Below are 56,332 nucleotides of genomic sequence, written 5' to 3'. Positions count from 1 at the left end.
GGCCTGATGCAACCACCCCCGGCCCTCGGACGACCGGGTCGCCGGGGGAACGGCCCCGACCCCTCTCGTGTACTCCCCCCGGCGCGTCCCTGCTCGTTCTCCGCGCGGACCGCGGCGGATCGTTGCGCGCCGTCGGAGGGGTTCCTAGGGTGGGGCCACGGCGCCCGTGAGGGCGGCCGTGCGGCTCGGGCCACGTCGAGGAGGACGCATGGAGATCGATCGCAGGGGGCTGTTCGTGGGGGCAGCGGGACTCGCCGGGACGCTCGCGCTGGCGGGCTGCGCGCCGCAGGGGGAGCGCACCGAGATCGGGGACTGGCCGACCGAGGTCGGCGACGAGCCGGTGACGGTCGACTGGTGGAGCGCGCAGATCGCCACGAACGACGGCGGCGATCTCCGGCCCCGCCTCATCGAGGAGTTCGGCAAGGCGTACCCGAACGTCCGCATCAACGTCGTCCAGGCGGCGGCCGACACCGACACGAACCGCACGACGCTGACGACGCAGATCGCCTCGGGGTCGACGAGCCCCGACGTGTTCCACGGCGACATCGCCTGGCCGGGGCAGTTCGCCCAGAACAAGCTCGCGACGCCGCTGAGCACGCTCGTGCCCGACGACTTCTGGGACCAGTACCCCGAGGGCCTGCGCACGGCGGCGAGCGTCGACGGCGACTACTACATGTTCCCGATCTACATCGACAACTCGTTCCTGGTCTACCGGCAGGACCTCCTCGACAAGCACGGCCTGCAGGTGCCGGCCTCGTGGGAGGAGGTCGCCGAGACGAGCAAGCGGCTCATCGAGACCGGCGACGTCGACTACGGCTTCGTCTACCAGGGCAACGTCTACGAGGGCATGACCTGCAACGTCGTCGAGTTCGTGGCCGACGCAGGAGGCGCGCTCACCGACGAGGAGGTCACCGAGGCGACGGCGACGTCCTCCGAGGCGAAGCGCGCCCTCGAGTTCATGGCCTCGCTGGTCACCGACGGCGTGACGCCCCGCGCGTCGCTGACCTACATCGAGCAGTCCAGCCTCGACGCGTTCACGTCGGGCCGGGCGGCGTTCCTGCGCAACTGGTCGTACTCGTACGACACGGCGAACAGCCCGGAGGCCTCGGGCGTCGCCGGCAAGGTCGGCATCCGGTCGCGGCCCGGCTTCGACGGCACCGACGCCACGCACACGACCATCGGCGGCTGGGGCAGCTACGTCAACCCGCACACGCGCGTGCCGGCCGCCGCTCTCGCCTGGGCCCGGTGGCTCGCCGACGAGGACGCCCAGCAGATCATCGTCCGCGAGGGCGGGGTCATCCCGGCGCGCACGGCGTCGCTGACCAGCCCCGACGCGGTCGAGGCCGGCAAGCCGCAGTACAGCATCGCGGCCGACTACACGCTCGTGCCCCGGCCCACCGCGACGGCCTTCTACCCGAAGCTGTCGCAGGGCATCTACGTCAACTCCAACTCGATCGTCGCCGGCCAGTCGGCCGTCGGCACGGGCCTCAGCCGGATGGAGCGCCAGATGGACGTCGCACTCGCGGGGCAGGCGCTGTGAGCACGCCGGTGCGGACCGCACCCCGGCGCCCGGCGCAGGAGGCGCCTCCTGCGTCGCCGGGGAAGGCGCCCCGGGGCATCGTGGCCACGCGCCGCCGGTCGGCCCTCTTCTTCGCGTCGCCGGCCCTGCTGCTGATCCTGCTGGTCACGGTGTTCCCGGTGCTGTACTCGATCGTGCTGAGCTTCGCGCGCGTCACGATCGACTACGACGGGTTCCAGATCGAGGAGTTCACGGTCGGCAACTACGGGGCGCTGCTGCAGAGCACCGCCTGGTACCAGGCCCTCGGGTTCACGCTGCTCTACACGGTCGTGACGGTGACCGTCGAGCTCGTGCTGGGCATGCTCGCGGCGCTCGTGCTCGAGCGGCTCGGCGTCACCCGCGGCTGGATGCTGGCCCTGCTGCTCGTGCCGTGGTCGCTCGTGACGATCGTCTCGGCGCAGCTGTGGCGGTACATCTACGACTCGACCTACGGCATCGCGACCTGGGGGTTCCAGGCGCTGACGGGCGACGCCCCGGTGATCCTGGGGGAGCCCGTCTCCGCCGCGATCGCCCTCATGGTCGCCGACATCTGGAAGACCACCCCGTTCGTGGCGATCATCCTGCTGGCCGGGCTCGTCATGATCCCCGAGGAGCACTACGAGGCCGCCGAGCTCGACGGCTCGAGCTCGTGGCAGACCTTCTGGCAGGTCGTCATGCCGCAGCTGCTGCCCACCTTCACCATCGCCGTGCTGTTCCGCGTGCTGCAGGCGTTCGGCGTGTTCGACCTGCCGTTCGTGCTCACGCAGGGCGGTCCGGGCACCGCGACCCAGACGCTCGCGATCATGGGCTACCGCGTCCTGTTCCAGGACATCAACATCGGCCCGGGGGCCGCGATCGCGACGTCGACCGCGCTCATCGTCGGGCTCGGCTGCCTGCTGTTCCTGCGGGCGTTCCGCAACCAGGCGAGGGGAGAGCGCTGATGTCCCGATCGAAGGTCCGCCGCGGTTGGCGGCGCTGGATCAACGTCGTCAACCTGGGCGGCATCGTCATCGCGGTGGTCACCGCGGTGCCGCTCTACTGGCTCGTGGTGAACTCCTTCAAGTCGAACGCCGAGATCGCGACGTCGCCGCCGACGCTGTTCCCGCAGGACTGGACGTTCGAGAACTACGTCACGGCGTTCGTGTCGAACGAGCTCGCCGTCTACATGCTCAACAGCGTCATCGTCGCCGTGGCGACGACCGCGATCGTGCTGGGCCTGTCGCTGTTCGCCGGCTACGCGCTCGTCGGCGGCAAGCTGCGCGGCAGCACGCCCATCATGACGACGCTGCTCATGCTCAGCGTGTTCCCCGCGATCGCGGTGCTCACGCCGATCTACCTCATCGAGCGCCAGCTCGGACTGCTCAACAGCCACCCGGGGCTGATCCTGCCGTACGTCGCGTTCAACCTGCCCTTCGCGATCTGGATCATGCGCAACTACCTGGCGGGCATCCCCACGACCATCGAGGAGGCGAGCGAGATCGACGGCGCGTCGCCGCTGCGCACCATGTTCTCGGTGATCCTGCCGATGTCGACGCCGGGCCTCTTCACCGTCGGCGTCTTCACCTTCACGGCCTCGTGGAGCGAGTTCCTCATGGCGCTCACGTTCAACAGCGAGACATCGTTCCGCACGATCCCGGTCGGCATCGCCCTCTTCAGCACCGAGTTCTCGGTGCCGTTCGGCGCGATCTTCGCCGGCAGCGTGTCGGCCACGGTGCCGATCGTCCTCCTGGTGCTGATCTTCCGACGGAGCATCGTCTCCGGCCTCACCTCGGGTGCCGTGAAGGGCTGACCCCGACCCCGGACCCGCACCCGACCCGGGACCCGCACCCGACCCCTGACCGCACGACCCGTCCACCACCCCGAGGAGAACCCCACCGCATGACCGACACCGAGGCCCCGATCGTCACCCGCGACCCCTCCGACCCGAACTGGTGGCGGCAGGCCACCGTCTACCAGGTGTACCCGCGGAGCTTCGCGGACACCGACGGCGACGGGCTCGGCGACATCGCGGGCGTGACGTCGCGCGTGCCCTACCTGGCCGCGCTCGGCGTCGACGCGATCTGGCTGAGCCCCTTCTACCCGTCCGAGCTCGCCGACGGCGGCTACGACGTCGCCGACTACCGCGACGTCGACCCGAAGCTGGGCAGCCTGGACGACTTCGACGCCCTGGTCGCGGCCGCGCACGGCGCCGGGCTGAAGATCATCGTCGACATCGTCCCGAACCACACCTCCGACCAGCACGTGTGGTTCCAGGAGGCGCTGGCGGCCGAGCCGGGCAGCCCGGCCCGGGCGCGCTACGTCTTCCGCGACGGCCTCGGCGAGCACGGCGAGATCGCCCCCTCGACCTGGCCGTCGAACTTCGGCGGCAGCGCCTGGACGCGCCTGCACCGCGCCGACGGCACGCCCGAGCAGTGGTACCTGCACCTGTTCGCCCCCGAGCAGCCCGACCTGGACTGGTCGAACCCGGAGGTCCGCGAGGACTTCCACACGACGCTGCGCTTCTGGAGCGACCGGGGCGTCGACGGGTTCCGGGTGGACGTGGCGCACGGGCTGGCGAAGGACCTCGTCGAGCCCCTGCGCGACGCCAACCCGAAGGACTTCGGCCTGCCGATCGACGGCAGCGACCCGATCTACGACCGGGACGAGGTGCACGAGATCTTCGAGGGCTGGCGCCGCGTCTTCGACGAGTACGACCCGCCGCGCACGGCGGTCGCCGAGGCCTGGGTGGCCCGCGAGCGCGTGTCGCTCTACGCGCGCCCGACGGAGCTCGGCCAGGCCTTCAACTTCGAGCTGACGCGCGCCGACTTCGACCCGGTGCGGTTCCGCACCATCATCGAGTCGAACCTCGAGCTCGCCGAGCAGAGCGGCGCGTCCTCCACCTGGGTGCTCTCGAACCACGACGTCGTCCGCCACGCGAGCCGCTACGGCCTGCCCCAGGGGGCGCCGCTCGACGCGTGGCTGCTCAGCGACGGGACCGAGCCGGCGCTCGACCGCGAGGCGGGCCTCCGCCGCGCCCGGGCGGCGTCGCTGCTCATGCTGGCGCTGCCCGGCAGCGCCTACGTCTACCAGGGCGAGGAGCTCGGCCTGCACGAGGTCGCCGACCTGCAGCCGGAGGACTTGCAGGACCCGGTCTGGATCCGCACCGAGCACGGCCGCAAGGGCCGCGACGGCTGCCGCGTGCCGATCCCGTGGGACGAGAGCGAGCCCGCGTTCGGCTTTGGCACGCACGAGCCGCACCTGCCCCAGCCGGGCTGGTTCCGCGAGGCGGCGGTGAGCGTGCAGGACGGCGACCCGTCGTCGACGCTGTCGCTCTACCGCGCGGCGCTCGCCGAGCGGCACCGCCTGCAGCAGGGCGAGGAGCTCAGTTGGATCGAGGGCGACGACCCCTCGGTCGTGCACTTCGCGCGGCACGCGGGCTGGCACTCGGTGACCAACTTCGGCGAGGCGGACGTGCCGCTGCCCGAGGGGGTCGTGCTCGTGTCGAGCGGTCCGGTCACGGAGGGTGCCGACGGGGCGCCGCGGCTGCCCGGCGGCACGACGGTGTGGCTCGACCCGCGCTGAGCCGTCGCGACCTCCGTCCGCGCCCGTCCGTCCCTCCCGGGGCGGGCGGGCGCGGCTCGTGACCCCTGAAGTGGAGCACGTCCGGTTCGCGCACGACCGTGACAAGTGCCTCGACCAGTGAGATGCTTGATGGACGAACGGCACGCACGGAAGCGTCCCGTACCACCCGCGAGGAGCGCACATGAGCAGCACCGTCCCCCCATCGGCCGTCGACGATCCGACCGGGGCCCCTGCCCCGTCCCTCGCGGGCCCGGCACCGGACCAGCTGGGGGCGGTCGCCGAGCTGATGGACGCCTTCGGCTCCGCGCAGCTGCGGGCCGAGGCGCTCCTGAAGGGCGTCGCGGCCCACCACGACATCAGCGTCTCGGACCTCCGCAGCCTCTACTTCGTGCGCGAGTACGACGCCCCGACGCCCAAGCAGATCAGCGCCTACCTCGACCTCTCGTCGGGGGCGACGACGGCCCTCACCGACCGCATGGTCGCCGCCGGGTACCTCGAGCGCATCGCGCACCCCACCGACCGCCGCAGCAGCGTGCTGCGCCTGGCACCCGCCGGCGCGGCGATCCTCGCCGAGGAGGTCCAGTTCTACCTCGAGGTGTTCTCCGACGTGGTCGGCCCGTCGAGCGTCCCGGCCTTCACCTCGGCGCTGCGCGCGCTCGTGTCCGCCTTCGAGCTGCACGCGGCACGGCGCTTCGGCGACGACTGACGCCGACGCCGACGCCGACGCCGACGCTCGACGCTCGACGACCGACGCCCGTGGCGTGCCACGATGGGCGCGTGCCCGTCGTCGAGTCCCGCTGCGTCGTCCCGGTCGAGCCCTGGGTCGCGTTCGCGGTCTCGCAGGTGCAGGGGCCCCTCCGTCGTCGCTGGGACCCCTTCATCCGGCGGCAGCACCTGCTCGACGGGGCGACCGTGCCGGCCAAGGGCGTGCGGACGGACACCGTCCAGCGCTTCGGGTTCCGCATGGTGAGCGAGTACGTCTCGTACGCGCCCCCGACGAACGTCGGCATGAAGATGACGGAGGGGTCCTGGTTCTTCGAGCGCATGGGCGGCGGCTGGCGCTTCACGCCGGTCGAGGGCGAGCCCGGCAGCACGCTCGCCGTGTGGCGCTACAACTTCACCTGTCGGCCGCGCTGGCTGGCCCCGCTCGCCGAGCGGATCGGCGTCGTCGTCCTGCAGCGCGACATCGACCGCCGCATCCGCGGCTTCGCCCGGGGCTGCACCGACCCCGTCGTGCTCGAGCACGTGGGGGCGGGGCCCTCGACCTGACGCGCGGCCGGGCCGGGGAGGTGCGAAGGAGCCCCGCGTCGCCGTTGACCCGGGGCGCCTCCACGTCCGCGGCGCGAGCGCTGCACGGACGCGTCCCAGGATGGCACCCCCCTCCCAGGGGGTCGGAAGACCTGAGGGGGCATCGTGATCTGATCGAGACCCGGTCGTCGCGCCTACCGTGGCCCGCATGAGCACCCTCGCCGTCACCGTCCTGCCCGCCCTCGACCCGGACGCCCCGGGGACCGCCGCCGACCAGGGCGCCTGGGGCTGGCCTCCCGCGCGGCGTGCCCTCGAGGCCGCCGGCGCGCGCGAGGTCGCGCTCGGCGACGAGACCGAGCTGCTCGTCGTCGCGGGCGGCGTCGAGCAGGACGACCTCCGGCGCGCGATCGAGGACCACCCGGCGATCCGCCTCGTGCAGCTGCCCAGCGCGGGCATCGACTCCTACCTCGAGACCCTCCGGGCGACGCAGCGCGACGGCCTCGTCGTCACCAGCGCCAAGGGGGCCTACAGCGCCCCCGTCGCCGAGCACGCCCTCGCCCTCGTGCTCGCGACGCTGCGCCAGCTGCAGGTGCGCGCCCGGGCGACGTCGTGGGAGGACGAGCAGCGCGGCCTGAGCCTGAACGGCCGACGCGTGACCATCGTGGGCGCCGGCGGCATCGGCAGCGAGCTGCTGCGCCTGCTGCAGCCCTTCGACGTGCACGTCACCATGGTCCGCCGCAAGCAGGAGGCCGTGCCCGGCGCCGACAGGACCGTCCGGGCGGACGAGCTCGACGACGTGCTGCCCGAGACCGACGTCCTCGTCGTCGCGGCCGCGCTCACCGAGGGCACCACGAGCCTCCTGGGCGCGCGCGCGTTCGGGCTGCTCCCCGACGACGCCGTCCTCGTCAACATCGCGCGGGGCGGCCTCGTCGACACCGACGCGCTCGTCGACGCCCTCGCCGCGGGACGCCTCGGCGGCGCCGGGCTCGACGTCACGGACCCCGAGCCGCTGCCCGACGGCCACCCGCTGTGGACCGAGCCGCGGGCGCTCGTCACGCCGCACCAGGCCAACACCGACGCCATGACCGAGCCGCTCTTCGAGGCGCGCGTCCGGGCCAACGTCGAGGCGCTCGCCGAGGGGCGCGAGCCCGAGGGCGTCGTCGACGTCGAGCAGGGGTACTGAGCGTGCCGGGCAGGAGGCTCGAGGACCGCTTCGAGGGTCGCATCGCCGGGTTCGGCACCACGTCGGGCACGCGCGTCGTCGTGGGCATGTGGGAGGACTCCCCGCTCGGCCGCTTCGCCGACGTGATGGTCGAGGACCGGGCCGGCCACCGCCTCCTGCTGGCGCCGAGCGAGGCGGTCGCCGACTACGTGTCGTCCACGTACTCGTTCGACGAGGTGCGGGTCGTGCCGGTGTCGTGGCGGAAGGTCGACGGGGGGCTGGCCGTGGAGGCGGGCGCCCTGCACCTCCGGCTGACGGTCGGGCGTGTCTCGTGGCTGGGCGTGCTGCTGCGGCTCGTGCCCGCGGGGATCGCCACCCGGCCGGGGTGGCTGCGCCTGATCGACCCGGTCGCGCGGGTGCTCGTCCGGGGTGCCCGCACGGCCGGCTCGGCCGGCGGTGGCCGCCGCGAGCACTACGGCGTGACGCTGGCGCGGCACCTCACCGCGGTCGCGGCCTCGGACGCCGGACGCGACCTCGGCGGGCTCGCCCGGCTGTGGCCGCCGGTGCGCTTCGGGTTCGGGTCGGCGCCGCCCGCGCCGAGCCTCGTCGACGTGGTGACGACCATCCGCTGAGGGTCGGGCCTCGGGCGGGCGTCGGCCGAGCCGGGGGCGGGTCGGCCCGGTGGTCAGGCCGAGGCGGCGCTGCGGTAGCGCGCGGGCACCGGGGGCACGCGCACCCAGGCGGTGCGGCGGACCCCGTCGCGGGCCTCCCACTCGACGAAGACGGTGCCCAGCTCGACCAGGCGCGGCAGCTCGACGGGGGTCGCGATGCCGATCGCGGCGTCGGTGGGCAGGCGCTCCGCCGTGCGGGTCGCGCCGCCGGGCAGGTCGACGACGACGCGACGCGGACGCGATCCGCCCACGCTGCGCAGCACCAGGCAGGTGCCGAGGGGCGTCGTCGGGTCCGTGCCGTCGTTCGGCAGCAGCAGGTACGACAGGAAGAACCGGGGCGCGCGCCGGCGCGACAGGGGCCGTTCGCGCAGGAGGCGCACGCCGGTCGGTCGTGCGCGCTCGGTCGGGTGCGGGGCGCCCGCCGCGATCCGCGCGCCGCTCGCTGCCGTGCCGTCCATGTCGTCCCCCGCGTCCCCTGGCCGGACCATCCTGACACGGTCACGGTGCCGCACGGGTCTCGTCCGTGCCGCCGCTCCAGCCTGCCCCGACGACGGCCGGGGGACAACGACCCCCTTCGGGGGACCGGGACCCGGCCGGACGCCGCGCGGCGGCTCGGGAGCCCCGCCCGGCCGGGTGCGCGAGCCGCCGCGCGGGTGTCGGACGGCGCGCCGTGGCGGCGCGCGGGGCGCGTCAGCGCGGAGGGGGACCGGGGCGGCGCAGGGTGTCGGTGGGGTGCTCGCCCCAGCGCTCCTGGTACGTGCCGGCGAAGCGGCCCAGGTGGGCGAAGCCCCAGCGGCGGGCGACGTCCGAGACGAGCACGTCGCCGGGCGACGCGGCGAGCAGCTCCTCCCGGACCCGCTCGAGCCGCACCCCGCGGAGGTACCGGGTGGGCGTGACGCCGAGCGTCCGGCGGAACGCCTGCTGGAGCCCGCGGACGCTGAGCCCGGCGGCGGCGGCGGCCTCGTCCGTGCCCACGGGCAGGTGCGCGTGCTCACGGAGGAACTCGGCGGCCGCACGGACCGCGCGGTGGGCGAGCACGCCTCCTGCGGGGTCCGCGTCGTCGGCGAACGTCGTGAGCAGAGCGACGCCCGCGAGCCGGGCCAGCTCGAGGCGGAGCAGCGGCGACGGCGTCGTGACGGCGTGCAGGGAGGTCGCGACCTCCGCGACGGTCGCGCGCCAGCCGGCCAGGGCGGCGGGCGACGGGCGCACGGTGTGGTCGAGGCGGAGCGTGCCGACGGGACCCACGGCGAGCTCGTCGGCCAAGGACTGCACGAACCCCCGGTCGAGGTGCACGAGGCTCATCTCGACGTCGCTGAGCTCGTAGCCGAACCGGCGCTCGGAGGGGAACAGCCACGGCTGCCGGGGGACCACGGCGACGTCGCTGCGGCCGCGGTCGACCGTGCCGACGCCGCGCCGGGTCCAGGCCACGACGTGGTCGCCCTCGCCGTGGGCCGTCCCGCGCACGGCCGCCGTGAAGCGCGTGGTGCGCAGGGTCATCGTCGCATCGCCGAGGGCCGTGTGCGCCCAGGAGAGGTCGCCCTCGCCCGGGGACACGGCCAGGTCGGCGCCGTAACCGGCCTCGAAGACGGCCATGGCCTCGTCGACGTCGGTGCCGGCGACCTGGAACCGCACGAGGTCGGTCGGTGCGGACGGCGACGAGGGGGAGGGGGCCGTGGAGCGGGCGTGGCTGGTCGTGGGCACGTCGCACCTCCTGGGCCGTCGGGGTCCGGGACGGTCCACCGTCGATCGTCCCCCGGGGGACGCCGGCGCGCAAGGCCGCGCGGTCCCGGGTGCGCCCGGCGGACGAGCGGTGCCGGGCCACGGCGACGAGTGGCGCCACGGCGCCGGAGACGGCAGAGTTGACCCTGGCGATGTGAGCGCTCACCCCGTTCCCCCGCCGCCCGAGCCGAAGGAGCCTCATGCACAACTGGGCCGAGAACGTCGAGTACTCGACGTCGGACCTCCGCCGCCCGACGACCGTCGACGAGGTGCAGCGCCTCGTGACGAGCGCCCCCCGCGTCAAGGCGCTGGGCTCGCGGCACTCGTTCAACGACGCGGCCGACACCGACGGCGTGCAGATCGCGCTCGACGCGCTCGACCTGCCGATCGAGCTCGTGCCTGCCGCGGACGGTGAGGACGTCGGCGTCCGCGTCGGCGCGGGCGTCACCCACGCCCGCCTCGCGGAGCGCCTGCAGGCCGAGGGCCGGGCGCTCGCGAACCTGGCCTCGCTGCCGCACATCTCGGTCGCCGGTGCCGTCTCGACCGGCACGCACGGCTCCGGCGTCGGCAACCCCGCGCTCTCGGCCGCCGTGCGCAGCGTCGAGATCGTCCGCGCCGACGGCACGCTCGAGACCGTCCGACGGGGCGACCCCCGCTTCGACGCGACCGTCGTCGGCGTCGGCGCCCTCGGCGTCGTCGTCGCGCTGACGCTCGACACGCTGCCCACCTTCGACGTGGCGCAGACGGTCTACGAGGGCATCGGCTGGGACGCCGCGCTCGGCTCCTTCGACGACCTCGTCGCCAGCGCCTACAGCGTGAGCCTCTTCACGGGGTGGACCGGCGACGAGGTCGCCCAGGTGTGGCACAAGGCCCGCGTGGGGGACGCGCCGGGCCTGGACCCGGCCTCGCTGGGCGGGCGCGCCTCCGGCGTCCCCCTGCACCCGCTGCCCGACGTGGCGGCCGACGCGGTCACCCAGCAGCTCGGCGTGCCCGGGCCCTGGCTCGAGCGCCTGCCGCACTTCCGGGCCGACTTCACCCCCAGCAACGGTGCCGAGATCCAGAGCGAGTACCTCGTGCCCGCCGAGCACGCCCCGGCCGCGATCGAGGCGCTGCGCGCGGTGGCGGACCGCTTCGCGCACCTGCTCTTCGTCGGCGAGATCCGCACGATGGCGCCCGACGCGGGCTGGCTGAGCCCGAGCGGCGGGCGGCAGAGCGTCGCCTTCCACTTCACCTGGCAGCGCCGGGCCGACGAGGTGCTGGCCGCGCTGCCGCACGTCGAGGAGGCCCTCGCCCCGTTCGACCCGCGCCCGCACTGGGGCAAGGTGTCGACCTTCGGGCGCGACGAGATGCGCCGGGCGTACCCCCGGCTCGACGAGTTCGCGGCGCACGCCGCGGACGTGGACCCCGACGGCCGGTTCCGCAACGCGTTCCTCGCGCGGACCGTCCTCGGCGGAGAGGACCAGGCATGAGCAGCGACAGCACCCCCGTCACCGGTCGCCCGGCGACCCTGCGCCACGGCGACTACGAGGCCGAGATCGCCGGCATCGGGGCCAGCCTCCGCGTGCTGCGCCACGCGGGGCGCGACCTCGTGCGTCCGTTCGCGGTCGACGCGGTGCGGCCCGTCTTCGCGGGCGCCCTCCTGGCGCCGTGGCCGAACCGGATCGTCGACGGCCGGTACGCCTTCGAGGGCGGTGAGCACCAGCTCGCGCTGAGCGAGCCCGACCGCGGTCACGCCCTGCACGGCCTGCTCGGCTGGGCCGAGTGGGAGCACGTGGCCCACGACGAGGCGTCGACGACGTTCGTCGCCGAGATCGCCCCGAGCGACGGGTACCCGCACCGCGTCGCCGTCGAGGCCACCTTCGAGCTCGGCGACGGCGGCCTCACGACGACCGTCTCCGCGACGAACGTGGGCTCGTCCCGCGCGCCCTGGGGCGTCGCGCCCCACCCGTACCTCGTGGCGGGGGAGGGGCACGTCGACGACTGGACCCTCACGATGCCCGCCGGGCGCTACCTCGAGGTCACCGACGACCGCCTGGCGCCGCTGGGCCTCCGCGACGTCACGATGCGCGACGGCTTCGACTTCCGGCAGGGCCGCGTCGTCGGCGGCACGTTCGTCGACCACGCCTTCACGGGCCTCGAGCCGGGTGCAGGAGGCGCGGTGCACGTCGACGTCACCGCTCCCGACGGGCGCGGCGTGCGGATGTCCTTCGGCCCCGAGCTGCCCTGGGTGCAGGTGCACACCGCGGACCGCCCCGAGCCGGAGCTGGACCGCACGGGCCTGGCCGTCGAGCCCATGACCTGCCCGCCCGACGCCTTCAACTCGGGCGTCGACCTCGTCGTGCTCGAGCCGGGCGCCTCGCACGTCGCCAGCTGGACGATCTCGGCCCTCTGACGCGACCACCACCGACCGGGGGCGCCGCGCGTCCACGGGGGCGGAACGCTCCGTCCGTCCCCCGAAGACGTGACCGTTCACATCACGACTTGACACGTTCCTGCACAGAGCGCATGATGAACCGTCGCGTTCGGATGTGAGCGCTCACACGGATCGTTCCCGCTGACGAAGAGGTCGCCATGAACCAGCTCTCCGACTCCCCTCCCGCAGGTCCCCGACGCCTGCGCGGGCCCTCGGGCGCGCCGCGGTCCTGACCGCCCGGCGGTCCTGACCGCCCCACCGACCCCGGCACCGGTGCACCAGCGCCCGCCGGACCCGCGCCGCCGCCCCCGGGCGAGCGCCGCCAGCAGCACCACTCCCTGCACCACCATCCGTCATCGACGACGTCGTCGAGGTGACACGGACAGAAGGAACACACAGTGAACAAGCGCAAGCTCCTCGTCGGCGCCGCAGCCGTCGGACTCACGATCTCCCTCGCCGCCTGCTCCGGCGGTCGCGGCGGCGACGCCGGCGGCGGCGACTCCGGCTCGACCGACGGCGCGCTCATCGGCGTGGCCATGCCCACCAAGGTCTCCGAGCGCTGGATCAAGGACGGCGACGCCGTCAAGAGCGCCCTCGAGGAGAAGGGCTACCAGGTCGACCTCGAGTACGGCGACAACAAGATCCCCACGCAGGTCCAGCAGGTCAGCAACATGATCACCAAGGGTGCGAAGGTCCTCATCATCGCCTCGATCGACGGTGGCTCGCTGAGCGACCAGCTCGACGCCGCCGAGGCCGCCGGCATCGACGTCATCTCGTACGACCGCCTCCTGACCGGCAACGAGAACGTCGACTACTACGTGTCGTTCGACAACTACAAGGTCGGCGTCGACCAGGGCACGAGCCTCCTCACGGGACTCGGCCTCATCGACGAGTCCGGCGAGAAGGTCGACGGTGCGGAGCCCAAGACCATCGAGGTCTTCGCCGGCAGCTCGGACGACAACAACGCGCAGTTCTTCTTCAACGGCGCCATGGACACCCTGAAGCCCTTCCTCGAGGACGGCTCGCTCACCATCGGCTCCGGCCAGGACCAGTTCACGCAGGCTGCCACGCAGCAGTGGGACCCGGCCAAGGCCAAGGACCGCATGCAGAACATCATCGCGTCGACCTACTCGGGCGGCACCAAGGTCGACGGCGTGCTGTCGCCCTACGACGGCATCTCGATCGGCATCATCTCGGCCCTCGAGGGCGCCGGCTACAGCTCGTCCGACCTCCCGGTGATCACCGGCCAGGACGCCGAGGCGGCCTCGGTCAAGTCGATCATCAACGACCAGCAGTACTCGACCATCTACAAGGACACGCGTCAGCTCGCCGACCAGTCGGTGGTCATGGCCGACGACATCCTCAAGGGCGAGACGCCCGAGACGAACGACGACAAGACGTACGACAACGGCGAGAAGGTCGTCCCGACGTACCTCTTCCAGCCCACCATCGTCACCAAGGACAACTACCAGGAAGTCCTGATCGACAGCGGCTACTACACCGAGGACGACCTCAAGTAGGTCCCCTCCACCGGGCCGGAGCAGCGTGCCACCTCAGCACGCGGCTCCGGCCCGCCCCCTGGTCGCGCCCTCGCGCGACCGCACGTCACCGAAGGAAGAAGGCACCACGTGGCGGACACCATCCTCGAGATGCGTGACATCACCAAGACGTTCCCCGGCGTGAAGGCCCTCCAGGACGTCACGCTCGAGGTCGAGCGCGGTCAGGTCCACGCCATCTGCGGCGAGAACGGCGCCGGCAAGTCGACCCTCATGAAGGTCCTGTCCGGGGTCTACCCGAGCGGGTCGTTCGACGGGCAGATCATGCTCGACGGCCAGCCCGTCGACTTCAAGAACATCAACGACTCCGAGGCCGCGGGCGTGGTGATCATCCACCAGGAGCTCGCGCTCAGCCCCTTCCTGTCGATCGCCGAGAACATCTACCTCGGCAACGAGCAGTCGAAGGGCGGGTTCATCGACTGGAACAAGACCAACCTCGACGCGGCCCAGCTGCTCGCCCGGGTCGGCCTGCGCGACAACCCCGTCACGAAGATCACCGACATCGGCGTGGGCAAGCAGCAGCTCGTCGAGATCGCGAAGGCGCTGTCGAAGCGCGTCAAGCTGCTGATCCTGGACGAGCCGACCGCGGCGCTCAACGACGACGACTCGGCGCACCTGCTCGACCTCATCAAGAGCCTGCAGGGCCAGGGCATCACGTCGATCATCATCAGCCACAAGCTGAACGAGATCAAGGCGATCGCCGACAAGGTCACCATCATCCGCGACGGCCGGACCATCGAGACGCTCGACATGCACGCCGGCGAGGTCTCCGAGGACCGCATCATCAAGGGCATGGTCGGTCGCGACCTCGAGAGCCGCTACCCCGAGCACGAGTCGAAGGTCGGCGAGGAGCTCCTGCGCATCGAGGACTGGACCGTCCATCACCCGCTCGACCCGTCGCGCGAGATCATCCACCAGGCCAACCTCCACGTGAAGGCTGGCGAGATCGTCGGCATCGCGGGCCTCATGGGCGCGGGCCGCACGGAGCTCGCCATGAGCGTCTTCGGCCACAGCTACGGCACCGGCATCTCGGGCACCGTCTACAAGCGCGGCGAGCCGATCAAGACCAACACGGTCTCGGCCGCCATCTCGCACGGCCTCGCCTACGCCACCGAGGACCGCAAGCGCTACGGGCTCAACCTCATCGACGACATCCAGCGCAACGTCTCGGGCTCGGCCCTGGGCAAGCTCGCCAGGTGGGGCTTCGTCAACCGGTCCGAAGAGGCGACGGTCGCCGAGCGGTACCGCGGGAGCATGAACATCAAGGCCCCGACGGTGGCCTCGATCACGGGCAAGCTCTCCGGCGGCAACCAGCAGAAGGTCGTGCTGTCCAAGTGGATGTACACCGACCCCGACGTGCTGATCCTCGACGAGCCCACCCGTGGCATCGACGTGGGCGCCAAGTACGAGATCTACACGATCATCAACCAGCTCGCGGACCAGGGCAAGGGCGTCATCGTCATCTCCTCGGAGCTGCCCGAGCTGCTCGGCATCTGCGACCGCATCTACACCCTGTCGGAGGGGCGCATCACGGCTGACGTGCCCATCGCCGACGCCACCCCGGAACACCTCCTGAAGTACATGACCCTCGAACGAGAGGCCCCCGTCGATGAGCGCGCCTGACTCCGTCAAGACGACCCAGACCCTGCCCGACCAGCGCCCGCCGCGCAGCAGCCAGAAGGGCGGCATCGCCTCGGCGTTCGGCTACCTCACCAGCCAGCTGCGCCAGGTCGGCCTGTTCCTCGCCCTCATCGTCATCGTCCTGTTCTTCCAGGTCACGACCGACGGCATCACGCTGGCGCCGATCAACGTCTCGAACCTGATCGTCCAGAACAGCTACATCCTGATCCTCGCGATCGGCATGGTCATGGTGATCATCGCCGGCCACATCGACCTCTCCGTCGGTTCGGTCGTCGCCTTCACGGGCGCCATGGCCGGCGTCATGATCACGCAGTGGGGCCTGCCCTGGCCGCTCGCCGTCGTGCTCTGCCTCGTGCTCGGCGCCCTGGTCGGGGCGTGGCAGGGCTTCTGGATCGCGTACTTCGGGATCCCCGCGTTCATCGTGACCCTGGCGGGCATGCTCGCCTTCCGCGGTGCAGCGCAGATCGCCCTGCAGAACCAGCAGATCTCGCCCTTCCCGGACGGCTTCCGCTCCATCGGCTCCGGGTTCCTCCCCTCGTTCGGCGAGACCGGCTACGAGCCGCTCACGCTCGTGCTCGGCGCCATCGCCGCGATCGTGCTCGTCGCGTCCGGCCTGCGCGGCCGCGCCGTGCGTCGCAAGTACCAGCTCGAGGACGAGCCCTTCGCCTGGTTCGTGCTCAAGCTCGCCTTCACGGTCGCGCTGATCATGTACATCGGGTTCCTGCTCGCCAGCTACTCGGGCACCCCGATCGTGCTCGTCGTCCTCGCCGTGCTCGTCGTCGTCTACTCCACCGTGATGAAGAACAGCGTCTTCGGCCGCCACGTCTACGCCATCGGCGGCAACCTGCACGCCGCCGAGCTCTCGGGCATCAAGACCAAGCGCGTGACGTTCCTGCTCTTCGTCAACATGGGCGTCCTCGCCGCCCTCGCCGGCGTCGTCTTCACGGGCCAGCTCAACCTGGCCAGCCCCAGCGCCGGCAACGGCTTCGAGCTCGACGCCATCGCCGCCGTGTTCATCGGTGGTGCGGCCGTCACCGGCGGCATCGGCACCGTCACCGGAGCCATCGTCGGTGGCCTCATCATCGGCATCCTGAACAACGGCATGTCGATCCTCGGCGTCGGCACCGAGTACCAGTCCCTCATCAAGGGCCTCGTGCTCCTCGCCGCGGTCGCGTTCGACGTCTTCAACAAGCGTCGCGCCGGCTCCTCCGTGAAGTAGGCAGCACCGACCGAGGGCACCGGCAGGAGGCGCGACGCGCGTCCGGCCGGTGCCCTCGGTCGTCCCCGGCCCGACCCCCCGACGGGCGGGACCCCCTCCGCCGGCGGCGTGCGCGCCTCCTGCCCGACCCTAGGATCGTCACCGTGGCGACCATGTTCGACGTCGCGTCCGCGGCGGGCGTCTCGCACCAGACGGTGTCGCGGGTCGTCAACGGCGACCCCTCGGTCCGCCCCGCGACGAAGGCCAAGGTCGACGCCGCCATCCAGCGGCTCGCCTACCGCCCGAGCGCCGCGGCCCGCGCCCTCGCGAGCCGGCGCACGCGCACCCTCGGCCTCATCAGCACCGGGTTCCCGCTGTACGGCCCGTCGAGCACCATGCACGGCTTCAACGGTGCGGCGCGCGCCGCCGGGTACCAGGTGTCGATGGCCACCCTCGACGCCTCGGACGCCGCCGGACTGCGCCCTGCGGTCGACGCGCTGCTCGGCCAGGACGTCGCCGCCCTCGTCGTGGTCGCGGCCGACGCGGGCACGCTCGCCGCCGTCGCCGCCCTCGACCCCGCCGTGCCGCTCGTCGTCGCCGACGCGCTGGACGAGCCGGGCCGGCACGCGGTGTCGATCGACCAGGCGCTCGGCGCGCGGCTCGTCGTCGAGCACCTGCACGGACTGGGCCACCGGTCCATCGCCCACGTGGCCGGGCCGGCCCCGTGGACCGACGCCTGCGAACGCCGTCGCGGCTGGGCCGAGGCCTGCGCCGAGCTGGGCGTGGACGCGAGCGTCGAGCTCGCGGGGGACTGGAGCGCGGCCTCCGGCCACCGCCTCGGGCTCGAGCTGGCCCGTCGCGGCGACGTCACCGCGGTCTTCTGCGCCAACGACCAGATGGCGATGGGCGTCGTGCACGCCTTCGCCGACGAGGGCGTGCGGGTCCCCGCCGACGTGAGCGTCGTGGGCTTCGACGACCTGCCCGAGGCCGCGCACGTGGTGCCGCCCCTCACGAGCGTGCGGCAGGACTTCGAGGCGCTGGGCCGCCGCATCATGACGGTCGTGGAGGCGCTGCTGGCCGGCGAGGACGTCCCCGCCGTCGTCGAGCGGCCCGAGCTCGTCGTGCGGACCTCGTCGGGCCCTCCCCGCCCCTGACGCGGCCCGCCCTGCCCGGCCGCTGCCCCGCCTCCTGCTGTCTCGGCACCGCGGGGCCAGCTCGGCACCGCGCACGTCCGCGGTGCCGAGCGGACTCCGCGGTGCCGTCGTCCGGCGCTGCCGCGTCGCCGCGTCGCCCGCCGTCGTGTTGCCCAGGAGGCCCGCACCTGACAGGATGTGAGCGCTCACTCAGACCGCCGGACCCCCGCCCGGCGCGTGCTCCACCCTCGACGACAAGGACGTCCTCATGGTCGACCAGACCCCTCCGAGCTTCGACGCGGCCACCCAGGCCGCGATCGACGCGACGCGCGAGCAGGTGGCGGGCCTGCACGCCGAGCTCACCAAGTACGGGCTCGTGATCTGGACGGGCGGCAACGTCTCGGGCCGCGTGCCCGGTGCCGACCTGTTCGTCATCAAGCCGAGCGGCGTCGACTACGACGACCTCGCGCCCGAGAACCAGATCCTCTGCACGCTCGACGGCGAGGTCGTGCCCGGCACGCCCGGCTCCGAGCGCAGCCCGTCGAGCGACACGGCCGCGCACGCCTACGTGTACCGCGAGATGCCCGAGGTCGGCGGCGTCGTGCACACGCACTCGACCTACGCGACGGCCTGGGCCGCGCGCGGCGAGGCCGTGCCCTGCGTCATCACCGCGATGTCGGACGAGTTCGGCGGCGAGATCCCCGTCGGCCCGTTCGCGATCATCGGCGACGACTCGATCGGCCGCGGCATCGTGCAGACCCTGCGCGGCCACCGCAGCCGGGCCGTGCTCATGCAGAACCACGGCCCCTTCACCATCGGCAAGGACGCCCGCGACGCGGTCAAGGCCGCCGTCATGGCGGAGGACGTCGCCCGCACGGTGCACATCAGCCGCCAGCTGGGCGAGCCGATCCCCATCCCGCAGGAGAGCATCGACGCCCTCTTCGACAGGTACCAGAACGTCTACGGCCAGAAGCCTTCAGGAGCACTCTCATGACCACCACCGCACCGCTCGACCCCACGGCGTTCCTCGCCGCCAAGCAGGTCTGGTTCCTCACCGGCAGCCAGGGCCTCTACGGCGAGGAGACCCTCCGTCAGGTCGCCGACCAGTCCCGTGCGATCGCCGACCAGCTCTCGGCCGCCGAGGGCGTGCCCGTCGAGCTCGTCTGGAAGCCCGTGCTCACCGACGCCGAGGCGATCAAGCGCACCATGCTCGAGGCGAACCTCGACGACGCCGTCATCGGCGTGACGGCCTGGATGCACACCTTCAGCCCCGCCAAGATGTGGATCTCGGGCCTGGACGCCCTGCAGAAGCCGCTGCTGCACCTGCACACGCAGGCGAACGTCGAGCTGCCCTGGGGCGAGATCGACTTCGACTTCATGAACCTCAACCAGGCCGCGCACGGCGACCGCGAGTTCGGCTACATCCAGACCCGGCTGGGCGTGCCGCGCAAGACGGTCGTCGGCCACGTCAGCGACCCGCGCGTGCAGGGCGAGATCGGCACCTGGATGCGCGCCGCGGCCGGTGCCGCCGCGGTCCGTTCCCTCAAGCTCGCCCGCTTCGGCGACAACATGCGCTTCGTCGCCGTCACCGAGGGCGACAAGACCGAGGCCGAGCTGGCCTTCGGCGTGCAGGTCAACACCTGGGGCGTCAACGAGCTCGCCGCCCGCGTCGAGGCGGTCGCCGAGTCCGACGTCGACGCGCTCGTCGCGGTCTACGAGGAGCAGTACGACGTCGTCCCCGAGCTGCGGAAGGGCGCCGAGCGGCACCAGTCGCTGCGGGACGGCGCCGCCATCGAGCTGGGCCTCCGCTCCTTCCTCGAGGAGGGCGGCTTCGGCGCGTTCACGACGAACTTCGAGGACCTCGGCTCGCTGCAGCAGCTGCCCGGCCTCGCCGTGCAGCGCCTCATGGCCGAGGGCTACGGCTTCGGTGCCGAGGGCGACTGGAAGACGGCCGTCCTCGTGCGCGCCGCGGCCGTCATGGGCGCGGGCCTGCCCGGCGGCGCCTCGCTCATGGAGGACTACACGTACCACCTCGTGCCCGGCGAGGAGAAGATCCTCGGCGCCCACATGCTCGAGGTGAGCCCGTCGCTGACGACGACGCGCGCGTCGCTCGAGGTGCACCCGCTCGGCATCGGCGGCAAGGACGACCCGGTCCGCCTGGTCTTCACCGCCGACCCCGGTCCCGCGGTCGTCGTCGCGCTGAGCGACGTGCGCGACCGGTTCCGCCTCACGGCGAACGTCGTCGACGTGGTCGCGCCCGACGCCGACCTGCCGAACCTGCCCGTCGGCCGTGCCGTCTGGGAGCCCCGCCCCTCGTTCGCCGTGTCGGCCGAGGCCTGGCTCACCGCCGGTGCCGCGCACCACACGGTGATGTCGAACGCGGTCGGCCTCGAGGCCTTCGAGGACCTCGCGCGGATCCTCGGGACCGAGCTGCTCGTCATCGACGAGTCGACGACGATCCGCGACTTCCGGCACGAGGTGCTCTGGAACCAGGCCTACCACCGCCTGGCGCGGGGCCTGTAGGCGTGACCGCGCCTCCTGCGGGTCAGGAGGCGTGGACCACGACGAGGGGGCGGCGACCGGTGGGGTCGTCGCCCCCTCCGGCGTCGCGGGTGGTCGCCGGGTGGGGTCCCCGCACGGCCTCGACACGGACCGGTCGGGGCGGTACGGTCGGGACGTCAGCCCGGACCCCGCTGGTGGCAGTCGCACACTCGTCGCGCGCCTCCGGTCCCTCGACTGGTCAGCAGGCTCGCGTCGACGACGCTCGAGCCGCCAGGCCGTCCTGACGAGGGCGGGCGGCCGGTCCCTGAACCGTCGGTCGTCCGTCCTGGACCTGCGCCGGTGCGCCTCCCCTGGTGCCCGGACCCGACGCGACGACGAGGACCCCAGCCCATGGTCACGATCCCCCTGCTCGGAGCACGCCCGCTCCGGGTCACCGCCACCGCCGTCCACCTCGCGGAGCTGTTCTTCCGCCGGGCCGACGTCTCCGGCGACATCTACCCCGACGACGCGGCGAAGGGGGTGGTCCCCGGGCCGGAGGCGGACCGCGTCGTGGTGATGGGGGAGCGGGGCGAGATCTCCCTCGGCGTGGTGACGAACGAGCTGAGCATGGCGGGGTTCCTCGCGCGCGAGCAGCACGAGGCCACCGGTCGCGGCGTGGAGTGGTCGATCGCGATGCTGCAGCGGGACTCGGTCGCCGACGCCCGCGCGGCCGCGGCCCGGCGCGCCGTGGACCTCGCCCGCACGGACCTCGTCGTGCTCATGGTGGGCATCTCGGACGCGCTCCGCCTCGTCCCCGGCGCACGGTGGGAGCGCCACGTGCGGGAGGCCGTCGAGGCCCTGTTCGACCAGCTGCCGTGCGACGCCCGCGTCGCGATCGCCGAGATCCCGCCGCTCGACAACGCCGGCAGCCTCAGCCGTGCCGCCCGCGTGGCCGCCGGCCAGCGGGCGGCGGCGTTGAACCGCCGCACCCGCGCCGTCGCGGCCGACCACCCCCGCCTCGTCGTCGTGCCGTTCCCGAGGGAGCTCACGGAGCGGCTGTGGGTCCCCCAGTCGGAGGAGCTCCGGTACACGCGCACCTACGCCGTCTGGAGCAGGGAGATCGTGGCGACGCTGGTCGGCGCTCGCACCTGAGCCCCCGCGGGGTCGTCGTCTTGACGCCGACCGGGCGCGGGCTTAGTGTCGGTACACCTTGTACGTACTCTGGCGAGTGCGTCGGGCACCGCCGCCCCACCCACCAGAGGAGTTCCGCCATGGCCGTCGGACCACAGATCAGAAGCCGCGTCCCGTTGTTCGACGGGATGAACAAGGTCCCCGGCGGGCTGATGCTCGTCCCGTTGATCCTGGGCTCGGTGGTCGGCACGTTCGCCCCCGGGTTCCTCGACCTCGGCAACTTCACGACCGCGCTCTTCCGCGACAGCGCCCTGCCCCTCATCGGCGTGCTCATCTTCGCGACGGGCATGCAGATCACCCTCCGCACCTCGGGCCCGGTGCTGGCGACGAGCGGCGTGCTGCTGCTCACGAAGTCGGTGATCCCGGCGACGATCGTCGTCCTCGTCGGCACCGTCGTGGGCATCGAGGGGATCCTCGGGGTCTCGATCCTCGCCCTGCTGGTGAGCATGGACAACAGCAACGGCGGCATCTGGCTCGCGTTCACGGGCCGCTACGGCCGTGAGCGCGACCGGGGTGCGTACATCGCCTCCGCGGTCAACGACGGGCCCTTCTTCTCGCTGCTGTTCCTCGGCGCCGCGGGTCTCGCCGACATCCCCTACACGCTGCTGCTCGCCGCCGTGGTCCCCCTGCTGCTCGGCATCGTCGTCGGCAACCTCGACCCCCGCTGGACCGAGGTCATGCGCCCCGTGCCCGACATCGTGATCCCGTTCTTCGCGTTCGCCCTCGGCACGGGCATCGACCTGGGCAACGTCGTGACCGGCGGCCTCTCGGGCATCGTCGTCGGGGTCGTGGCCGTGCTCCTCACGGGCACCACCACCTACCTCGGCTACCGGTTCCTGCTCCGTCGGGGCAAGGAGTCCGGGCTGGGCATCGCCTCGGCCACGACGGCGGGCAACGCCATCGCCACCCCCGCCATCGTGGGCGCGGCCGACCCGAGCTTCGCGCCCTACGTCGAGGTGGCGACCGCACAGGTCGCCTCCGCCGTGCTCGTCTCGGCGGTCCTCGCGCCGATGCTCGCCGCGTGGGTGCTCGGGCGCCAGGGCGGCGACCGCAGCCGCGAGATCGCCGCCGAGGCGGCGGCCGAGGCCTCCGCGCCGACCGCGGTGACGACCGCCGACCGCGTGCCGGACGGCACGAGCGCGGACGCCCTCCCCGACGTCCCGCCGGAGCCCCGTCGCCCGGCCGACGGCGGCGCGGCGTGACGGCCGCCGGCATCGTCGCCGACGACCTCACCGGGGCGGCCGACTCGGCCGTGCAGTTCACCCGCGCCGGGTGGACCGCCCGGCTCGCGCTCGGGGGCGACGCCCCGGCGACCGTCGACGACGGCTCCGTCGTCGCGATCGTCACCGACTCGCGCGCGCTCGACCCCGGGGCGGCGCACGCCGTCACCGCTGCGTCCGTCCGCGACCTCGCGGCGGCGGGCGCCGGTCGCGTCTTCGTGAAGGTCGACTCGACGATGCGCGGGTCGGTCGCCGACCAGGTCCGTGGCGCGCTCGAGGCGTGGCGGGAGCAGCACCCCGCAGCCGTCGCCGTCGTGAGCCCCGCGTACCCCTCCCTGGGGCGCACCGTCGTGGGCGGTCGGCTCCTGGTCGACGGGGTCGGCGTCGACGAGACCGCCGTGGGTCGCGACCCCGTGACCCCCGTGGTCACGGCCGAGATGGCCGACCTGCTGCCCGGCAGCACCAGGGTGGCGGTCGCCCTCGACGGCGAGGGGGACGGCGACGGCGACGAGGCCGCCGCCGCGCTCGCGCGGCGCCTGGTCGCGGCAGCTGCCTCCGGTGCCGACGTCGTCACCGTCGACGCCTCGACCGACGACGAGCTCGGCGTCGTGGCCGGAGCCGTGCTCCTCCTCGGGCCCCGTGCCGTGCCCGTCGGGTCGGCGGGGCTCGCCGTGCCCGTGTCGCAGGCCTGGGCAGCCCCGCGGGAGGCCGCGCCGTCCCGCGGGATCCGCCGACCCGGGCACGTCGTCGTCGTGCTCAGCAGCTTGCACGACGCGTCGCGCTCCCAGGCCGACCACCTCGTGGCGGCGACGACGGGTGCCCGGGTCGTGGCCCCCACGCTCGGCGAGGTGCTCGCGGGCGACCTCGGGCCGGCGCTCGCCCGTGCGCGGGCCGTGGAGGACGGCGACGTGACGGTCGTCCTCGCGCCAGCCCGGGGCGACGACGCCGGCCCCGAGGGCGAGGCGGGCGGCACCGTCGCCGAGCGCGTCGCCGACGCCCTCGCCACCCTCACCGAGCGCGTCGTCGCGGACCACGAGGACGTCGCCCTCGTGCTCGTCGGGGGAGAGGGCGCGCGCGCCGTCCTCCGCCGGGTCGGCGCCGACGCCGTCCTCGTGCGCGGCGCCCTGCGCGAGGGCGTGCCCTGGGGCACGCTCGAGGGCGGCCGCCTGCACGGCACGCCCGTCGTCACGAAGGCAGGAGGCTTCGGCCCGGCCACGACGCTCGCCGACGCCGTCACCGACCTCCTCGACCACCACCACCGTCCCGCACCGCAAGGAGAACCCTCATGACCCTCCCCGTACTCGCCCTCACCCTCGGAGACGTGGCCGGCATCGGACCCGAGATCACCGCCAAGACGCTGCTGCACCACGACGACCTCCGGCAGCGCGCCGTGCCCGTCGTCATCGGCGACGAGGCCGCGATGCGGCGGGGCGTCGTGGCCGTCGGGGGAGACCCGGACCTCGTCCGCGTCATCGGGTCGGTGGCCGACGGGACGAACGAGCCGGGCACCGTGGAGCTGCTGCAGACGGGCCCCTCGCTGGCCGACGTGCCCGTGGGCGTGCTGAGCCCCGAGGCGGGCGACGGCGCCTACCGGTTCGTCGTCGAGGCGTGCCGGCTGGCCCGGGAGGGCGAGGTCGACGGCATCGTCACGGCCCCCCTCAACAAGGCGGCCATGCACGCGGGCGGGCACCGCTGGCCCGGCCACACCGAGCTGCTCGCGCACGAGTTCGGGGTCGAGAACTTCTCGCTCGTGCTCTCCGCCGGAGACCTCTCGTTCTTCCACCTCACGACCCACGTGTCGATGCGCCAGGCGATCGAGGGCATCACGCCCGAGCGCACCGGCCAGGTGCTCGACCTCGCCGGCGCCTTCGCGGCGTCGCTCGGCACGCCCGACGAGCTCATCGGCCTCGCCGGCCTCAACCCGCACGCGGGCGAGAACCGGCTCTTCGGCGACGAGGACGCCGACGTCCTGGCGCCCGCCGTCGAGGCGGCCAGGGCCCGCGGCCTCAACGTCGTCGGCCCCGTTCCCGGCGACGCGCTGATCCCCGCCGCCGTGCGCGGCAAGTACAAGATCATCGTCGTCTGCTACCACGACCAGGGGCACGCCCCCTTCAAGGCCGTCTACGGCGACGACGGCGTGAACATCACCGTCGGCCTGCCCGTCGTCCGCGTCTCGGTCGACCACGGCACGGCGTTCGACATCGCGGGCCAGGGCATCGCGCGCGAGGCGAGCCTTGTACTCTCGGTGGAGCGCGCCGCCGCCCTCGCCCCCGGCTGGGAGCACGTGTGGAAGACGGCACAGCAGCAGGACGGCGCCGCCTCCTGACCTGTCCGACGACCGAGGGGACGACCGTGTCGACCTGGCTCACCGAGCTCGACGCCGACGCGGTCGCCCCCTCGAACCGCGGCCCCCTGCACGCCCAGCTGAGCGCGCTGCTGCGGTCCCGCATCGCCGACGGCTCGCTGCCGGCGGGGGCGGACCTCCCCACCGAGGCCGAGCTCCAGGACCACTTCGGCGTCTCGCGGTCGGTCGTCCGCCAGGCGCTCTCGTCGCTGTCGTCCGACGGCCTCGTGCGCCGCGGGCGCGGTCGCGGCAGCGTGGTGGCCCCCCGCGGCGAGCACCACCGCCTCGTGCAGCGGCTCTCGGGCCTCTCGACGCAGGTCCCGGCGGTGACGACGAGCGTCCTGGCCCTCGGGCCGGAGCGCGACGAGACGGCCGAGGCGCAGCTGGGCGTGGCCGAGGTGACCGGCCTGCGACGCCTGCGCCGGGCCGAGGGCGCGCCGATCGCCCTCATCCACACCTGGCTGCCACGCGGCGTCGGCGACGACCTCGACCGCGACGAGCTGACCGACACCTCGCTGCACGCCGTGCTGCGCACGAAGTACGGGATCGCCCTCGCGACGGGACGACGCCAGGTGCGCGCCGTCAGCGCGTCGGCCGCGCTCGCCGACGTGCTCGACGTCCCCGTGGGGGCGCCCCTCCTCCTGCTCGAGGGCACCACCCTCGACCGGCAGGGCGTGCCCGTCGAGTCCTTCCGCACCTGGCACCGTGCCGACCGCTTCGTCTTCGACGTCGACGTCGTCACCGGCGAGGAGCCGACGGAGCCGGCTCCGGCTCCCGCTCCGGCGACGTCTCCGGGCCACGGCGACGGCCCCGACGCGGGGCCCGCGCGCCCGGGCCCCGACGACCTCGCCCGCCGCGCCCACGAGCTGGCCCGCGACCTCGACGAGCTGGCCCGCCGCGCCTCCTGAGCGGGCTCCGGCACGCCCCCTCGCCGGTCCTGCCCGACCGGGAACACCGACCGTGCCCCGTGCGTTGGACCCACCATGAGCATCCCCCTCTCGATCCTCGACCTCGCCCCCATCGCCCCCGGAGAGACGGCCCGTGACAGCTTCGCGGCCTCCGTCGCGCTGGCGCAGCAGGCGGAGGCGAGCGGGTACCGGCGGGTCTGGTACGCCGAGCACCACAACATGGCGTCCATCGCGTCGAGCGCGACGGCGGTGCTCATCGCCCACGTGGCGGCGCACACGGAGACGATCCGCCTCGGCTCCGGGGGAGTCATGCTGCCGAACCACTCGCCGCTCGTCATCGCGGAGCAGTTCGGCACCCTCGCGACGCTCCACCCCGACCGCATCGACCTCGGCCTGGGCCGCGCCCCCGGCAGCGACCAGGCGACGTTCCGCGCGCTGCGCCGCGACCCCGCGTCGAGCGAGCGGTTCCCGCAGGACGTCCTCGAGCTGCAGGCGTTCCTCGCGGGCGAGTCGCGCGTGCCCGGCGTGCAGGCCGTCCCCGGCGCCGGCACCCGCGTGCCCCTGTACATCCTGGGCTCGTCGCTGTTCGGCGCCCAGCTCGCCGCCGCCCTCGGGCTGCCCTACGCGTTCGCGTCGCACTTCTCGCCCGACGCCCTGCACGACGCCGTCGCGGTCTACCGCCGGGACTTCCAGCCCTCGGCCGAGCTCGCCGAGCCCTACGTGCTCGCGGGCGTCAACGCGATCGTCGCCGACGACGCGGACGAGGCCGCACGCGAGTTCGCCGCCGTCAAGCGCCAGCGCCTGCTCATGCTGCTGCGCCAGAGCGGCCAGGTCACGCCGGGTCGCGAGTTCGCCGACGACGAGCTCGACCACCTGCTGCGCACCCCGGCGGGCGCCCACGTCGCGAGCATGACGACCTTCACGGCCGTCGGCACCCCCGACGACGCCCGCGCCTACATGGAGCAGTTCGCCCGTAGCGCCGACGCCGACGAGCTCATCGTCGCCCACTCCTCGTCGACGACCTCGGCGCGGCTGCGCAGCGTGGCCCTGCTGGCCGACGCGATGGCGGCCGTTCCCGCCTGACGCGGGTCGGGCCTCCTGCGCGGGGTGCGCCCCGTGGCCCGGGGCGCGCTCACGGGGCGGTGAAGATCCAGAGGAACGTCACGGCCACCGGTTGCAGGGCCACCCCCGCGACCAGGAGGCTGCGGCGGGCCCAGGCGCGGTCCGTGATCGTCGGTGAGCCGAGCAGCGGCGTGACCGGCAGCAGGATCCGGAACAGGCTCTGCTGCGGCAGGAACACCGCCGCGACGTAGAGGGCGTAGCTCACGCCGAAGCCGACCACCTCGTGGCCGAGCCGGAGCGTGCCGGGCCGGCTGGCGCCGAGGGCGAACGCGCCCCAGAGCACGAGCACGATGACGATGCCGCCGAGCCCCAGCCAGCGCCCCGCGATGAGGAACCACGGCGTGAGGGGCACGAAGTCGGGCCTGCCGACGTAGTCCGTCCACCAGGCCATCTCGGTCTGCAGGTAGCCGTCGGGCACGCCCGTGACCAGGTGCACGACGACGGGCCAGGCGAGGCCCGCCCCGGCCGTGACGAGGCCCGCGAGCACGATCGCGGCGAGCTCGCGCCGCGGCAGGCTCCCGCGCAGGGGGCCCGTGGCGACCGTCACGCGACCCGGCCCGGCACCCAGCGGCGCCTCGTCGCGCCAGCGCACCACGAGGTGGACGGCCAGGGCGAGCGCGAGCGCGAGCGCCCCGGGCCGGGTGAAGGCCGCGGCGAGCCCGCAGAGCAGCACGAGGTCGTAGCGGCGCTGCTGGATCGCGAGGACGCCGCCGAAGAGGAGCGCGAGCGACAGGCCCTCGGCGTAGCCGACGCTGAAGATGAACGACAGCGGACCGAAGCAGAAGAACAGCGTCGCCCAGAGCGCCGCCTGGTGGCCGACGCGGGTCGCCACGATCCGGTACAGCAGGATCGCCGCGACCGCGCCGAAGCCCGTCGCGAGCAGGAGGGACGCCACGGCGAAGTCCATGCCGGTCGCGACCATGAGCAGGTGCGCGAGCACCGGGAAGGCCGGCAGGAACGCCCACTCGTTCGGCGCGACGTCGCCCGTGCCATCGCGGGGCAGCTCGGTCGGGTAGCCGTGCAGGGCGATGGTGCGGTACCGGTCGGCGTCCCACGCCCCCGTGAAGTGCAGGAAGCTCTGCCCGCTGCCCGGCGTGATGAAGGTGGCGTCGGCGAGCAGGGCGACCTCGTAGACGACGAGGAGGACCACCGTCGAGAACGCCCGCGACACGAGGTAGATCGCGAGGATCGAGCGCCACGAGCCCGAGATGCGGGCCGCGAGCTTCGACGGGCGGGCGACGCGGACCGGGGTCCGCTCCGGGACGTGCGTGCGGCTCACGCGCTCGTCCCCTGGTCCGTCACCGCACCGACGCTACCGCCTGCCCGCCGAGTAGGCTCGCGCACCATGACCCTCCCGCCCGACGCCTCGCCCGTGCCGCCCGCCCCGACGCCGTCGCGGCGCGCTCCGGGCGGGCTCCCGGTGTGGTCCTGGGTCGCCCTGGCGGTCGCGCTCGTCGTGGGCGTCGTCGGGTCGGCCGTCCTCGGCGCGGGCCTGGGCGTGGCCGCGGGCCGGGAGGTGCGCTCGGTGCCCGAGGGGTGGCTGCCGGGCGGACCGGACGGCCGCGACGGCCCCGGTGGCACGCGCGACGAGCCGAGCCGGGCGCTGCCCGCGACGCCGACGCCGACGGCGCCGTCCGGGCCCGCGGGGGCCGACGTCGTGTCGCTCGACGAGCACGTCGACCTCGGTGGCGGCCAGCCCGCGATCTGGGCCGTCCCGCTGCCCGAGGGCTGGACGACCGAGGTCCTCGACCAGGGCGGGGTCAACAGCTTCGCCGACCCCTCGACCCGCTGCAGCTTCACCTCGTCGCAGAACCAGCAGCCGGCCGCCGACACCGCGGCCACGAGCGACCGCGCCGACACCGAGGCGACCCAGGCCCTCATCGAGCAGGGGTTCACGTCGTCGACCGACGGGGCGACCGTGCGCCCGCTCGAGTCCGTGGTCGTCCGTGCGGGCACGACCTCCGGCGACGCGCGGGGCGTCGAGATGCTCACCTCGCGCTTCGACTACCCGCTGCCCTCCACGGGCGAGGCGTGGACGAACCGGCTGGCCGTCCGGGCCGTGCCCGAGATGAGCGCGATGGTGTACCTCGTCGTCAACTGCCCGACGACCGTCGCCGATTCGGACGACGACCCGTGGGCCGGGCTCGTCGAGCGCGTGCAGCTGCTGCCCGGCGCCTGACGCGGCCGGGGCCCTCCCGCGGCGGCCGCCGGGCAGCACCTAGGGTGGTCGCGACACGAAAGGGGCCGCCGATGACGACGACCACGTCCGCACCGACCACGCCCGCGATCGACCCGGTCACGGCCGTGCACCTCACGGCGGGCGGGGTCTCGCTGCTGCTCGACCTCACCGACGGCAGGCTGCCGTCGGTCGTCCACTGGGGCGCGGCCCTCGGCGCGGTCACGGGTCAGGAGGCCCGGGCGCTGACCGACGCGGCCGTCCCGCCCGTCGTCGCCAACGAGGTCGACGTGCCCGTGCGCCTGGCCCTGCTGCCGGAGCACCACACGGGCTGGGTCGGTCGGCCGGGGCTCTCCGGCAGCAGGCAGGGCCGCGACTGGTCCCCGCTGTTCACCGTCGTCGACGTCGCCCTCGACGCCGTCGACGGCTCCGCCCGTGACGGCGGGCTAGCCACCGTCGGGGCCGGCACGCTCACCGTCGACGCGCGCGACGAGGTCGCCGCGCTGTCGCTCCGGATCGAGGTCGAGCTCGGCGGCAGCGGCCTCCTGCGCCTGCGCGCCACGGTGACGAACGACGCCGACGAGCCCTACGACCTCGGCGAGCTCAGCCTCGCTCTGCCCGTGCCCGCCCGGGCCCACGAGATCCTCGACCTCGCGGGCCGTTGGGGCCTCGAGCGCACCCCGCAGCGCCGCCCGCTCGTGGTGGGCCAGCACCTGCGCGAGGGGCGCAAGGGGCGCACCGGCTCCGACGCGGCCACGGTGCTCAGCGTCGGCGTGCCGGGCTTCGGCTTCGCGCGCGGCGAGGTCTGGGGGCTGCACGTCGGCTTCTCGGGCGACCACCGGTCGTGGGCCGAGCGCACCTCGGCCGGCCTGCAGGTCGTCGGCGGGGGAGAGCTGCTGCTGCCCGGCGAGGTGCGTCTCGCGCGCGACGAGGCCTACCAGGGTCCGTGGCTGTACGCCTCCTACGGCGACGGGCTCGACGAGCAGGCGCAGCGCTTCCACCGCTGGCTGCGCGCGCGGCCGCAGCACCCGCGCTCGCCGCGACCGGTCACCATCAACGTGTGGGAGGCCGTCTACTTCGACCACGACCTCGACCGGCTGAAGGACCTCGCCGACCGCGCCGCCGCGCTCGGCGTCGAGCGGTACGTGCTCGACGACGGCTGGTTCCAGGGCCGCCGCGACGACACGGCGGGGCTCGGCGACTGGGTCGTCGACGCCGACGTCTGGCCCGACGGCCTCGGCCCGATCGTCGACCACGTGACCGGCCTCGGCATGGAGTTCGGCCTCTGGTTCGAGCCCGAGATGGTCAACGAGGACAGCGACCTCGCCCGGGCGCACCCCGAGTGGATCCTGCAGACGGGCGGCCGGCTGCCCGTGCGGTCGCGCAACCAGCAGGTGCTCGACCTGGGGCGCCCCGAGGCGTACGAGCACGTGCTCGGCCAGATGACGGCCGTGCTCGAGGCCTACGACATCGCCTACGTCAAGTGGGACCACAACCGCGACCTCGTCGACGCGGGCACGGTCGGCGGCGTGCCGGGGGTGCACCGGCAGACGCTCGCGACGTACCGCCTGATGGACGAGCTCAAGCGCCGGTTCCCCGGGCTCGAGATCGAGTCGTGCTCGTCAGGAGGCGCCCGCGTCGACCTCGGCGTGCTCGAGCGCACCGACCGCGTCTGGGTGTCGGACTGCATCGACCCGCTCGACCGTCAGCAGATGATGCGCTGGACCGAGCAGCTGCTGCCGCCCGAGCTGCTCGGGGCGCACGTCGCCTCCGGCCGCAACCACACCACGGGTCGCATGCACGACCTGGCCTTCCGGGCGGGCACCGCCGTGTTCGGCCACCTCGGCATCGAGTGGGACCTCCGGCTCGCCACCGACGACGAGTCCGACCAGCTGCGGCAGTGGATCGAGCTCCACCGGCGGCACCGCGAGCTGCTGCACTCCGGCGACGTCGTGCGCGTCGACGAGCACGACCCTTCGATGCTCGTGCACGGGGTCGTCGCCGAGGACCGCTCCGAGGCGCTGTTCGCCCTGGCGACCGTCGGCCGCAGCGAGATCGCCCCGCTCGGGCGCTTCACGCTCCGCGGCCTCGACCCCGAGCGGCGCTACGTCGTCGAGCCCGTCGCCATCGGCGGCGTCGCGGACGAGGGCCGGCCGCACTGGTACGGCGGCACGTTCAGCGGGCGCGCGCTCATGGTGGCGGGGCTGCAGACGCCCGCCACGCGTCCCGAGCAGGTCGTGCTGCTGGAGGTCCGCGGCGCCTGAGGCGGGGGCAGGAGGCCCGCCCCGGCCCGCGCCTCCTGCCCCTCTCGCGCTGTTCGTGCGAGAAGGCGACCGATGCCGCGCCGGCGACCGCTGATCCGCTGGCGGGAACGGCGTGTCGCGCCAGGACCGTCGCGTCCGGCAGCGGGACGACCGACGGACCGGGCGCGCACGTCGGGTGCTGCGACCCGGAAAGGGGGTGACGCCCGGGCGGGCGATCCGGCAGCCTGGGGGACGACCCCGTCCCGTCCCGTCCGCGGCGGCGCGGACGCGCCCGGACCCCGGAGAACCCCCTGCTCTCGATCACCTACACCAGCACCGCCTCGACGCCGTTCTCGGACGGCGACCTGGCGACCCTCCTCATGAACAGCAGGGCCACCAACCGTCGTCACGGGCTGACGGGCCTCCTGCTCCACCGCGACGGCCGGTTCCTCCAGGTGCTCGAGGGGGAGGCCGGGGCCGTCCGTCAGCGCTACGACCGCATCGCCGCCGACCCGAGGCACGGCGAGCTCGTCCGCGTCGTCGAGGAGGACCTCGCCGAGCGCCGGTTCCCCGACTGGAGCATGGCCTACGAGCCCCTCGTCGACACCGCCGCCTCGGACATCCCCGGCTACCGCGACCTGCTGGCCGTCCCGGTGCCCGCGCTCGCCCAGGGCGACCGGGAGCGGGCCGTGCACGAGCTGCTCGCCTGGGCCGCCGCCCGGCAGGAGCGCCCCGCCACCGTCTGACCTCCTCCGCGACCGGCCCGGCGCCCCGGTGCCCGCCCGTGGCAGGATCGGCCGATGGACCTGCCGAGCCTCGCCGCCCTGGGCCTCGACGACGACGCCGCGGCCGTGTACCGCCTCCTGCTCGCGGACGGCGACGGCACGACCGTCGGCACGGCGGCGACGGCGACCGGGGTCGACGACCCTCGCGCGGCCGCGTCCCTCGCGACGCTGACCGCCCTCGGCCTCGCGGTCCGGCGGAGCGAGGGCGGCGAGCACGACGCCGTCGACCCGAGGATCGCCGTCCCGGCGGTGCTCGCCGCACGGGCCGGCGCGCTCGCCGAGGTGCAGGCGGGCCTGCCGGCGCTCGCGGACGCCTTCCGAGCGGCTCGCCCGTCGCCCGAGGGCGGGTCGGCGACGACGGTGCTGCGCGGCGCGGCGGCCGTCGGCGACCACTACGGGCGGCTCGTGCTCGGGGCCGCCGAGGAGTTCCTGGCCTTCGACCGCCCCCCGTACGTCGTGTCCGCCGCAGGGGGCGAGCGGCAGCGGGCGGCCCTCGCCCGCGGTGTCCGCTGGCGGGCGCTCTACGCGGCGACGAGCTTCGTCGCCGACGACCGCTGGTCGGAGGTCAGGAGGGTCGGGGCCGAGGGCGAGGAGGCGCGGCTCGTGCACGCCCTCCCCGTGAAGCTCGTGGTCGCCGACCGGCGGGCGGCCCTCGTGTCGCTCACCCTCGGCGACGGCGAGCCGGAGGCGCTGGTCACCGGGTCCGAGCCCCTGGTCGCGGCCCTCGTGGAGCTCTTCGAGCAGCACTGGCGGGCCGGGGTGCCCGTGGACGGACCGACCGCCGCCGAGCCGAGCGGGGAGGCCGGGGCGAGGACGGGCTGGGCGGCGGCGGCGGCGGCGCTCGAGGCCGAGCGCTCGGCCGGACGGTCGGCCCACGACGACGACCGTCCGGGCGCTGCCCGCGTGCCGACGTCGTTCGAGCGCGGCGTGCTCGTGCTGCTGGCGGCGGGGGCGAGCGACGAGGCGATGGCCCTGCAGCTGGGGGTGTCCACCCGCACGCTGCGGCGGCGCCTCCGCGTGCTCTTCGACGAGCTCGGCGCGGCCAACCGCTTCCACGCCGGCGTGCAGGCCGCACGGCGCGGCTGGCTCTGACCCCTCGACGGGGGTCGGTCGGCCAGTGGGGGGACCCGGCTGTCCCCCGTTCGGGGTGCTGATGTTGCGAACGCGTGAACGACCTGGCCGAGTTCTGCCATCGGCAGAGGTCGGCCACCGCTTTCCCTGGAGCTGGAGGTGAATTCACAGCAAACTCTTGCCTCATGACCGTGGCGAGTGCCGCGGCGTGCGAAAGGGAACCGTGACGAGAACTCTCGGCCGACGACGGCCACGCATCTCCGCCACCCTGCTCGTGACCTGCCTCGTGGGAGCCGGCGTCGCCGTGCTGCCCACCACCGGCGCGGTCGCGGCGGAGGGCCCGACGGTGGTGGGCGACACCAGCTTCGACGACGGCACGTACGTCGTGACCCTGCGCGACCCCGCGGTCGCCTCCTACGAGGGCGGCGTCGCCGGCCTCGCCCCCACGGCCGTCGCCGAGGGCGAGTCCTTCGACCCGGCCGCCGCCCCGGTGCAGGAGTACCGCGACCACCTCGCCTCCGAACAGGAGCAGGTCGCCGACAGCGTCGGTGCCTCCATCCGGGCCCAGTACTCGCTCGCCACGAACGGGTTCGCCGCCGACCTCTCGGCCGCGCAGGCGCAGAAGCTCGCCGCGGACCCGGCCGTCGAGGCCGTCGTCGCCAACGAGATCCTCGAGACGCAGGCCGCCGAGCCGTCGACCGACTTCCTCGGCCTGAGCGGTCAGGGCGGCTACTGGGAGCGCTTCGGCACGGGCGAGGGCGTGGTCGTCGGCATCATCGACACCGGCATCGCGCCCGAGAACCCCTCCTTCGCCGGTGCACCCCTGGGCACGGACGCCACGACCGGCGACCCCTACCTCGCGGGCAGCACCATCACCTTCGACAAGGCCGACGGCGAGACCTTCCGCGGTGCCTGCCAGCGCGGCGAGCAGTTCACCGCCGCCGACTGCAGCACGAAGATCGTCGGTGCCCGCTTCTTCGTCGACGGCTTCGGCGAGGGTCGCCTCGCGAGCGCCGAGCAGGGCGAGTTCGTGTCGCCCCGTGACGGCGACAGCCACGGGTCGCACACCGGCAGCACGGCGGTCGGCAACGCCGACGTGCCCGTGACCATCGGCGACCGCGACTTCGGCACCATCTCGGGCGTCGCCCCCGACGCCAAGATCGCGGCCTACAAGGTCTGCTGGACGGGCGACGCGACCCGCGGCATCGCCGACGGCTGCGCCACGCAGGACCTCCTCAGCGCCATCGAGGCGGCGGTGGAGGACGGCGTCGACGTCATCAACTACTCGATCGGCGGCGGCGGAGCCGACTCGACGATCTCGCTCACGGACGCGGCCTTCTTCGAGGCCGCCCGCACCGGCGTGTTCGTCGCCGCGTCGGCCGGCAACTCGGGCCCGAAGGCCTCCACGGTCGACAACGCGGCACCGTGGATCACCACGGTCGCCGCGAGCACGATCCCCAGCTACGACGCGACCGTGCGCGTGACGGGTGCCGACGGCGAGGCCGTCAGCTACCTCGGTGGTTCGACCTCGCTGTCGACGGACCCGGACGGCCTCAGCGGCCGCTTCGTCGACGCGGCCCAGATCGGCGTCGACGGCCGGACCGCCGACGACGTGCTCTACTGCGCCCCCGGTGCCCTCGACCCGGCGAAGCTGGCCGCCCTCGCGGCCGGCGACGACGCGATCGTGCTCTGCGACCGCGGGGTCACCGACCGCGTCTCGAAGTCCGCCGAGGTCGAGCGCGTCGGCGGCGTCGGGACCGTGCTCGTCAACCGCACGCCCAGCTCGGTCGACGTCGACGCGCACCCGATCCCCACCGTGCACGTGGACTCGCAGGACTACGCCGCCCTGCACGCCGCCGCCACGGCGGGCGACCAGGTGACGCTCCTCGACGGCAACCCCGACGAGCTCCCCGAGCCCGTGACCCCGCAGATCGCCGGCTTCTCGTCGCGCGGCCCGCTCACGGCCGACGGCGGCAACCTCATCAAGCCCGACATCTCGGCGCCCGGCGTCGCGATCCTCGCGGCCGGTGCCAACGCCGACGGCGCGGACCCGACCTACGAGTTCCTCTCCGGCACCTCGATGTCGTCCCCGCACATCGCGGGACTCGCCGCGCTCTACTTCGGTGAGGACCCCACGGCCTCGCCGATGGAGGTCAAGAGCGCCATGATGACGACGGCCTACGACCTGTCGAACGCCGACGGCACCCCGAACCGCGACGTCTTCGCGCAGGGCGCCGGTCACGTCGAGCCCGGCTCGATGATGGACCCGGGCCTGCTCTACCTGAGCGACGAGGAGGACTGGATCGCCTACGCCCAGACCGTCGGCACCCGCCAGGACTCGCAGCTGAACCTGCCGTCGATCGCGGTCGGCTCGATGCTCAACACCGAGACCGTCACGCGCACCGTCACGGCGACCGGCCCCGGCACCTACACGGCGCAGGCCGTCGACCTGCCCGGCATCGACACGGTCGTGACGCCCTCGACGCTCACCTTCACCGAGGCCGGCCAGGAGGCGTCGTACGACGTCACCTTCACGCGGACCACGGCCGAGCCGAACGTCTACTCGACCGGCTACCTCAGCTGGACCGACGGCGGCACGCACGTCGTGCGCTCCCCGCTGGCCGTGCGCCCGCTCGAGCTCACCGCCCCCGACGAGGTCGCCGGCACCGGCGTCGAGGGCAGCGTGCCCTTCGACGTCGTCGCGGGCGCCGACCTCACCGAGGCCGTGCGTGCGGACGGGCTCGTCCCCGCGCAGGTCGAGACCGGCACCGGCACCGCCGAGGCCGACCCCGTCGTGGTCCCCGTGACCGTGACGGAGGAGGGCACGCACGGCCGGTTCGTGCTCGACTCCGGCGTGGACGAGGCCGACCTCGACCTCACCCTCCTCGAGGTCGTCCCGGGCGCCACGCCCGAGGTGGTCGCCCAGAGCGCGACGGCGAGCGCCGACGAGCAGATCGACGTCGAGCTCGAGGCCGGCGAGTACGAGCTCCGCGTCGAGTTCTTCTCGGGCGACGGCGACCTGCCGTTCACGCTGACGTCGTTCCTCGTGCCCCCGGCGGCCGACGCCGAGGCCGGCTCCGGCTCCGGCTCCGACGACGCGACGGTCCAGCGGGTCGACCAGCTCGCCCCGACCGGCACCTTCACGGTCGACCCGGCCACGCTCGTGGCGGGAGCCGGCGAGACCGTCGAGATGACGGCCGCCTGGTCGGGCCTCGCCTACGACGAGACGTACCTCGGTCGCGTCGTCTTCGGCGACACCGGCGTCGACACGTTCGTCACCGTGGTCGCCGGCCCCGAGCCGGAGGCCGAGCCCGAGCCCGAGCCCGGGCCCGGTGAGCCCGGTGGCCCCGCGCCGGTCCCCGGCGACCCGGGTGCCCCCGGCGCCCCGGCGCCCGGCGACCCCGGTGCGGCTCCCGCCCCGGGTGAGCCCGGGACCGGTGCCGCGGGCAGCGGCGACCCGCTCGCCTTCACCGGCCAGGACCTCCTGCCCTACGCGGCCGCGGCGCTCCTGCTGCTGCTCGCCGGGGTCGGGGTGACGGTCCTGGGTCGCCGTCGGGCCGCGACGGTCGACGCCACGGACGACGGCCCCTCCACGGAGGCCTGACCCGGCGCCGCGAGGCGCACCACGACGAGGCGGTCCGCCGCTCCCCGAGGGGAGGGGCGGGCCGCCTCCGTCGTGGACCGAACTCTTCGTGGACCCGCGACGAACTCCCGGTGCAGCCTGTACGGCCGCCGGAGACGGAAGGACTAGGTTCGGGACTCGTGAACGAACGACAGAGCGACGACGGCGGCCTGCGCGTCGTCAGCTACAACTTGCGCGAGCACAAGGCGAAGGGCGAGATCCTCGCCCTCGCCACCGACTACGACATCGACGTGCTGTGCCTGCAGGAGGCGGACACGAACGACATCCCCGAGCAGCTCGGCGACCTGACCCTGGCCGCGGCCACGCGGAACAACCGCCTCGGCCTCGCCGCGTACTACCGGTCGTCCCGCTACGACCTCGTCGGCACGAGCGTCTACGCGCTCAAGAAGAGCCTGCACGACTACGTCATGAGCCCCGCCCACGAGCGCCTCCTCGTCGCCCACCTGCACGACCGCCGCACCGGCGAGGACGTCCTCATCGGCTCGTTCCACGCCGCGCCGCTGTCGGCGACGAACGCGCTGCGTCGCAACCAGGTGAAGGCCGCGCACGCGCTGATGCGCGCCATCGCCCCGGGCGTGCCCATGCTCATGGTCGGCGACTTCAACTACCCGTGGTTCCACCACGGCCTGCGCAAGAAGGTCGAGAGCGAGGGGTTCCTGCTCACGCGCAGCGACAGCCCCACCTACTCGGGCTACAAGTACGTCAAGGGCCACTTCGACTTCGCGACGAGCGTCGACCTGAAGATTGACGGGGTCCGCACGCTGCCCGCCGGTGCGTCCGACCACCGCCCGATCCTGGTGGACGCCCAGCACCTCCCCGTGGCCGTGGCCTGACCCGCCCCACGCGCAGGAGGCCCCCGTCACGACGATCGTGACGGGGGCCTCCTGCGCGGTGCGGTCGGGCGCGGGGCGCGCCGGCCGGGGCCGACGCCCGGGTCAGGCCGCGAGGGCCAGGCCGCGGGCGACGACGGTCGACGCCTGCAGGATCGTGCGCGAGGGCTCGCCGCGCCAGCTGCGGCCGGGGACGACCCAGCCCTCGGCGCCGTCGACCGTGACGCGCGCGCCCTCGGCGACGTCGAGCGCGAGCTCGCCGCGACGGGCACGGACGAGCCACTGGCGGTCGGCGTCGTCGACGAGGACGAACTCGACCAGGCGGGCGATGGTGGTGACGGGGTCGGTGGCGACCGTGCCGGTCACGGTGACCGGGGCGATGCCGTGCTGGAGTGTGGTGTGGGCGTTCATGTCGTGGTGCTTCCTTGCGATGTCTCTGGTGACACGCCGGGGCGGGATGGTTCACCGCGCTCGTGGCGTGGACCGGCCGGGAGGCCGATGGTCGGGTCCGGGGCTGCACCGAGAGGGTGGGGAGGCCGAGGCGGACGGGAACGATCAGACGGATCTGTTCCGAGCGACAGATCAAAGTACCACGGTCTGAGCCTGCGGCACAAGGATCCGTCGGGCGAGGATCCGACCGCGCCGCCGGGAGCCGTCCGGACGCCACCCGGGAGCCGCCTGGACGTCGGCCGACACCGCGGTGCTTGCATGGTCCGCATGAGCACCGTTCCCACCATCACCCTGAACAACGGCGTCGAGATCCCCCAGCTGGGCTTCGGCGTGTACCAGATCGACCCCGCCGAGACGAAGGACGCCACCCTCGCCGCGCTCGAGGTCGGCTACCGCCACATCGACACCGCCGAGATGTACGGCAACGAGGCCGGCGTCGGCGAGGCCGTCCGTGCCTCCGGCATCGACCGCTCCGAGATCTTCGTGACCTCGAAGCTCAACAACGGCTTCCACCGCCGCGACGACGCCCTCAAGGCGTTCGACGGCACGCTCGACGCGCTGGGCAGCGACTACGTCGACCTGTTCCTCATCCACTGGCCGCTGCCGACCACCGACGTCGACTACGTCGAGACCTGGAAGGCCCTCGAGGAGATCGCGGCCAGCGGCCGCGCCCGGTCGATCGGCGTCTCGAACTTCCAGCAGGCCCACCTGCAGCGCCTGTTCGACGAGACCGGCACCGTGCCCGCCGTCAACCAGATCGAGGTGCACCCCTACCTCGTCAACGACGAGGTCCGCTCCTTCGGCGAGAAGGCCGGCATCGTCACCGAGGCCTGGTCGCCCATCGCCCAGGGCAAGGTCCTCGACGACCCGACCCTCACCGAGATCGCCGAGCGCGTCGGCAAGTCGACCGCCCAGGTCACGCTCCGCTGGCACATCCAGCGCGGCGACGTGATCTTCCCGAAGTCGGTCACGCGCGAGCGCGTCGAGGAGAACTTCGCCCTCTTCGACTTCGAGCTCACCGACGCCGACGTGTCCGCGATCACGGCCCTCGACAAGGGCGAGCGCACGGGCCCCGACCCCGACACGTTCGACTACATCCCCTCCTGACCGAGGGGTGACCCGGGGCGAGCCGGGTGCACGACGGAGGGGCCGGGCGGCGACGCCCGGCCCCTCCGTCGCGTCCCGCACCGCGAAGTCCGCTGGGCACCGCGAGAGTCCGCGGTGTGCAGCGGACCTCGCGGTGCCGACCGTCCCCGACGCGGCCGCCAGCCGTCCGCGATAGGCTCGGCCCTTCCCCGCACCGCGTGCGGGACCCGGCCGGACCACGAGGTCCGGGCCCGAGCGAGACCGAAGGCGAGCGGCGCGTGCGACGGACGGTGGGCCTCCTGCGCCTGCTCGTGGCGGTCGCCGGGCTGGTCGCCCTCGTCGCGAACTTCGTCTACACGCTCGGCTTCAGCACGTTCTCGTCGGCGAACTACTTCGCCTACTTCACGCAGCAGAGCAACACGGCCAACGTCGTCGTGCTCGCCGTGTCGGGCGTCACCGCGCTGCGCGGGCTGCCCGAGCCCCGCTGGTTCGCGGGGGTGCACGCCCTGGTCTCGACGTACGTCATCGTGTCGGGCATCGTCTACGGCGTCATCGTCGCCGAGTCGGCGAGCCACGCCTACACGATGGAGGTGCCCTGGTCGAGCCAGGTCCTGCACTGGTGGATCCCCACCTTCGTGCTGGTCGACTGGGTGCTCGCGCCGGGCCGCACGCGCGTGGGCTGGTGGGTGCTCGGGGTCGTGCCGGGCTACCCGATCGTCTGGGGCATCGCGACGATCGTGCGCGGCGCCGAGGTGGGCTGGTACCCGTACTTCTTCCTCGACCCGGCGCAGGTGGCGTGGCCGACCGAGTACCTCGCCTACAACGCGTTGGCGCTCGGGGTGATCCTGGGCGTCGTGAGCGCCCTGGTCGCGCTGAGCAGGTTCCGCCCGGACGTGCGCCTCGCCCGGTTCGCCGAGGGTCAGGGCATGGGGGTGGGCGAGCTGCCGTCCGTGCCGTCGCCGGGCGACGCCGACGGGGCGCCGGTCGGGTCCGGCTCGGCCACGAGGTCGAGGTAGGGCAGGAGGCCCGCCAGCGCGGCCTCGACCGCGTCGCCGTCGTCGAGCGCCGCGAAGCCCTCGGCGGCCGCCCCGCCGATCATCCCGACGAGCACGGGCTGGCCGGTGACGGGCAGCAGGTTGAGCCACACGCGCACCACGGCGTCCTCGTCGAGGACCGCCCACACGGTCGCGGTGCTGCTCCAGAAGGGCTCGTCGAAGCGGAGCCAGACGACCTCCTGCTGGCCGACGACGAGCTGGTCCAGCGCCTCCTGGTGCTCCTCGGGCAGGGGCGGGTCGAGCTCGAAGTCGCCCTCCCGCAGCACCGCGACCGGCACGGTGACGATCGCCCGGTCGACCGACAGGGACTCGCCGGTCGCGAGGCGGAGGCCCACCCCGCGCCCGCCGCGCTGCAGCGTGACGACGTTGGCGGTGCGGAGCACGTCGAGCCCGTCGAGCAGCTCGGTGACGAAGCGCTGCAGCGCGCCGGTGACGAGCTGCAGGTCGGCGGGCAGGAGGCTCGCGACGTCGGTGCCGGAGCTCGCGTCGGTCGCCTCGCCGTCGCCGTCGCCGTCGAGCCCGGTGCGCGCCGGGGCGAGGGCGGCGCGACGCCAGGCCGCGCGGGCGGGATCGTCGTCGGCGACGGGCTCGCCCTCGACGGGGCGGGCCTCGACGGAGGCGGGGAACGGCACGGTGCCCACGCCGGAGACGCCGAGCACGACCTCGAGGGCCCGGGCGCCGGGGCCGGCGAGGAGGGCGCCGCCGAGCTCGACGGGCAGCTCCCACCCCGAGGGCAGCTCGGACCAGATGCGCCCGCCGACCCGGTCGCGGGCCTCCACGACGACGACGTCGTGGCCCTGGTCGGCGAGGGTGCGGGCGGCCGTCGCGCCGGCCAGGCCCGCCCCGATCACGGCGATGCGCTCGCCGGGCTCCGCCAGCGCGTGCACGGCCTCGGCGACCTCGAAGCCGGAGGCGCGGGCACCGGCGAGGGTGCCCGGGTGCTGCCCGGCGACGCCCTCGCCGGCGAGGAACACGGTGCCGTCGAGCGGCACCCTCAAGATCGCCCGGGCGCCCTCGGCCGCACCGGCGGCCAGCAGGGTCGTCGCGCCCAGCGAGTAGGGGTCGGTGGCCCACGAGCTGCGTCGGGCGTCGGCCGGGCGCGGCAGGTCGGAAGCCGCCATCGGCAGCGGCGTGGGCGTCGCCGTCGGCCCCGCGGGGGCCGTGCTCGGCGCGGGCGTCGGCGCGTCGGTCGTGCAGGCCGCGAGCACGAGCACCGCGGTGCCCGAGAGGCCGGTGAGGAACGTGCGGCGACCGATCGTCATGGTGCCGCCATTGTCGCAGGTGGGCCGACGTGGCGCGCGTCGGTGCGCCTCCTGCGCCCGTGTCGCGGCGGCGGCCGGCCGGCGCAGGAGGCGCGGCCCGCCCGGCGCAGGAGGCGCCCGGTCAGCGCTCGGTGCGGAACCCCGTGATCTTGTGGCTGCCGTCGCACCACGGCGCGATCGTCGACGTGCCGCACCGGCACAGCGCGACCGTGCGGCGGTCGCGGGGGACCGGCGTGCCGTCGGGAGTGACGATGTCGACGTCGCCGCGCACGAGGAGCGGTCCGTCGGGCGTGGCCGTGATGCTGGGCCGCTCCGCGTGGTCGGCCTGTTCGGCGTGGTCGGCCCGCTCCGGCCGCGGGCGCGGCGGGGTGCCCGGCAGGAGGCGCGGGCCGGTGGGCACGAAGCCGGCCGGCGTCGGAGCGGCGGCCCCGGTCGGTGCCGGGGCGGGTGCGTGCCCGGCCGCGTCCGCGGTCACGACCGGTCCCGGAGGGACGACCGCCCGGCGGTCCACGAGTCGAGCAGGTGCTGACCGGCCCAGCCGTCGACCGCGAGGCACGCGGCGGCGCCGAAGAGGACGTCGTCGAGCAGGGTCGGGTCGCCCTCGACCAGGCCGCCGGCGAGGTCGCGCCCGGCGATCTGCTCGTGCACCGCGTCGGCCTCGACGTGCTCGTCGAAGTACCAGCAGGCGTCGTCGTCGAAGCCGAGGCGGCGGAAGCCCTCGGCGTGGAAGCGGCTGGGGATCGACGAGGTCATCTCGAACGCCGCCAGGTGGCCCACGAGGGCGCCCCGGAGGCGCCGGTGCAGCCCGAAGAGCACCATGGCGTTGGTCGACGCGAGGGTCACGGCCGGGACGTCGTCGAGGTAGGCGCCGTAGGAGTCGTCGAGGCCCGCGGCCCGGACGGTGCGGGCGAAGATCGCGGAGTGCATGCGCTGCGGGCGACCGCCGCCGTACTCGTCGGACTGGATCTCGACGAGCGCGGCCTTGGCGCGGCCCGACAGCCGCGGGATGCCCCAGCTGTGCGGGTCGGCCTCCTTCAGCGTGTAGACGCTGCGCTGCACGAGCAGTTCGCGCACCTGCTCGAGCGTCGCCTGCCGCGCGACGAAGCGGGCCAGTCGGGGCGGGCCGTCGTCAGCGGTGAGGGCGAAGAGCGCCGCGGCGACCGCGTCGGCGGTGGGCTCCGGGCGCTCGGGCAGGGCGACGCGTTCGCGCAGGACGACCTCGAAGGCCTCCTCGAGCACGGCGCGGGCGGTCAGCAGGTCGACGTCCCACTCGCGTTCGTCGTCGACGCCGGCGATGCCGCCGTGGTGCAGCTCGTAGAGCACGAACAGGCCGAGCTGGACGTCCTCGTCGCGCACGAGGTCGTCCGCCGCGGCGACGGCGTCGTGGGCGAGGCCGGCGAGGTGGCCGGCCGGTGCCCCCTCACGGAGCGCGGTCAGCAGGGCCGCGGTGAACGGTCCCCGGGCCTCCGGCAGGGACATGGGGCGCTGAGTGAGCACGGTGGTGTCCGGGGCTGGCGTCGTCGTCATGCGATGCACGGTAGGCCGCTGGTCTGGGGGTCCCCGGGGGGTCGTCACCCACCGGTGCTGGCGGCGAGCCTGCAGGGCACCCGTCGTCGCGGCAGGCGGGACACGGGGGACGTGCCGAGGTCACTGCTTCAGCGTCGGCACACGAGGGTCCACACGTTGTGGCCGTCCTCGTGCCGGTGGTCCAGGCTCTCGAGGCTGAGCAGGGCCAGGGCGAGACCTCGGCCGTCCTCGTCCTCGAGGTCGGCCATCGAGACGGTGCTGAGGTCGATGTCGCTCGGCAGGCCGTCGTCGTGGAACACCGCCCGCAGCCGGTCGGACGTCGCCGAGAGTTGGAGCGCGAAGCGCCTGCCGGGGTCGGCGTCGGGGCGGCGCGAGTGCTCGATGACGTTGGCCGCGATCTCGACGATGGCGGTCTCGAACGAGAAGCGGGTCTCGAGGGAGTCGTCGCACGAGCTCGTCCACCACGCCTCGAAGGCGGTCTGGACGAGGTCGATGCTCTCGGGTTCGACGGCCACGTCGATGACGACGGGGGCCGCGGGCTCAGCCATCGAGCGCGGCCGCGACCGAGGCGCGGGGCTCGAGGATGTCGTCCAGGTTCGTCAGGCGCAGCACCATCGAGACCTGCTCGGTCGGGGCGACGAGTCGCAGATCCCCTCCGGCCTGACGCGCGGACTTCAGGCACGACACCAGCGCGCCGAGGCCCGAGGAGTCGACGAAGATCGTGCCCGACAGGTCGACGACGACCAGGCGGTCGCCCGCGGCAAGACGTGCCGCCACCTCGTCGCGCAGCTGGGGTGCGCTCGACAGGGTGAGCCTGCCCGCGGGGGCGAGGACGACGCGGCCCCGCTCGGGTGTGGTGACACTGATGGAAAGCATCCGGATCCCAGCTTCTCTCGGAGGGGCGCGCAGACACGGGTGCGCACCCCGCAGGACGGGACTGCCCAGGCCCGGCGGCCTCCCTGCACGACCATCGTGACGGTGCCGGCGACGACGTGCGGCCCCACGTTCTGGGGTGGCCCGTCCTCCCTGCGAGACGTTCGTCGGTCCTAGCCTGGGTCGATGAGCGTCGGCGGATCGGGAAGTGATGAGCTGCGTCCCAGCGTCTGGGGCGACGAGGGGCTCCTGAGCCGGTTCATGTCGGCAGCGGGTCGTCGACACGTCCCGCTGGTCAAGCAGAGCTTCGTCCTCGCCTTCGTCCTGCTCGCGGCGGTCGTCAGCGCGTTCATCCCGTGGTTGCCCGTCAGCGACGCCCCCTCGATGTGGGCAGGGGTCCTGGCCGCGTCGTGCGGCGTCGTCTTCGCCGCCGCTGCGTCGTGGCGTCCTCGACTGCTGAAGTGGGAGATCGTCATCCCCGCAGCGGACTTCGTGGCCGTCGGGTTGCTCCGTTACGGGACAGGTGACAGCGGATCGGTCTTCGTGCCCATCATCTTGCTGCCGATCGTCTGGATCGCCGTGTGGCAGGGCCGGCTCAGCATCGTCTGGCTGCTCGTGGGTTCGGCCGTGACCTTCTTGCTGCCGTTCGCGATCGACCCGATGGGGCGTGCGCCCAGCGAGTTCATCCGCATCGTGTTCTCGCTCAGCATCTACGCCACCATCGGTCTGGCCATCAACGAGCTCTCACGCCAGGCGCACCGGAGGGTCGAGGTCTCGCGTGTGCAACAAGAGCTCGTCGAACGGGAGATCGGCCGAGCCGCGACCGTCCAACAGTCGCTGTTGCCTCCGAAGACGAGCAGCCTGCCCGAGATGTTCGCCCTCCAGGGCACGTGCATCCCGGCACGGACGGTGGGCGGTGACTTCTACGACTGGTACCCCACCCCCGACGGCATCGCCCTGACCGTGGGAGACGTCATGGGCAAGGGGGTCGGCGCGGGGATGATCGCCGCGGCCGTCCGGTCGGTCATCCGGAGCTCCTCCGACGACGCCGACCCCGCCGTCGCGCTCCGTCGTGCGACGACGGGGCTCTCCGGCGGTGACGCCGAGAACGACGTCCAGTTCACGACCTGCTTCCACGCGCGGGTCTCCGCGTCGGGGGCCGTCCGGTGGGCGGACGGCGGACACGGGCTGGCGTTCATCCGACGCGCGACGGGGCTCGTCGAGCGGCTGCGGTCGTCCGATCTGCCCATCGGTCTGGGGGAACACTGGATGTCCCACGCTGATCAGCTGCAGCCGGGCGACACGCTCGCCTGCATCAGCGACGGGGTGCTCGACCTGTTCCCGGACGAGCTCCGCGCCCGTGAGCAGTTCGGACTCCTGCTCGCCTCGACCGGCGACGCCGCTGAGATCGTGCGGAAGGTCGCCGAACTCGTCGGCGACGAGGAACGACCCGACGACGTCACCGTGGTGGCCGCGACCTTCGCTCCGGCTCTCGTCCGGAGCTGACGGTCGCCTTCGCCCACAGCCGCACGGCGACGTCCGAGCCGACGGGCGCGCCGACACGACCAGCGAGATCGCGGAGCTCTTCGGCGTCGCCCGTCAGACGGTCCACCGCGCGATCCCCCACGCCGGATGGACGGCATCGAGGTCAGCCTCGACGAGGCGGACGCCGTGTGGCTGTTCCTGCACTCCGGCAGCCGAGGCGTGGGCAACAAGATCGCGCAGGCGCACATCGAGGTCGCCCAGGCGGCCATGAAGCGGTGGTGGATCACGCTGCCCGATCCGGACCTGGCGTACCTCGTCGAGGGCACGGCCGAGTTCGATCGGTACATCGCAGAGCTCGGCTGGGCGCAGCGGTTCGCCCTGCTCAACCGCGAGGAGATGATGGACCGGGTCGTGCGCCAGTTCGCGGAGTGGGTCGGCTCTCCCGTGGAGGAGCAGGAGCGGATCAACTGCCACCACAACTTCACCCAGCGCGAGCGGCACTTCGGCAAGGACGTCTGGCTGAGCCGGAAGGGCGCCATCTCCGCCCGCGCGGGGCAGGCCGGTCTGATCCCGGGGAGCATGGGCACCGCTTCCTACGTCGTCGAGGGGAAGGGGAACCCCGTCGGTCTCGAGTCGTCACCGCACGGTGCAGGAAGGGCATGCTCCCGGAGCGCGGCCCGCAAGAAGTTCACCCACGACGAGCTCCGCACCGCGATGGAGGGGATCGAGTACCGCGACACCGACGCGTTCCTCGATGAGATCCCCGCGGCGTACAAGCCGATCGACCAGGTCATGGCCGATGCGGCCGAGCTCGTGACGATCCGGCACACGCTCCGTCAGATCGTCAACGTCAAGGGCGACCAGCGGGCCGAGCACGAGGTGCGGGTCGGGTCCTCGAGGCCCGGCCCGCACCTGCACCGGCCCCGGCTCCGGCTCCGTGAGCGCGACCAACGGAGTTCTCGAGGCGCGACGACGCTCCACCCTGATCACAGGGTCCCGTGTGAGGACCCTGCAACGGCCGCCTCAGGTGCGAGACCATGAGTCATGGTGCTCTCGCCGCTCACCCCGTCAGACGTCGATGACGTGCGGGCCTTCCTGGTCGAGGCGGATCTGACGCTCGCCGGCCTCGACGCTGAGGGAGTTCGACTGTGGATCGACCGCGATGACGACGGTGCGATCGTCGGCAGCACGGGCTTCGAGCTCAGCCGGAACGGCGAGGAAGCACTGATCCGGAGTGTCGCCGTGCCCGGTCGAAGGCGAGCAGGCGGTCAGGGGACTCGGCTGGCCCGCTTCGCTCTCGCTGAGGCCGCGTCCGCGGGTGCGACCCGTGCATGGCTCTTCTCTCGTCGGTCTGGTCCCTTCTGGCAGAAGCTCGGCTTCGTCGCTGCTGACCGCTACGAGCTCGCGGCGGTCCTCCCTGAGGCTGAGCAGGTGCGGCTCTTCGTCGAGAGCGGTCAGCTCGAGCGTGAGGTGGCTTGGGCTCGCGACCTCGCGACGGTGTCGCGACAGCCGGGCGGCTAGCGGACCGCCTCGTCGTTCGGGGACCCCGCTGTCGAAGCGGGGTTCGCGGTCGCGTCGCCTCCCTGCCCTCGAGCTGCACGGGCCTGCCGACGCTCGCTGGCCTCAGCGTCCTGGCGCTCCTGGGCAGGACTCGTCCTGGCAGTCCCGAGGATCGGGGACGATGACGATCGAGAGCACGACGCCTCCAGGAGCAGTGATGTTCGAAGCTAGCGAACTCCGACGGCGCGGTCGAGGCCGAAAAGCGGGTCCCGAGAGGGGATGGCCCCCCTGGGCGGCACGACGACCGCCACGCGCACCGGTCCTGCTGTGGTCGACGTCGGCCGAGCGCCTTCGACCGCCGACGCGGTCATCGCCGACATCACGTGCCTCTCCGACAGTGGCGTCGTGCGGGTCCCCACCGGAGACGGGAGCACAGGTAGCGCCATCCACTGCTCTCGGAGCCCGACCGGCACGATGCACGTCATCGACGGCCAGCTGCCAGCCACACCGTCATCGGAGTCGCGACACCCGCAGCGGAGACGCTGCCCGAAGTGCCCCTGGATCAAGGCCTCATCGATGACCTCGACTCGGTGAGAACCGCATCGCCGGTGCCGCCTGCTCGATGAGTCCTGCAGGGCCGTGTCTGCATCAGGGCCGAGAGTCGTCGTGGGCATCGACCGTGTCGTGGCACGTCGGTGTCGCAGTAGCGGATCGACTAGTGGTCGCCGTCGTCCGCCTCGTCCGGGTCGAAGCCTCGATCGAACACCGTGTCCGCTCGGTACCAGATGATGATCCCGGAGGCGACGAGAACGCCGGGAAGGGAACGGGCGAGCCATGCCACCCACACCACACCCGGCGCGATCACGGCTGCCAGGAACGGACCGACGAGCATCACCAGGCCGACGACGATGAGACGGATGGCCAGGCGTCGGCGTTCTCGGGCAGCGGCAGAGCGCACGACGTGATCTTGGCACCAGCGCCTGCCCGAACCCAGGGCGACGGGCTGGCGTGCTCGATGGAGGATCGCTCCTCGGCCGCTGCCACACGGCGCACCCCTGGGCGGGTCACGCCTCGCGGGACTCTTCGATCTCGCCGTCGTCGGCGTCGCGACGGAACGTGCTGACGAGCGTGATGGGGCCCACGAGGTTCGCGTTGAGTTCATCGAGGCGTTCCGCCGGGATCCAGTACTCCAGGATGGTCCGCCCACCGACCTGCTGGACGTCGAAGCCCTCGAGGAAGCTTCGACGCACCGAGAACCGAGTCACGTGGCCCACGCCCGAGGCCTGCACGTTCCAGTCTCGGGCGATGCGCGCGGCGTAGTCCTCGTCGAGCACCGGGTAGAAGATCGGCTGATCTGGCAGTCTCGGGGGCCACCGTGACCAGCCACTCGCCTCGACGAGCTCGAGTTCCTGCGGGCCGGTGGGCCGCCAGAGCACAACGGTGCTGTCAGCGTCCGATGGAGTGGTCATGGGAACAGGATGCTGGAGGGAACGCTCGATCACCTGCTCCGGCAAGGGCTGGGGCAGTGGGGCGGCCCTGCTGCCCTGACCGACGACCTGGCCGTCGCCATGGGCTTCGCGAGTGCAGCCGACTTCTTCGCGACAGCTGGCACCCTGTCGGCGCTGTTGCTGCACGAGGCTCCGCTGGCACCAGCGGACTGGCGCCGCGTCCTCCTCGCGACCGAGATCGTGTTCGTCTCCGACATCGTCGGCGCTGGGTACGAGTGGCAGATCGTCACAGGCCTGGACGACGAGTCGACCCTGCGGACGTTGCGCCGCCTCCAGCAGCGTTGGCCGGCCCTGCTGCGCTAGCCCGTCACCGCGATCCGTCATCCCCGGATGGAGCGCCCGAGAGAGATCGCAGAGCGGGCGCGCGCGCTGGGTAGCCCGTGCGAAGCCCCGAGGGATGACCGCCGGGGACCTCGTCGCGCTGGTGCGTCCCGTCCTCGTCCCCGTGCCCGGCGATGCGGGACCGACGTCCTCGGTCCCGGAGAGCGTGCGGCTGGACGAGCTCGACGGCGCAGCGGTCCCTACGGTGGGTGCATGCGCTCTCTCACCAGGCTCGACGAGTGGTCCGCGGCAGATGTCCTCGAGGTGTTCGCCCTGGCGGATGCGTACAGCCAGGGCCGGGGGCCGTCCGTGGAGGGGGCGGCGGTCATGTTCTTCCCACCGAGCAGTCTGCGGACGAGAGCCACGTTCGAGCGCGGGGCCTCGCTCATGGGGCTCCAACCGATCGTCCTCCCCGACACCACGCTCGACAAGCCGGAGGCTCTGGCCGATGTCGCCCAGTACCTGGACGCCTGGGTCGACATCATCGTGGCTCGGCACCGCGACCTTTCCGTCATCGAGGGCTTGGCGGCGGCTCGTGCGCTGCCCGTCGTGAACGCGATGACCGACGTCAACCACCCGTGCGAGGTGCTCTCCGACCTGTACTCCCTGCGCGACAGGGGCGACATCTCAGGGCTCCGCTTCCTCTTCGTCGGGGCCGACGGCAACATCGCCAGGGCGTGGCAGGAGGCGGCAAGGGTGCTGCAGCTGGATCTGCTCCAGTGCTGCCCGGCTGAGCTCGCGACCCCGGGTGCTCCCTGGACGGACGACCTGGATGCGGCGATCAGATCAGCGGACGTCGTCCTCACCGATGGTCCCGGCCCTCACGCGGAGCTCCTCGAGCCCTATCAGGTCACGGCGGCCCTTCTCGCCCTCGCGCCGGCAGGGGTCCGCCTCGCCCCGTGCCCACCGTTCGTGCGTGGCCGGGAGGTGAGCGTCGATGCCGTGTCGCACCCGGCCTTCGTCGGTCACGCGTTCAAGGCCCCGCTCCTCCCCGTGCAACAGGCGGTCATGGCGTTCTGCCTCGACCTCGGATGACGACGCGTCCCGGTGGACGATCGGCAGCGACCCGGTGCTCGAGGCCGCTTCACGAGGCGTCCCGCCTGTGGGACCGGTACCGCGCGACACCCAGGGAGACGTCGATCGAGCCCGCGACGATGATCAGGTGGGCGCTCGCCTCCGTGGGATCCCACATCAGCACGACGGAACGCCATCGACAGGGGGCGTGGTCCGCTCCGGGCTCCGGGCTCCGGGCTCCGGGCTCCAGGTCAGGTCCCGTCGCACGTCGTCGCCGACGCCGAACGGCGAGCCGCGGCACTCTTGCTCCCCGTTCGAGACCATCACTCCGATGCGCCTGCTCCAGGGTGCGCACGGTGCTCGTCCACCTCGTGTGGAGATGCCTGGCAGCGGTCCGGGTCGTGCACCGTTCAGCACGGGGTCGACGATGGGTCTCGGGCACGATGGCCTGCATGACCCACCGACCCGCTTCTGCGTGCTGGCGAGCCGAGGCCGTTCCCACCCGTCGGCCCGGGGCTCTCGTGCTGTTGCGATGGTTGCCGTCCGTCGCGGGTGCTCTGTTCTTCGGCGCCGGCGGGACATGGCGGGGCACTGATGTCGTCGTCAGGGAGATCGACGGTTCTCGGGACGTGCTCCGCCTGGTCGGGAAAGACGGAGGGGAGGCCGAGGACGCCCTCCAGCTCCTTCGCGCGGACCTGGACCGGTTCTCTCAGGAGGACTTCCTCCGCGAGTGGGGAGCCGCGGAGGAGCCCGGTCGGCATGCCCTCCACTCGAGGCGACCGGTCGGGGAGCCCCTGCCGTCCGAGCACGCTGGCTGCCGGACAGGTCGCACCGAGGTGCTCTGTCGCGGCGGTGTCGGGTGCCTGTCGGGTCGGTGCCCCTCTCCCGTGCCGTCACGGACGAGATGACGAGCAGGTGGGCGCGGCGCTCGGTGGACGATCGCAGAGCGTGCGGCTACGACTCGGGTGCGCGCACGAGTCCTGTCATCGGCGGCAGCTCTGCGTGGGCCGTGGCGCTGGCCTCGTCGACGATCACCGCGACGGGGACGAGCAGGGCGAGCCGGAGCGCCGCCCTCGACCCGCTCGAGCGCGTCCCGGCGCGCCCTCGGCCCAGGATCCGGCTGCCGACTGCGCCATGACGTCCCGGAGCGCGGTGATCCACTGGTCGAAGGCGTCGAGGTGCGCGTCGTGGGAGGCGCCCTCGAGGTCGATGCGCCGGACGTTCCGGCCACGGCGCACGAACTCGACCTTCTGCTCCTCCGAGAACATGCCGCCGTCCGCGTACAGCACCAGGGTCGGCACGTCGATGCTCTCCCACTCGGCCCAGCGCTGCTCACCGACGGCCTCGATCGTGGCCTGCAGGACGTCGGCGTCGAAGCGCGGGTGGAGGCCGTCGGCACGTTCTTCGAGGTCCTCGACCCAGGCGCGGCCGAGGGGTCCGTCTCCCAGGGCCGCCGCAGCTGCTGCCCGGTCGCGGAAGGGGACGGCCCAGGAGCGGAAGAAGTCGCCGAGGGCCTCGTGCTCCTCGGCCGTCCCGCTGCCCTGGTCGCCCTCGAGCAGGACGAGCTGCCGGATCAGGTCAGGACGTGCGGCGGCGACGAGCATCGCGGTGTGCGCACCCATCGACTGACCGACGAGGACCACCGGCGAGGAGGTCTCGCTGCTGATGACCTCCACGACGTCGGCCACGGACGCCGCGCGCGACGTGTCCGCCGGCCTGGTCGTGCTGTGCCCGTGACCTCGCTGGTCGATGAGGACCACTCGATGGCCCGCCAGGGCCTCGGCGGTGGCGACGAACTCTCGACTGCTCCCTGCGAGCCCGTGGAGGACGACGACCGCGGGCTCGCTGCCGTCGAAGACGGTGGAGACGATGGTCACGCCGTCGTGGACCATCGTCTGCTTCATCACCGGCACGTGACGAGAGCCTAAGGGGGTCGATGCCGGATCGGCACGGTGCACGGCCATGGCTCGTCGGTCGCACCCGCAGCGTCGGCGGAGCACCCCGGTGCCCGTCCGTCCTCGGGGACCGTGGCGGGCTCCGCCCTCGCCCCTTCGCATCCCTACCCTCACGTTAGGGTAGGTTGGTGGGTGCGGCCTGGACGAGGCCCGCCCCGCCGCACCGTCCTGTCGGACGCGCCCGCGGCTCCTCGCGCACCGAGGCGCGACCCCTTTTCCCGTCAGCGCTCCAGGAGCTCACCATGACCTCAGCACCACCCCTGTCCGCACGCCCGATCGGGCACCACGGACCGACCGTCCTCGACGCCCTCCGTGACCCGCGCCTCCTGAGCCGTGAGATCGTCGCGGGCCTCGTCGTCGCCCTCGCCCTCATCCCCGAGGCGATCTCGTTCTCGATCATCGCGGGCGTCGACCCACGGGTCGGGCTGTTCTCGTCGTTCGTCATGGCCGTGTCGATCGCGTTCCTCGGCGGCCGGCCCGCGATGATCACCGCCGCGACCGGCGCCATCGCGCTCGTCATCGCCCCCGTCGCCCGCGAGCACGGGATGGACTACTTCATCGCCACCGTGATCCTCGCCGGCGTCTTCCAGCTGGTCTTCGGCCTCGTCGGCGTCGCCAAGCTCATGCGCTTCGTGCCCCGCAGCGTCATGGTCGGCTTCGTCAACGCCCTGGCGATCCTCATCTTCACCGCGCAGCTGCCGAACCTCGTCGACGTGCCGTGGATCGTCTACCCGCTGGTCGCGATCGGCATCGCGATCATGGTCTTCGTGCCCCGCCTGACCACGGTCGTCCCGGCGCCCCTGATCGCGATCGTCCTCCTCACGGCTGCCACGGTCGTCGCTGCCATCGCCGTCCCGACGGTGGGCGACCAGGGCGAGCTGCCCGACAGCCTGCCGAGCCTGTTCTTCCCGTCCGTGCCGTTCACGGTCGAGACGTTCACGATCATCGCCCCCTACGCCGTCGCCATGGCCCTCGTCGGCATCCTCGAGTCCCTCATGACGGCGAAGCTCGTCGACGACATCACCGACACCGGCTCGCGCAAGACCCGCGAGACCCTCGGTCAGGGCGGGGCGAACGTCCTGTCCGGCCTCTTCGGCGGCATGGGCGGCTGCGCGATGATCGGCCAGACGATGATCAACGTCAAGGCCTCGGGTGCCCGCACCCGCATCTCGACCTTCATGGCCGGCGTGTTCCTGCTGGTCCTCGTCGTGGGCCTCGGCGACGTCGTCGCGATCATCCCCATGGCCGCCCTCGTGGCCGTCATGGTCATGGTCTCGGTCGGCACCTTCGACTGGCACAGCATCAAGCCCTCGACCCTGCGTCGGATGCCGCTCGGCGAGACGATCGTCATGGTCCTCACCGTCGTCGCGGTCGTGGTCACCCACAACCTCGCGATCGGCGTCGTGCTCGGCGTCGTGGCCGCGATGATCGTCTTCGCCCGCAGGGTGGCCCACCTCGCCAGCGTCGAGCGCAGCGTGCGGACGCGCGACGACGGCCGTCAGGAGGCTCGTTACGACGTCACGGGCGCCCTCTTCTTCGCCTCGAGCAACGAGCTGACCACGCAGTTCGAGTACGCGGACGATCCGGAGGACGTCGTCATCGACCTCTCCCGCTCGCACGTCTGGGACGCCTCCACCGTCGCCGCGCTCGACGCGATCACGACCAAGTACGAGCGTCACGGCAAGCGCGTCCGCCTCGAGGGCATGAACGCCCCGAGCGAGGCCATGCACGGTCGCCTCGCCGGCACCCTCGGCGCCGGCCACTGAGGAGCGGCCCGGCCGGCCCCGACGGGCCGGCCGGCCCCGACCGGCCGACCGGCGGCCCGATCCGTGGCGGCCCCGGAGGGGATGCGAGCAGACTGGGGTGGTCCTCCTCGAAGAAAGAAGAGCCCTCCATGTCAGCGTTGACAGTCCTGTTCCTCGGCGGTACCGGCATCATCAGCTCGGCGGCCGCCGCGCGAGCCCTCGAGCTCGGCCACGACCTCACCCTGCTCAACCGCGGGTCGTCCTCGACCCGGCCGGCGCCCGCCGGAGCCGAGGTGCTGACGGGGGACGTGTCCGATCCCGCGTCGATCCGCCGAGCCCTCGGCGACCGGCACTTCGACGTCGTGGTCGACTTCGTCGCCTTCACGCCCGACCAGGTCCAGGCCGACATCGACCTGTTCACCGGTCGGACCGGCCAGTACGTGTTCATCAGCTCGGCGTCGGCCTACCAGAAGCCCGTCGCGGCGCTGCCGATCCGTGAGTCGTCACCGCTCCGCAACCCCTTCTGGCAGTACTCCCGCGACAAGATCGCCTGCGAGGACCTCCTCGTCGGTGCGCACCGGGACCACGGGTTCCCGGTCACCATCGTGCGGCCCTCCCACACCTACGACCGCACCTCCGTCCCCCTCACCGGCGGCTGGACCGCGATCGACCGGATGCGCCGCGGCCTGGAGGTCGTCGTCCCCGGCGACGGCACCTCGCTGTGGACGCTGACCCACCACGCCGACTTCGCGCGCGCGTTCGTCGGGCTGCTGGGCCTCCCCGCCGCCGTCGGCGACGTCTTCCACATCACGTCGGACGAGGCCCTGCCGTGGGACCAGATCGTCACGACCCTCGCGGCCGCGGCCGGCGTCGACGACCCGCAGCTGGTGCACGTGGCGAGCGAGAGCGTCGCCGTCGTCGCGCCCGAGTGGGGGCCGGGCCTCCTGGGCGACAAGGCGCACTCGGTCGTGTTCGACAACTCGAAGGTCAAGGCGTTCGTGCCCGGCTGGCGAGCGACCACGTCGTGGGCCACGGGCGCTCGCGAGATCGTCGAGTGGTTCGACGCCGAGGCCTCGCGCCGCGAGATCGACCCCGCAGCGGAGAGGGCCTTCGAGCGGCTCCTCGCGGGCGCCCACGCCTTCGGTGCGTGACGGAGCGCCGTCGGCGTCGGGCGGTCGGGCCTCCGGTCAGCCCTGATCGGCTGCCCGCTGGTCGGCGGCGATGACGTCGACGGAGTCCGTGGAGACGGTCGTGGTCCCCGCGGCGGTGTCGAACTCGATCGTCGCCGCGCCGTGCTCGTCGGGGTCGTCCCCGGCGACCCAGACCGCGCCCCAGACGCCCTCGGCGAGATCGGCGGTCGTCGTGACGCCCGAGGCGCTGACGACGCGGACGGAGGTGACGTCGCTGCCGGCCTGCCCGCTGAGCTGGGCATGGTCCTCGCCCGTCACCGGGTCCCCGAAGCCGGCCACGTACCCGAAGGACACGACCTCGTCGTCGGCGAGGCCCGTCCGCAGGCTGGTGCTCCCGGTGGAGACGACGACGCCGTCCTTCTCGAAGGACTCCTGCAGCGAGCCGCCCACCACGCCCCACCTGCCCTCGTACCCCGCGGCCTCCTGCGAGACGAGCGGGGCGGCGACGGGCCTGAGCTGCTCCTCGGCCGTGGGGGCGGAGGCGCCCGCGGTGGTCATCGTCACGACCCCGGCGGCCACGGTCAGGGCGGACAGGGCTGCGGCGGTGCGGATCTTCGTCATGGTGGGTCCCTCGGGTCGGTGCGTCCCCTGTGGACGCGGGGTCAGGAGCGCTCCTCCTGCGTGCGGTCCCAGCCTCGTGGAGCCGCCGCGCACCGACATCGCCCGGAGGTCGCGGCGTCGTGCTCCTCCGGGACGACCCCGACCGGCGGTCGATCAGGCCGTGGCAGGGGTGATCTCGGCGAGCAGTGCCTCGACGCGGGCCTTGATGTCGTCGCGGATGGGGCGGACGTCGTCGATGCCGCGACCGGCGGGGTCGGTGAGGGCCCAGTCCTCGTAGCGCTTGCCGGGGAAGATCGGGCAGGCGTCGCCGCAGCCCATCGTGATCACCACGTCGCTGTCGCGGACCGCGTCGGTGGTGAGGACCTTGGGCTGGTTGCCGGCGATGTCGATGCCCTCCTCGGCCATGGCCTGGACCGCCACCGGGTTGATCTGGTCCTTCGGCTCGCTGCCGGCGGAGAGGACGTCGACGCGGTCGCCCGCGAGGGCCTGCAGGTAGCCGGCGGCCATCTGCGAGCGGCCGGCGTTGTGGACGCAGACGAAGAGGACGGTGGGCCTGGTGCTCATGGGGGCTCCTGCGGGTGAGGGGTCGGACCCGGCCGGTGGTGCGCCCTGCCGGGGCGGGGGAGGGGCGCGGCCGCAGCCGCGGGAACGGTGCACCCGCAGCGGGTCCTGGCGTCGACGGGCGTCGACGGGTGGAGCCTGCCCGACCCGTCCTCGGCTGTCAATCCGTGGGGGACGGCGTTCGCACGCCCGTCGCCGATCTCCTGCCCCTCGCGGACGTGACCGCGCGTCGGGGGAGCGCAGTGCGGAGCTCGTGGGGCGGCCGCTGCGCTGAGGGTCGCGGGACGCTACCGGCTCTGCCCCGGCGGCGCTCCCAGCCGACTCCCGGCATCCGCTCCAAACCGATCGGCGTCCGGTGGCGAACC

General features: G+C 73.3%; 50 protein-coding genes and 1 pseudogene. 37 read left to right on the top strand and 14 right to left on the bottom strand.

What is annotated here, in order from left to right; translation table 11 throughout:
- The first annotated feature begins 208 nt into the window (after nucleotides 1–208).
- From ACYVHQ_RS11855 to ACYVHQ_RS11820, 8 genes are all read left to right on the top strand, one after another.
- Nucleotides 209–1,540 (top strand): extracellular solute-binding protein, encoded by a 1,332-nt coding sequence (locus ACYVHQ_RS11855; RefSeq protein WP_460513291.1) that lies wholly within the window; start codon nucleotides 209–211, stop codon nucleotides 1,538–1,540.
- An 8-nt stretch (nucleotides 1,541–1,548) separates the two neighbouring features.
- Nucleotides 1,549–2,499, top strand: coding sequence for a carbohydrate ABC transporter permease (locus ACYVHQ_RS11850; RefSeq protein WP_460513289.1), 951 nt, complete (start codon nucleotides 1,549–1,551; stop codon nucleotides 2,497–2,499).
- Nucleotides 2,499–3,347, top strand: a complete 849-nt coding sequence (locus ACYVHQ_RS11845; RefSeq protein WP_460513286.1) for a carbohydrate ABC transporter permease — start codon at nucleotides 2,499–2,501, stop codon at nucleotides 3,345–3,347. The genes ACYVHQ_RS11850 and ACYVHQ_RS11845 overlap by 1 nt, the downstream gene beginning before the upstream one ends.
- Before the next feature lie 89 nt (nucleotides 3,348–3,436).
- Nucleotides 3,437–5,119 (top strand): glycoside hydrolase family 13 protein, encoded by a 1,683-nt coding sequence (locus ACYVHQ_RS11840; RefSeq protein WP_460513284.1) that lies wholly within the window; start codon nucleotides 3,437–3,439, stop codon nucleotides 5,117–5,119.
- A gap of 181 nt (nucleotides 5,120–5,300) precedes the next feature.
- The gene (locus ACYVHQ_RS11835; protein ID WP_460513282.1) at nucleotides 5,301–5,825 is read left to right on the top strand and encodes a MarR family winged helix-turn-helix transcriptional regulator; all 525 of its coding nucleotides are present in this window, start codon (nucleotides 5,301–5,303) and stop codon (nucleotides 5,823–5,825) included.
- Nucleotides 5,826–5,896: 71 nt separating this feature from the next.
- A complete protein-coding gene (locus ACYVHQ_RS11830; protein ID WP_460513279.1) occupies nucleotides 5,897–6,388 on the top strand; it encodes an SRPBCC family protein in 492 nt (163 codons plus the stop codon).
- Nucleotides 6,389–6,575: 187 nt separating this feature from the next.
- Nucleotides 6,576–7,550, top strand: coding sequence for a D-isomer specific 2-hydroxyacid dehydrogenase family protein (locus tag ACYVHQ_RS11825; protein WP_460513277.1), 975 nt, complete (start codon nucleotides 6,576–6,578; stop codon nucleotides 7,548–7,550).
- 2 nt (nucleotides 7,551–7,552) lie between these two features.
- Nucleotides 7,553–8,161 (top strand): hypothetical protein, encoded by a 609-nt coding sequence (locus ACYVHQ_RS11820; RefSeq protein WP_460513275.1) that lies wholly within the window; start codon nucleotides 7,553–7,555, stop codon nucleotides 8,159–8,161.
- A gap of 53 nt (nucleotides 8,162–8,214) precedes the next feature.
- Here the strand turns inward: ACYVHQ_RS11820 and ACYVHQ_RS11815 are convergent, their stop codons facing one another.
- Both ACYVHQ_RS11815 and ACYVHQ_RS11810 read right to left on the bottom strand, forming a co-directional pair.
- Nucleotides 8,215–8,688 carry a hypothetical protein gene (locus ACYVHQ_RS11815; protein WP_460513273.1) on the bottom strand — a complete coding sequence of 158 codons (474 nt, stop codon included), beginning with the start codon at nucleotides 8,686–8,688 and terminating at the stop codon, nucleotides 8,215–8,217.
- 202 nt (nucleotides 8,689–8,890) lie between these two features.
- Nucleotides 8,891–9,901: an AraC family transcriptional regulator gene (locus ACYVHQ_RS11810; protein ID WP_460513271.1), complete on the bottom strand. Its 1,011-nt coding sequence runs from the start codon at nucleotides 9,899–9,901 to the stop codon at nucleotides 8,891–8,893.
- 218 nt (nucleotides 9,902–10,119) lie between these two features.
- Here ACYVHQ_RS11810 and ACYVHQ_RS11805 point away from each other — a divergent pair, with 218 nt between their 5' ends.
- From ACYVHQ_RS11805 to ACYVHQ_RS11740, 14 genes are all read left to right on the top strand, one after another.
- The gene (locus ACYVHQ_RS11805) at nucleotides 10,120–11,388 is read left to right on the top strand and encodes an FAD-binding protein (protein ID WP_460513269.1); all 1,269 of its coding nucleotides are present in this window, start codon (nucleotides 10,120–10,122) and stop codon (nucleotides 11,386–11,388) included.
- Entirely contained in the window at nucleotides 11,385–12,311 is a 927-nt protein-coding gene (locus ACYVHQ_RS11800; RefSeq protein ID WP_460513267.1) for an aldose 1-epimerase family protein, read from the top strand. Before ACYVHQ_RS11805 ends, ACYVHQ_RS11800 begins: the two co-directional genes overlap by 4 nt.
- 419 nt (nucleotides 12,312–12,730) lie before the next feature.
- A complete protein-coding gene (gene chvE / locus ACYVHQ_RS11795; protein ID WP_460513265.1) occupies nucleotides 12,731–13,852 on the top strand; it encodes a multiple monosaccharide ABC transporter substrate-binding protein in 1,122 nt (373 codons plus the stop codon).
- A 129-nt stretch (nucleotides 13,853–13,981) separates the two neighbouring features.
- Nucleotides 13,982–15,511: a multiple monosaccharide ABC transporter ATP-binding protein gene (gene mmsA, locus ACYVHQ_RS11790; protein WP_460513581.1), complete on the top strand. Its 1,530-nt coding sequence runs from the start codon at nucleotides 13,982–13,984 to the stop codon at nucleotides 15,509–15,511.
- Nucleotides 15,498–16,748, top strand: coding sequence for a multiple monosaccharide ABC transporter permease (mmsB, locus tag ACYVHQ_RS11785; RefSeq protein ID WP_460513263.1), 1,251 nt, complete (start codon nucleotides 15,498–15,500; stop codon nucleotides 16,746–16,748). Before mmsA ends, mmsB begins: the two co-directional genes overlap by 14 nt.
- A gap of 152 nt (nucleotides 16,749–16,900) precedes the next feature.
- Nucleotides 16,901–17,881 (top strand): LacI family DNA-binding transcriptional regulator, encoded by a 981-nt coding sequence (locus tag ACYVHQ_RS11780; RefSeq protein WP_460513579.1) that lies wholly within the window; start codon nucleotides 16,901–16,903, stop codon nucleotides 17,879–17,881.
- 247 nt (nucleotides 17,882–18,128) lie between these two features.
- Nucleotides 18,129–18,854, top strand: coding sequence for an L-ribulose-5-phosphate 4-epimerase (locus ACYVHQ_RS11775; RefSeq protein ID WP_460513261.1), 726 nt, complete (start codon nucleotides 18,129–18,131; stop codon nucleotides 18,852–18,854).
- Nucleotides 18,851–20,383: an L-arabinose isomerase gene (gene araA, locus ACYVHQ_RS11770; protein ID WP_460513259.1), complete on the top strand. Its 1,533-nt coding sequence runs from the start codon at nucleotides 18,851–18,853 to the stop codon at nucleotides 20,381–20,383. The genes ACYVHQ_RS11775 and araA overlap by 4 nt, the downstream gene beginning before the upstream one ends.
- Nucleotides 20,384–20,752: 369 nt before the next feature.
- Nucleotides 20,753–21,493, top strand: a complete 741-nt coding sequence (locus tag ACYVHQ_RS11765) for an SGNH/GDSL hydrolase family protein (RefSeq protein WP_460513257.1) — start codon at nucleotides 20,753–20,755, stop codon at nucleotides 21,491–21,493.
- A gap of 119 nt (nucleotides 21,494–21,612) precedes the next feature.
- Nucleotides 21,613–22,734: a 2-keto-3-deoxygluconate permease gene (locus ACYVHQ_RS11760; RefSeq protein ID WP_460513255.1), complete on the top strand. Its 1,122-nt coding sequence runs from the start codon at nucleotides 21,613–21,615 to the stop codon at nucleotides 22,732–22,734.
- Nucleotides 22,731–24,041, top strand: a complete 1,311-nt coding sequence (locus tag ACYVHQ_RS11755) for a four-carbon acid sugar kinase family protein (protein WP_460513253.1) — start codon at nucleotides 22,731–22,733, stop codon at nucleotides 24,039–24,041. Before ACYVHQ_RS11760 ends, ACYVHQ_RS11755 begins: the two co-directional genes overlap by 4 nt.
- On the top strand, nucleotides 24,038–25,078 hold the full coding sequence (pdxA, locus tag ACYVHQ_RS11750; protein WP_460513251.1) for a 4-hydroxythreonine-4-phosphate dehydrogenase PdxA: 1,041 nt from the start codon (nucleotides 24,038–24,040) through the stop codon (nucleotides 25,076–25,078). The genes ACYVHQ_RS11755 and pdxA overlap by 4 nt, the downstream gene beginning before the upstream one ends.
- A 26-nt stretch (nucleotides 25,079–25,104) precedes the next feature.
- Nucleotides 25,105–26,004, top strand: coding sequence for a GntR family transcriptional regulator (locus tag ACYVHQ_RS11745; RefSeq protein ID WP_460513249.1), 900 nt, complete (start codon nucleotides 25,105–25,107; stop codon nucleotides 26,002–26,004).
- A gap of 75 nt (nucleotides 26,005–26,079) precedes the next feature.
- Complete coding sequence (locus ACYVHQ_RS11740) at nucleotides 26,080–27,087, top strand: LLM class flavin-dependent oxidoreductase (RefSeq protein ID WP_460513247.1); 1,008 nt, start codon at nucleotides 26,080–26,082, stop codon at nucleotides 27,085–27,087.
- 49 nt (nucleotides 27,088–27,136) lie between these two features.
- On the opposite strand, the gene ACYVHQ_RS11735 is transcribed toward ACYVHQ_RS11740, so the two are convergent.
- Nucleotides 27,137–28,405, bottom strand: a complete 1,269-nt coding sequence (locus ACYVHQ_RS11735) for a hypothetical protein (RefSeq protein WP_460513245.1) — start codon at nucleotides 28,403–28,405, stop codon at nucleotides 27,137–27,139.
- A gap of 66 nt (nucleotides 28,406–28,471) precedes the next feature.
- On the opposite strand from ACYVHQ_RS11735, the gene ACYVHQ_RS11730 reads away from it, so the two are divergent.
- The 6 genes from ACYVHQ_RS11730 to ACYVHQ_RS11705 all read left to right on the top strand — a co-directional run bounded on the left by ACYVHQ_RS11730 (nucleotide 28,472) and on the right by ACYVHQ_RS11705 (nucleotide 37,877).
- Nucleotides 28,472–29,305: a hypothetical protein gene (locus ACYVHQ_RS11730; protein WP_460513243.1), complete on the top strand. Its 834-nt coding sequence runs from the start codon at nucleotides 28,472–28,474 to the stop codon at nucleotides 29,303–29,305.
- 71 nt (nucleotides 29,306–29,376) lie between these two features.
- The gene (locus ACYVHQ_RS11725) at nucleotides 29,377–31,566 is read left to right on the top strand and encodes an alpha-galactosidase (protein ID WP_460513241.1); all 2,190 of its coding nucleotides are present in this window, start codon (nucleotides 29,377–29,379) and stop codon (nucleotides 31,564–31,566) included.
- A gap of 290 nt (nucleotides 31,567–31,856) precedes the next feature.
- On the top strand, nucleotides 31,857–32,291 hold the full coding sequence (locus tag ACYVHQ_RS11720) for a BLUF domain-containing protein (RefSeq protein WP_460513577.1): 435 nt from the start codon (nucleotides 31,857–31,859) through the stop codon (nucleotides 32,289–32,291).
- Between the two features lie 54 nt (nucleotides 32,292–32,345).
- Nucleotides 32,346–33,422: a hypothetical protein gene (locus tag ACYVHQ_RS11715; protein WP_460513239.1), complete on the top strand. Its 1,077-nt coding sequence runs from the start codon at nucleotides 32,346–32,348 to the stop codon at nucleotides 33,420–33,422.
- A gap of 202 nt (nucleotides 33,423–33,624) precedes the next feature.
- Entirely contained in the window at nucleotides 33,625–37,005 is a 3,381-nt protein-coding gene (locus ACYVHQ_RS11710) for a S8 family serine peptidase (protein ID WP_460513236.1), read from the top strand.
- Between the two features lie 158 nt (nucleotides 37,006–37,163).
- On the top strand, nucleotides 37,164–37,877 hold the full coding sequence (locus tag ACYVHQ_RS11705; RefSeq protein ID WP_460513233.1) for an endonuclease/exonuclease/phosphatase family protein: 714 nt from the start codon (nucleotides 37,164–37,166) through the stop codon (nucleotides 37,875–37,877).
- A gap of 102 nt (nucleotides 37,878–37,979) precedes the next feature.
- On the opposite strand, the gene ACYVHQ_RS11700 is transcribed toward ACYVHQ_RS11705, so the two are convergent.
- Nucleotides 37,980–38,285, bottom strand: a complete 306-nt coding sequence (locus ACYVHQ_RS11700) for a hypothetical protein (RefSeq protein WP_460513231.1) — start codon at nucleotides 38,283–38,285, stop codon at nucleotides 37,980–37,982.
- Between the two features lie 306 nt (nucleotides 38,286–38,591).
- On the opposite strand from ACYVHQ_RS11700, the gene ACYVHQ_RS11695 reads away from it, so the two are divergent.
- Nucleotides 38,592–39,431: an aldo/keto reductase gene (locus ACYVHQ_RS11695; RefSeq protein WP_460513229.1), complete on the top strand. Its 840-nt coding sequence runs from the start codon at nucleotides 38,592–38,594 to the stop codon at nucleotides 39,429–39,431.
- Nucleotides 39,432–39,688: 257 nt separating this feature from the next.
- A complete protein-coding gene (locus ACYVHQ_RS11690) occupies nucleotides 39,689–40,426 on the top strand; it encodes a Pr6Pr family membrane protein (RefSeq protein ID WP_460513226.1) in 738 nt (245 codons plus the stop codon).
- On the opposite strand, the gene ACYVHQ_RS11685 is transcribed toward ACYVHQ_RS11690, so the two are convergent.
- From ACYVHQ_RS11685 to ACYVHQ_RS11665, 5 genes are all read right to left on the bottom strand, one after another.
- Complete coding sequence (locus ACYVHQ_RS11685) at nucleotides 40,330–41,727, bottom strand: flavin monoamine oxidase family protein (protein ID WP_460513224.1); 1,398 nt, start codon at nucleotides 41,725–41,727, stop codon at nucleotides 40,330–40,332. The genes ACYVHQ_RS11690 and ACYVHQ_RS11685 overlap by 97 nt on opposite strands.
- Nucleotides 41,728–41,848: 121 nt before the next feature.
- On the bottom strand, nucleotides 41,849–42,202 hold the full coding sequence (locus tag ACYVHQ_RS11680) for a CDGSH iron-sulfur domain-containing protein (protein WP_460513223.1): 354 nt from the start codon (nucleotides 42,200–42,202) through the stop codon (nucleotides 41,849–41,851).
- Nucleotides 42,199–43,254 carry an iron-containing redox enzyme family protein gene (locus tag ACYVHQ_RS11675; protein ID WP_460513221.1) on the bottom strand — a complete coding sequence of 352 codons (1,056 nt, stop codon included), beginning with the start codon at nucleotides 43,252–43,254 and terminating at the stop codon, nucleotides 42,199–42,201. Before ACYVHQ_RS11675 ends, ACYVHQ_RS11680 begins: the two co-directional genes overlap by 4 nt.
- 128 nt (nucleotides 43,255–43,382) lie before the next feature.
- Nucleotides 43,383–43,802, bottom strand: a complete 420-nt coding sequence (locus ACYVHQ_RS11670) for an ATP-binding protein (RefSeq protein WP_460513219.1) — start codon at nucleotides 43,800–43,802, stop codon at nucleotides 43,383–43,385.
- Nucleotides 43,795–44,130, bottom strand: coding sequence for an STAS domain-containing protein (locus ACYVHQ_RS11665; RefSeq protein WP_460513217.1), 336 nt, complete (start codon nucleotides 44,128–44,130; stop codon nucleotides 43,795–43,797). The genes ACYVHQ_RS11670 and ACYVHQ_RS11665 overlap by 8 nt, the downstream gene beginning before the upstream one ends.
- A gap of 183 nt (nucleotides 44,131–44,313) precedes the next feature.
- On the opposite strand from ACYVHQ_RS11665, the gene ACYVHQ_RS11660 reads away from it, so the two are divergent.
- The 3 genes and pseudogenes from ACYVHQ_RS11660 to ACYVHQ_RS11650 all read left to right on the top strand — a co-directional run bounded on the left by ACYVHQ_RS11660 (nucleotide 44,314) and on the right by ACYVHQ_RS11650 (nucleotide 47,133).
- On the top strand, nucleotides 44,314–45,633 hold the full coding sequence (locus ACYVHQ_RS11660; RefSeq protein ID WP_460513216.1) for a PP2C family protein-serine/threonine phosphatase: 1,320 nt from the start codon (nucleotides 44,314–44,316) through the stop codon (nucleotides 45,631–45,633).
- A 135-nt stretch (nucleotides 45,634–45,768) separates the two neighbouring features.
- A pseudogene (locus tag ACYVHQ_RS11655) lies at nucleotides 45,769–46,473 on the top strand (RtcB family protein); the annotation flags it as partial.
- A 183-nt stretch (nucleotides 46,474–46,656) separates the two neighbouring features.
- Nucleotides 46,657–47,133 carry a GNAT family N-acetyltransferase gene (locus ACYVHQ_RS11650; RefSeq protein ID WP_460513214.1) on the top strand — a complete coding sequence of 159 codons (477 nt, stop codon included), beginning with the start codon at nucleotides 46,657–46,659 and terminating at the stop codon, nucleotides 47,131–47,133.
- Nucleotides 47,134–47,827: 694 nt separating this feature from the next.
- On the opposite strand, the gene ACYVHQ_RS11645 is transcribed toward ACYVHQ_RS11650, so the two are convergent.
- Together ACYVHQ_RS11645 and ACYVHQ_RS11640 are read right to left on the bottom strand one after the other, a co-directional pair.
- The gene (locus tag ACYVHQ_RS11645; protein WP_460513212.1) at nucleotides 47,828–48,070 is read right to left on the bottom strand and encodes a hypothetical protein; all 243 of its coding nucleotides are present in this window, start codon (nucleotides 48,068–48,070) and stop codon (nucleotides 47,828–47,830) included.
- Between the two features lie 106 nt (nucleotides 48,071–48,176).
- Entirely contained in the window at nucleotides 48,177–48,581 is a 405-nt protein-coding gene (locus ACYVHQ_RS11640) for an ADP-ribosylation/crystallin J1 (RefSeq protein ID WP_460513210.1), read from the bottom strand.
- 9 nt (nucleotides 48,582–48,590) lie between these two features.
- Here ACYVHQ_RS11640 and ACYVHQ_RS11635 point away from each other — a divergent pair, with 9 nt between their 5' ends.
- Together ACYVHQ_RS11635 and ACYVHQ_RS11630 are read left to right on the top strand one after the other, a co-directional pair.
- A complete protein-coding gene (locus tag ACYVHQ_RS11635; protein WP_460513209.1) occupies nucleotides 48,591–48,923 on the top strand; it encodes a hypothetical protein in 333 nt (110 codons plus the stop codon).
- A gap of 231 nt (nucleotides 48,924–49,154) precedes the next feature.
- Entirely contained in the window at nucleotides 49,155–49,976 is an 822-nt protein-coding gene (locus ACYVHQ_RS11630) for an ornithine carbamoyltransferase (RefSeq protein ID WP_460513207.1), read from the top strand.
- A gap of 1,010 nt (nucleotides 49,977–50,986) precedes the next feature.
- On the opposite strand, the gene ACYVHQ_RS11625 is transcribed toward ACYVHQ_RS11630, so the two are convergent.
- Nucleotides 50,987–51,859: an alpha/beta fold hydrolase gene (locus ACYVHQ_RS11625; RefSeq protein ID WP_460513205.1), complete on the bottom strand. Its 873-nt coding sequence runs from the start codon at nucleotides 51,857–51,859 to the stop codon at nucleotides 50,987–50,989.
- A gap of 293 nt (nucleotides 51,860–52,152) precedes the next feature.
- On the opposite strand from ACYVHQ_RS11625, the gene ACYVHQ_RS11620 reads away from it, so the two are divergent.
- Both ACYVHQ_RS11620 and ACYVHQ_RS11615 read left to right on the top strand, forming a co-directional pair.
- Nucleotides 52,153–53,676 (top strand): SulP family inorganic anion transporter, encoded by a 1,524-nt coding sequence (locus ACYVHQ_RS11620; RefSeq protein ID WP_460513203.1) that lies wholly within the window; start codon nucleotides 52,153–52,155, stop codon nucleotides 53,674–53,676.
- A 128-nt stretch (nucleotides 53,677–53,804) separates the two neighbouring features.
- Complete coding sequence (locus ACYVHQ_RS11615) at nucleotides 53,805–54,806, top strand: NAD-dependent epimerase/dehydratase family protein (RefSeq protein WP_460513201.1); 1,002 nt, start codon at nucleotides 53,805–53,807, stop codon at nucleotides 54,804–54,806.
- A 36-nt stretch (nucleotides 54,807–54,842) separates the two neighbouring features.
- Here the strand turns inward: ACYVHQ_RS11615 and ACYVHQ_RS11610 are convergent, their stop codons facing one another.
- Entirely contained in the window at nucleotides 54,843–55,406 is a 564-nt protein-coding gene (locus ACYVHQ_RS11610; RefSeq protein ID WP_460513199.1) for a hypothetical protein, read from the bottom strand.
- 153 nt (nucleotides 55,407–55,559) lie between these two features.
- A complete protein-coding gene (locus tag ACYVHQ_RS11605; RefSeq protein ID WP_460513197.1) occupies nucleotides 55,560–55,970 on the bottom strand; it encodes an arsenate reductase ArsC in 411 nt (136 codons plus the stop codon).
- Nucleotides 55,971–56,332: the final 362 nt, after the last annotated feature.

The organism is Frigoribacterium salinisoli (genome assembly GCF_054781095.1).
This window is presented reverse-complemented; position numbering and strand designations above follow the sequence as displayed.

Excerpts from the sequence above, each read along its gene's own strand:
- ACYVHQ_RS11700 (WP_460513231.1), bottom strand. The coding sequence starts at position 38,285 with ATGAACGCCCACACCACACTCCAGCACGGCATCGCCCCGGTCACCGTG.
- ACYVHQ_RS11625 (WP_460513205.1), bottom strand. The coding sequence starts at position 51,859 with ATGAAGCAGACGATGGTCCACGACGGCGTGACCATCGTCTCCACCGTC.
- ACYVHQ_RS11610 (WP_460513199.1), bottom strand. The coding sequence starts at position 55,406 with ATGACGAAGATCCGCACCGCCGCAGCCCTGTCCGCCCTGACCGTGGCC.
- ACYVHQ_RS11685 (WP_460513224.1), bottom strand. The coding sequence starts at position 41,727 with ATGACGATCGGTCGCCGCACGTTCCTCACCGGCCTCTCGGGCACCGCG.
- ACYVHQ_RS11780 (WP_460513579.1), top strand. The coding sequence starts at position 16,901 with ATGTTCGACGTCGCGTCCGCGGCGGGCGTCTCGCACCAGACGGTGTCG.
- ACYVHQ_RS11630 (WP_460513207.1), top strand. The coding sequence starts at position 49,155 with ATGCGCTCTCTCACCAGGCTCGACGAGTGGTCCGCGGCAGATGTCCTC.
- ACYVHQ_RS11715 (WP_460513239.1), top strand. The coding sequence starts at position 32,346 with ATGGACCTGCCGAGCCTCGCCGCCCTGGGCCTCGACGACGACGCCGCG.
- ACYVHQ_RS11800 (WP_460513267.1), top strand. The coding sequence starts at position 11,385 with ATGAGCAGCGACAGCACCCCCGTCACCGGTCGCCCGGCGACCCTGCGC.
- ACYVHQ_RS11640 (WP_460513210.1), bottom strand. The coding sequence starts at position 48,581 with ATGACCACTCCATCGGACGCTGACAGCACCGTTGTGCTCTGGCGGCCC.
- ACYVHQ_RS11615 (WP_460513201.1), top strand. The coding sequence starts at position 53,805 with ATGTCAGCGTTGACAGTCCTGTTCCTCGGCGGTACCGGCATCATCAGC.
- ACYVHQ_RS11620 (WP_460513203.1), top strand. The coding sequence starts at position 52,153 with ATGACCTCAGCACCACCCCTGTCCGCACGCCCGATCGGGCACCACGGA.
- ACYVHQ_RS11825 (WP_460513277.1), top strand. The coding sequence starts at position 6,576 with ATGAGCACCCTCGCCGTCACCGTCCTGCCCGCCCTCGACCCGGACGCC.
- ACYVHQ_RS11855 (WP_460513291.1), top strand. The coding sequence starts at position 209 with ATGGAGATCGATCGCAGGGGGCTGTTCGTGGGGGCAGCGGGACTCGCC.
- mmsA (WP_460513581.1), top strand. The coding sequence starts at position 13,982 with ATGCGTGACATCACCAAGACGTTCCCCGGCGTGAAGGCCCTCCAGGAC.
- araA (WP_460513259.1), top strand. The coding sequence starts at position 18,851 with ATGACCACCACCGCACCGCTCGACCCCACGGCGTTCCTCGCCGCCAAG.
- ACYVHQ_RS11775 (WP_460513261.1), top strand. The coding sequence starts at position 18,129 with ATGGTCGACCAGACCCCTCCGAGCTTCGACGCGGCCACCCAGGCCGCG.
- ACYVHQ_RS11845 (WP_460513286.1), top strand. The coding sequence starts at position 2,499 with ATGTCCCGATCGAAGGTCCGCCGCGGTTGGCGGCGCTGGATCAACGTC.
- ACYVHQ_RS11805 (WP_460513269.1), top strand. The coding sequence starts at position 10,120 with ATGCACAACTGGGCCGAGAACGTCGAGTACTCGACGTCGGACCTCCGC.
- ACYVHQ_RS11650 (WP_460513214.1), top strand. The coding sequence starts at position 46,657 with ATGGTGCTCTCGCCGCTCACCCCGTCAGACGTCGATGACGTGCGGGCC.
- ACYVHQ_RS11665 (WP_460513217.1), bottom strand. The coding sequence starts at position 44,130 with ATGCTTTCCATCAGTGTCACCACACCCGAGCGGGGCCGCGTCGTCCTC.
- pdxA (WP_460513251.1), top strand. The coding sequence starts at position 24,038 with ATGACCCTCCCCGTACTCGCCCTCACCCTCGGAGACGTGGCCGGCATC.
- mmsB (WP_460513263.1), top strand. The coding sequence starts at position 15,498 with ATGAGCGCGCCTGACTCCGTCAAGACGACCCAGACCCTGCCCGACCAG.
- ACYVHQ_RS11730 (WP_460513243.1), top strand. The coding sequence starts at position 28,472 with ATGACCCTCCCGCCCGACGCCTCGCCCGTGCCGCCCGCCCCGACGCCG.
- ACYVHQ_RS11740 (WP_460513247.1), top strand. The coding sequence starts at position 26,080 with ATGAGCATCCCCCTCTCGATCCTCGACCTCGCCCCCATCGCCCCCGGA.
- ACYVHQ_RS11675 (WP_460513221.1), bottom strand. The coding sequence starts at position 43,254 with ATGACGACGACGCCAGCCCCGGACACCACCGTGCTCACTCAGCGCCCC.
- ACYVHQ_RS11670 (WP_460513219.1), bottom strand. The coding sequence starts at position 43,802 with ATGGCTGAGCCCGCGGCCCCCGTCGTCATCGACGTGGCCGTCGAACCC.
- ACYVHQ_RS11635 (WP_460513209.1), top strand. The coding sequence starts at position 48,591 with ATGCTGGAGGGAACGCTCGATCACCTGCTCCGGCAAGGGCTGGGGCAG.
- ACYVHQ_RS11695 (WP_460513229.1), top strand. The coding sequence starts at position 38,592 with ATGAGCACCGTTCCCACCATCACCCTGAACAACGGCGTCGAGATCCCC.
- ACYVHQ_RS11660 (WP_460513216.1), top strand. The coding sequence starts at position 44,314 with ATGAGCGTCGGCGGATCGGGAAGTGATGAGCTGCGTCCCAGCGTCTGG.
- ACYVHQ_RS11835 (WP_460513282.1), top strand. The coding sequence starts at position 5,301 with ATGAGCAGCACCGTCCCCCCATCGGCCGTCGACGATCCGACCGGGGCC.
- ACYVHQ_RS11605 (WP_460513197.1), bottom strand. The coding sequence starts at position 55,970 with ATGAGCACCAGGCCCACCGTCCTCTTCGTCTGCGTCCACAACGCCGGC.
- ACYVHQ_RS11840 (WP_460513284.1), top strand. The coding sequence starts at position 3,437 with ATGACCGACACCGAGGCCCCGATCGTCACCCGCGACCCCTCCGACCCG.
- ACYVHQ_RS11725 (WP_460513241.1), top strand. The coding sequence starts at position 29,377 with ATGACGACGACCACGTCCGCACCGACCACGCCCGCGATCGACCCGGTC.
- ACYVHQ_RS11760 (WP_460513255.1), top strand. The coding sequence starts at position 21,613 with ATGGCCGTCGGACCACAGATCAGAAGCCGCGTCCCGTTGTTCGACGGG.
- ACYVHQ_RS11765 (WP_460513257.1), top strand. The coding sequence starts at position 20,753 with ATGGTCACGATCCCCCTGCTCGGAGCACGCCCGCTCCGGGTCACCGCC.
- ACYVHQ_RS11815 (WP_460513273.1), bottom strand. The coding sequence starts at position 8,688 with ATGGTCCGGCCAGGGGACGCGGGGGACGACATGGACGGCACGGCAGCG.